Source organism: Streptomyces sp. TP-A0874, from assembly GCF_001748085.1.
Taxonomy (GTDB): Bacteria; Actinomycetota; Actinomycetes; order Streptomycetales; family Streptomycetaceae; genus Streptomyces.
In genome coordinates, this window is sequence record NZ_BBZK01000010.1 from 56750 (window position 1) to 114420 (window position 57671).

The 57671-nt window shown below is 71.5% G+C and carries 43 protein-coding genes, 1 tRNA gene and 4 pseudogenes (1 of these 48 cut by a window edge); 18 read left to right on the plus strand and 30 right to left on the minus strand.

Going from position 1 to position 57671, the window contains the following annotated elements:
• Nucleotides 1-126: 126 nt before the first annotated feature.
• On the minus strand, nucleotides 127-774 hold the full coding sequence (locus BGP73_RS17565) for a TetR family transcriptional regulator (RefSeq protein WP_069816019.1): 648 nt from the start codon (nucleotides 772-774) through the stop codon (nucleotides 127-129).
• 396 nt (nucleotides 775-1170) lie between these two features.
• On the opposite strand from BGP73_RS17565, the gene BGP73_RS17570 reads away from it, so the two are divergent.
• A complete protein-coding gene (locus tag BGP73_RS17570; protein ID WP_069816021.1) occupies nucleotides 1171-3795 on the plus strand; it encodes a serine/threonine-protein kinase in 2625 nt (874 codons plus the stop codon).
• Nucleotides 3796-3812: 17 nt separating this feature from the next.
• Here the strand turns inward: BGP73_RS17570 and BGP73_RS17575 are convergent, their stop codons facing one another.
• The 5 genes and pseudogenes from BGP73_RS17575 to BGP73_RS17595 all read right to left on the minus strand — a co-directional run bounded on the left by BGP73_RS17575 (nucleotide 3813) and on the right by BGP73_RS17595 (nucleotide 9445).
• Nucleotides 3813-4505, minus strand: a complete 693-nt coding sequence (locus tag BGP73_RS17575; protein ID WP_306303463.1) for a hypothetical protein — start codon at nucleotides 4503-4505, stop codon at nucleotides 3813-3815.
• Nucleotides 4506-4598: 93 nt separating this feature from the next.
• Entirely contained in the window at nucleotides 4599-4823 is a 225-nt protein-coding gene (locus BGP73_RS17580; RefSeq protein WP_069816023.1) for a hypothetical protein, read from the minus strand.
• A gap of 232 nt (nucleotides 4824-5055) precedes the next feature.
• Entirely contained in the window at nucleotides 5056-5337 is a 282-nt protein-coding gene (locus BGP73_RS17585; protein ID WP_069816025.1) for a hypothetical protein, read from the minus strand.
• A gap of 296 nt (nucleotides 5338-5633) precedes the next feature.
• Nucleotides 5634-8559 (minus strand): annotated as a pseudogene (locus tag BGP73_RS17590) (BTAD domain-containing putative transcriptional regulator).
• Between the two features lie 352 nt (nucleotides 8560-8911).
• Nucleotides 8912-9445 carry a DoxX family protein gene (locus BGP73_RS17595; protein WP_069816027.1) on the minus strand — a complete coding sequence of 178 codons (534 nt, stop codon included), beginning with the start codon at nucleotides 9443-9445 and terminating at the stop codon, nucleotides 8912-8914.
• Between the two features lie 128 nt (nucleotides 9446-9573).
• Here BGP73_RS17595 and BGP73_RS17600 point away from each other — a divergent pair, with 128 nt between their 5' ends.
• On the plus strand, nucleotides 9574-12222 hold the full coding sequence (locus tag BGP73_RS17600) for a bifunctional FO biosynthesis protein CofGH (protein ID WP_079127626.1): 2649 nt from the start codon (nucleotides 9574-9576) through the stop codon (nucleotides 12220-12222).
• Between the two features lie 135 nt (nucleotides 12223-12357).
• Entirely contained in the window at nucleotides 12358-13473 is a 1116-nt protein-coding gene (locus BGP73_RS17605) for an ADP-ribosylglycohydrolase family protein (RefSeq protein WP_069816030.1), read from the plus strand.
• Nucleotides 13474-13687: 214 nt separating this feature from the next.
• Here the strand turns inward: BGP73_RS17605 and BGP73_RS22250 are convergent, their stop codons facing one another.
• The 3 genes from BGP73_RS22250 to BGP73_RS17615 all read right to left on the minus strand — a co-directional run bounded on the left by BGP73_RS22250 (nucleotide 13688) and on the right by BGP73_RS17615 (nucleotide 16454).
• A complete protein-coding gene (locus BGP73_RS22250) occupies nucleotides 13688-13897 on the minus strand; it encodes a DUF397 domain-containing protein (RefSeq protein WP_079127627.1) in 210 nt (69 codons plus the stop codon).
• A 452-nt stretch (nucleotides 13898-14349) separates the two neighbouring features.
• Entirely contained in the window at nucleotides 14350-15276 is a 927-nt protein-coding gene (locus tag BGP73_RS17610) for a helix-turn-helix domain-containing protein (protein ID WP_244501248.1), read from the minus strand.
• Between the two features lie 443 nt (nucleotides 15277-15719).
• Nucleotides 15720-16454: a GOLPH3/VPS74 family protein gene (locus BGP73_RS17615; RefSeq protein ID WP_069816032.1), complete on the minus strand. Its 735-nt coding sequence runs from the start codon at nucleotides 16452-16454 to the stop codon at nucleotides 15720-15722.
• Nucleotides 16455-16718: 264 nt separating this feature from the next.
• Between BGP73_RS17615 and BGP73_RS17620 the strand changes: the two genes are divergently transcribed.
• Both BGP73_RS17620 and BGP73_RS17625 read left to right on the plus strand, forming a co-directional pair.
• Nucleotides 16719-19319, plus strand: coding sequence for a serine hydrolase (locus tag BGP73_RS17620; RefSeq protein WP_069816034.1), 2601 nt, complete (start codon nucleotides 16719-16721; stop codon nucleotides 19317-19319).
• Nucleotides 19320-19539: 220 nt separating this feature from the next.
• A complete protein-coding gene (locus BGP73_RS17625) occupies nucleotides 19540-21375 on the plus strand; it encodes a hypothetical protein (RefSeq protein WP_079127628.1) in 1836 nt (611 codons plus the stop codon).
• Nucleotides 21376-21614: 239 nt separating this feature from the next.
• Here BGP73_RS17625 and BGP73_RS17630 read toward each other — a convergent pair whose 3' ends face one another.
• The 5 genes and pseudogenes from BGP73_RS17630 to BGP73_RS17650 all read right to left on the minus strand — a co-directional run bounded on the left by BGP73_RS17630 (nucleotide 21615) and on the right by BGP73_RS17650 (nucleotide 26514).
• Nucleotides 21615-22235: a hypothetical protein gene (locus BGP73_RS17630; protein ID WP_069816038.1), complete on the minus strand. Its 621-nt coding sequence runs from the start codon at nucleotides 22233-22235 to the stop codon at nucleotides 21615-21617.
• 153 nt (nucleotides 22236-22388) lie between these two features.
• Nucleotides 22389-22748, minus strand: a complete 360-nt coding sequence (locus BGP73_RS17635; RefSeq protein ID WP_069816040.1) for a hypothetical protein — start codon at nucleotides 22746-22748, stop codon at nucleotides 22389-22391.
• Nucleotides 22738-24465: a hypothetical protein gene (locus BGP73_RS17640; RefSeq protein WP_069816042.1), complete on the minus strand. Its 1728-nt coding sequence runs from the start codon at nucleotides 24463-24465 to the stop codon at nucleotides 22738-22740. The genes BGP73_RS17635 and BGP73_RS17640 overlap by 11 nt, the downstream gene beginning before the upstream one ends.
• Before the next feature lie 713 nt (nucleotides 24466-25178).
• Nucleotides 25179-25739 (minus strand): annotated as a pseudogene (locus BGP73_RS17645) (O-methyltransferase); the annotation flags it as partial.
• Between the two features lie 13 nt (nucleotides 25740-25752).
• Nucleotides 25753-26514, minus strand: coding sequence for a hypothetical protein (locus BGP73_RS17650; RefSeq protein WP_139134580.1), 762 nt, complete (start codon nucleotides 26512-26514; stop codon nucleotides 25753-25755).
• 92 nt (nucleotides 26515-26606) lie between these two features.
• Between BGP73_RS17650 and BGP73_RS23990 the strand changes: the two are divergent.
• Nucleotides 26607-27554 (plus strand): annotated as a pseudogene (locus BGP73_RS23990) (site-specific integrase).
• 68 nt (nucleotides 27555-27622) lie between these two features.
• On the opposite strand, the gene BGP73_RS17655 reads toward BGP73_RS23990, so the two are convergent.
• From BGP73_RS17655 to BGP73_RS17685, 7 genes are all read right to left on the minus strand, one after another.
• Nucleotides 27623-27698, minus strand: a tRNA-Arg gene (locus BGP73_RS17655).
• A 488-nt stretch (nucleotides 27699-28186) separates the two neighbouring features.
• Entirely contained in the window at nucleotides 28187-28837 is a 651-nt protein-coding gene (locus tag BGP73_RS17660; RefSeq protein WP_069816047.1) for an HXXEE domain-containing protein, read from the minus strand.
• 139 nt (nucleotides 28838-28976) lie between these two features.
• Complete coding sequence (locus BGP73_RS22755; protein ID WP_069816049.1) at nucleotides 28977-29603, minus strand: hypothetical protein; 627 nt, start codon at nucleotides 29601-29603, stop codon at nucleotides 28977-28979.
• Between the two features lie 182 nt (nucleotides 29604-29785).
• Nucleotides 29786-30790 (minus strand): PDR/VanB family oxidoreductase, encoded by a 1005-nt coding sequence (locus tag BGP73_RS17670; RefSeq protein ID WP_244501249.1) that lies wholly within the window; start codon nucleotides 30788-30790, stop codon nucleotides 29786-29788.
• Nucleotides 30787-31002: a hypothetical protein gene (locus BGP73_RS17675; protein WP_069816051.1), complete on the minus strand. Its 216-nt coding sequence runs from the start codon at nucleotides 31000-31002 to the stop codon at nucleotides 30787-30789. The genes BGP73_RS17670 and BGP73_RS17675 overlap by 4 nt, the downstream gene beginning before the upstream one ends.
• Nucleotides 30999-32087: an aromatic ring-hydroxylating dioxygenase subunit alpha gene (locus BGP73_RS17680; protein WP_069816053.1), complete on the minus strand. Its 1089-nt coding sequence runs from the start codon at nucleotides 32085-32087 to the stop codon at nucleotides 30999-31001. The genes BGP73_RS17675 and BGP73_RS17680 overlap by 4 nt, the downstream gene beginning before the upstream one ends.
• Nucleotides 32088-32234: 147 nt before the next feature.
• Nucleotides 32235-33026, minus strand: a complete 792-nt coding sequence (locus BGP73_RS17685) for an IclR family transcriptional regulator (RefSeq protein ID WP_069816302.1) — start codon at nucleotides 33024-33026, stop codon at nucleotides 32235-32237.
• Nucleotides 33027-33298: 272 nt separating this feature from the next.
• Between BGP73_RS17685 and BGP73_RS17690 the strand changes: the two genes are divergently transcribed.
• A complete protein-coding gene (locus BGP73_RS17690; protein WP_069816055.1) occupies nucleotides 33299-35467 on the plus strand; it encodes an FUSC family protein in 2169 nt (722 codons plus the stop codon).
• On the opposite strand, the gene BGP73_RS17695 is transcribed toward BGP73_RS17690, so the two are convergent.
• On the minus strand, nucleotides 35454-36752 hold the full coding sequence (locus tag BGP73_RS17695) for a M6 family metalloprotease domain-containing protein (protein ID WP_069816304.1): 1299 nt from the start codon (nucleotides 36750-36752) through the stop codon (nucleotides 35454-35456). The two genes, BGP73_RS17690 and BGP73_RS17695, sit on opposite strands and share 14 nt — an antisense overlap.
• 523 nt (nucleotides 36753-37275) lie before the next feature.
• Here BGP73_RS17695 and BGP73_RS17700 point away from each other — a divergent pair.
• Nucleotides 37276-38274: a sigma-70 family RNA polymerase sigma factor gene (locus tag BGP73_RS17700; RefSeq protein ID WP_069816056.1), complete on the plus strand. Its 999-nt coding sequence runs from the start codon at nucleotides 37276-37278 to the stop codon at nucleotides 38272-38274.
• A 146-nt stretch (nucleotides 38275-38420) separates the two neighbouring features.
• Here BGP73_RS17700 and BGP73_RS17705 read toward each other — a convergent pair whose 3' ends face one another.
• The gene (locus tag BGP73_RS17705; RefSeq protein ID WP_069816058.1) at nucleotides 38421-39239 is read right to left on the minus strand and encodes a DUF6227 family protein; all 819 of its coding nucleotides are present in this window, start codon (nucleotides 39237-39239) and stop codon (nucleotides 38421-38423) included.
• A gap of 122 nt (nucleotides 39240-39361) precedes the next feature.
• Here BGP73_RS17705 and BGP73_RS17710 point away from each other — a divergent pair, with 122 nt between their 5' ends.
• Complete coding sequence (locus tag BGP73_RS17710) at nucleotides 39362-39544, plus strand: hypothetical protein (RefSeq protein ID WP_069816060.1); 183 nt, start codon at nucleotides 39362-39364, stop codon at nucleotides 39542-39544.
• A 19-nt stretch (nucleotides 39545-39563) separates the two neighbouring features.
• Here BGP73_RS17710 and mscL read toward each other — a convergent pair whose 3' ends face one another.
• The 3 genes from mscL to BGP73_RS17720 form a co-directional block, all read right to left on the minus strand.
• Nucleotides 39564-40049 (minus strand): large conductance mechanosensitive channel protein MscL, encoded by a 486-nt coding sequence (mscL, locus tag BGP73_RS17715; RefSeq protein ID WP_069816306.1) that lies wholly within the window; start codon nucleotides 40047-40049, stop codon nucleotides 39564-39566.
• Nucleotides 40050-40288: 239 nt separating this feature from the next.
• Nucleotides 40289-40537 (minus strand): hypothetical protein, encoded by a 249-nt coding sequence (locus tag BGP73_RS22925; protein ID WP_139134581.1) that lies wholly within the window; start codon nucleotides 40535-40537, stop codon nucleotides 40289-40291.
• A 686-nt stretch (nucleotides 40538-41223) separates the two neighbouring features.
• A complete protein-coding gene (locus BGP73_RS17720; RefSeq protein ID WP_069816308.1) occupies nucleotides 41224-41961 on the minus strand; it encodes a TetR/AcrR family transcriptional regulator in 738 nt (245 codons plus the stop codon).
• A 732-nt stretch (nucleotides 41962-42693) separates the two neighbouring features.
• Here BGP73_RS17720 and BGP73_RS17725 point away from each other — a divergent pair.
• Together BGP73_RS17725 and BGP73_RS17735 are read left to right on the plus strand one after the other, a co-directional pair.
• Entirely contained in the window at nucleotides 42694-43137 is a 444-nt protein-coding gene (locus tag BGP73_RS17725; RefSeq protein WP_069816062.1) for a hypothetical protein, read from the plus strand.
• Nucleotides 43138-43855: 718 nt separating this feature from the next.
• Nucleotides 43856-44968 (plus strand): hypothetical protein, encoded by a 1113-nt coding sequence (locus BGP73_RS17735; protein WP_069816066.1) that lies wholly within the window; start codon nucleotides 43856-43858, stop codon nucleotides 44966-44968.
• A gap of 224 nt (nucleotides 44969-45192) precedes the next feature.
• On the opposite strand, the gene BGP73_RS22265 is transcribed toward BGP73_RS17735, so the two are convergent.
• The 3 genes and pseudogenes from BGP73_RS22265 to BGP73_RS17750 form a co-directional block, all read right to left on the minus strand.
• Nucleotides 45193-45546: an FmdB family zinc ribbon protein gene (locus BGP73_RS22265; protein WP_079127630.1), complete on the minus strand. Its 354-nt coding sequence runs from the start codon at nucleotides 45544-45546 to the stop codon at nucleotides 45193-45195.
• A 281-nt stretch (nucleotides 45547-45827) separates the two neighbouring features.
• Nucleotides 45828-47123: pseudogene (locus tag BGP73_RS17745) on the minus strand (MFS transporter); the annotation flags it as partial.
• A gap of 241 nt (nucleotides 47124-47364) precedes the next feature.
• Nucleotides 47365-48903 (minus strand): potassium/proton antiporter, encoded by a 1539-nt coding sequence (locus BGP73_RS17750; protein WP_079127632.1) that lies wholly within the window; start codon nucleotides 48901-48903, stop codon nucleotides 47365-47367.
• Nucleotides 48904-49085: 182 nt separating this feature from the next.
• On the opposite strand from BGP73_RS17750, the gene BGP73_RS17755 reads away from it, so the two are divergent.
• Nucleotides 49086-51818, plus strand: coding sequence for a penicillin acylase family protein (locus BGP73_RS17755; protein WP_069816072.1), 2733 nt, complete (start codon nucleotides 49086-49088; stop codon nucleotides 51816-51818).
• Here BGP73_RS17755 and BGP73_RS17760 read toward each other — a convergent pair.
• Nucleotides 51808-52446: a 5-formyltetrahydrofolate cyclo-ligase gene (locus BGP73_RS17760; protein ID WP_069816074.1), complete on the minus strand. Its 639-nt coding sequence runs from the start codon at nucleotides 52444-52446 to the stop codon at nucleotides 51808-51810. The two genes, BGP73_RS17755 and BGP73_RS17760, sit on opposite strands and share 11 nt — an antisense overlap.
• 80 nt (nucleotides 52447-52526) lie before the next feature.
• Between BGP73_RS17760 and galU the strand changes: the two genes are divergently transcribed.
• The 6 genes from galU to BGP73_RS17790 all read left to right on the plus strand — a co-directional run.
• Nucleotides 52527-53429: a UTP--glucose-1-phosphate uridylyltransferase GalU gene (gene galU / locus BGP73_RS17765; RefSeq protein WP_069816310.1), complete on the plus strand. Its 903-nt coding sequence runs from the start codon at nucleotides 52527-52529 to the stop codon at nucleotides 53427-53429.
• A 96-nt stretch (nucleotides 53430-53525) separates the two neighbouring features.
• Entirely contained in the window at nucleotides 53526-54848 is a 1323-nt protein-coding gene (gene glp / locus BGP73_RS17770) for a molybdotransferase-like divisome protein Glp (protein ID WP_069816312.1), read from the plus strand.
• Nucleotides 54849-55011: 163 nt separating this feature from the next.
• On the plus strand, nucleotides 55012-55572 hold the full coding sequence (gene moaC, locus BGP73_RS17775) for a cyclic pyranopterin monophosphate synthase MoaC (protein WP_069816076.1): 561 nt from the start codon (nucleotides 55012-55014) through the stop codon (nucleotides 55570-55572).
• Nucleotides 55569-56117, plus strand: a complete 549-nt coding sequence (locus BGP73_RS17780; protein WP_069816078.1) for a MogA/MoaB family molybdenum cofactor biosynthesis protein — start codon at nucleotides 55569-55571, stop codon at nucleotides 56115-56117. The genes moaC and BGP73_RS17780 overlap by 4 nt, the downstream gene beginning before the upstream one ends.
• A complete protein-coding gene (locus tag BGP73_RS17785; RefSeq protein WP_374701160.1) occupies nucleotides 56114-56740 on the plus strand; it encodes a GNAT family N-acetyltransferase in 627 nt (208 codons plus the stop codon). Before BGP73_RS17780 ends, BGP73_RS17785 begins: the two co-directional genes overlap by 4 nt.
• Nucleotides 56741-56891: 151 nt before the next feature.
• Nucleotides 56892-57671, plus strand: partial view of a gephyrin-like molybdotransferase receptor GlpR gene (locus BGP73_RS17790; protein ID WP_069816080.1) — the 5' portion only. 513 nt of this gene lie beyond the right edge of the window; only the first 780 of its 1293 coding nucleotides appear in the window; the start codon lies at nucleotides 56892-56894; its stop codon lies off the right edge, out of view.

Consider the following 57671-nt stretch of genomic DNA (forward strand, 5'->3'; position numbering starts at 1 on the left):
GACAGGAGTTCGCGGGAGGTGGGCCGGTGCGGCCGCCGTGTGGGCCAGGAGGCCGAGGTGGGTGGTCTGTCGCGGTGGACACGGGCCGGCCGGGGGCCGGGACCGGTGCCGCGGGCTCGGGTCGCGTTACTTCGGCGGACGCTTGCCGGTCACGCCCAGGTGGACCAGGAGCGCGAGGTTGGGCCGCAGGTCGGCCTGCTTGACCCCCAGGCTCTGAAAGCCCTTCTGGTGCGCGGCGACCGCGGCCAGCATGGTGACCAGGGAGCCGGCCACCGCCGCCGGTCCGACCTGCGCGTCCACCCGGCCCCGGGACTGGAGGTCCTTGATGGAGTCGGCGAGCGGGCTCGCGACGGCGTTGAGGAGCTTCATCCGGATCTTGCTGAACCGTTTGTCGCCCTCGGCCGCCCCGAGGTCGATCACCCGCAGGATCGCGTCGTTCCGGCGCCAGAAGGAGAGGAAGCCGTCGACCAGGTCCTCCGCAGCCTGCCGACCCGCCTTGCCGCTCCAGGAGCGGTCGGCGACGAGTTCGGACAGGCCGGCGGTGTCCTTGGCGACCGTCTCGGCGATCTCCAGGACGGCGCCCTCGACGTCCGGGAAGTACTGGTAGAAGGTGGCGGGTGAGGTCCCCGCCTTACGGGCGACATCGATGACCTTGACGTCGCGGTAGGGGGAGCTGCTGAGCATCTCACTGAGGCAGTCGAGGAGCTTCTGGCGCGTCGCCTGTCCACGGCGACCGGCCACCCGCCCGTCGACGGTGCGAACTTGTCCTGTCATGCAGTCAGCTTACCGGCGGGGGGTTGACGCGCGATTTGGCAGCGGGCAAACGGGGATCGATCCCGAAAAGCCGGGTGGAGACTCCTGCCGGTTCTTGGTTGATCATTTTATCAACGGCCTGGGGGCAGCCGGGCCGCGGAGGGCCCCAGCGCTCTCCCGGTCCGGCCGCGGCGCCCCCGGCCGACCGGTGCCGAGCGGGCGTCCGCCGTGCTCCGGCGAGCCCGCCGGAGGCTGGGTTACGGTACGCCCGGATCGAGATGTGACACCCCGAATTGGCCCCGGGTTCGCAACCTCCGCCTCCGCCAGGAACAATCATGTTGCGTCCCGGGGTGGTTCGCGGTGGGACGCTGCACGGGGCTCATACCTTCGAGTCCCGCACGGGGAGGTGGCAGGCAAGTGGTGGAGCAGCTGACGCAGCACGACCCGAGACGGATCGGGCCCTTCGAGGTCCTCGGCCGACTCGGGGCCGGCGGCATGGGGCTGGTCTATCTGGCCCGCTCGGCGTCCGGCCGGCGGGTTGCGATCAAGACGGTGCGCACGGAGCTCGCCGAGGACGAGCTGTTCCGGGTCCGCTTCACCCGGGAGGTGGAGGCCGCCCGAGCCGTCAGCGGCTTCTACACCGCCGCCGTGGTCGACGCCGACCCCCGGGCCGCGGTGCCCTGGCTGGCCACCGCATACGTACCGGCGCCCTCCCTGGAGGAGATCGTCAACGAGTGCGGCCCGATGCCCACCCAGGCCGTCCGCTGGTTGGCCGCCGGGGTCGCCGAAGCCCTCCAGTCCATCCACGGAGCGGGGCTGGTCCACCGTGACCTGAAGCCGTCCAACGTCCTGGTGGTCGAGGACGGACCGCGAGTGATCGACTTCGGGATCGCCTCCGGCGTCTCCAACACCCGGCTGACCATGACCAACGTCGCCGTGGGAACCCCCGCGTACATGTCTCCTGAGCAGGCCCGGGACTCCAGCAGCGTCACCGGCGCCAGCGACATCTTCTCGCTCGGCTCGATGCTGGTGTTCGCCGCGACCGGCCACCCCCCGTTCCACGGCGCCAACCCCGTCGAGACGGTGTTCATGCTGCTCCGGGAGGAGCCCGACCTCGACGGGCTCCCGGACGACCTGCGGCCGCTCATCGACTCCTGTATGCAGATGGCCACCGAGCAGCGGCCCACCCCCGCCGACCTCCAGTCGCAGCTCGCGCCGCACCTCTTCTCCTCCGGCGGCGACGACAGCGGCACCGCCTCGGCGTGGTTGCCGGCCGGCGCCGTGGCCCTGATCGAGCGGCGGCGCGGCGGGCGGAACCGGATCGCGCCGCGCCCCGTCGGCGGGGCGGTGCCCGCCCAGCCGTCCGGCGGCGAGCGGTCGGCGCCCCCGCCCGCCGCGGCGGGCGGCCCGCCGCACCCCGGGTTCGCCCCGGGCGGCGGTGCGGACTACCGCCCCCGCGAGCCCGAGGTGGTGCACGGTGGGGCGGGCCCTGAGGCCGGCGGAGGCTTCGGTGTGGACGCGGCGATCGGGCCCGGCCCGGCCGCGATGGGCCGTGGAGCGGGGGTGCACAGCGGGGACCCGCGCGCGGAGGCCGCCAGCATGGCCTGGGACGGCGCCCCGCGGGGCGGACGCCATGCGGCGCCGGCCCCGCAGCACCAGACCCCCGAGGGGTCGGAGAACTCCGTGCGGCTGCCCGGTTCACAGGTGCCGATAGGCCCGGGGCCGCGTCCCGCCGACCCCCAGGGCCGGCCGCACTCCGCCGTGGCGACCGGTTGGGTGCGCCCGCCCGGCGGCGCCCCCGCGGGGCCGCTCGGCGGCGTCGGCCCACCCGGCCCACCCGGCCCTCCCGGGGCGTCCGCCTCGGGCGACGGCCAGACACCCGGTGGGGACCAGCCCGGTGCGGAGACCGGTCCGGCCCGCTGGCGCCCCTGGCGTTTCCGGATGTCCAACGACGTCTGGGGCACCCCCGCGATCGCCGGCGACCTGGTCTACGTCACCTCCTTCGAGGTGCACGGCCTGGAGGTGGCGACCGGCCGACGGCGCTTCAAGACCAGGGACGTCGCCTGGGCGATGGCCGTGGCCGACGGGCGGATACACGGCTCCGACGGGCCGACGCTCTACGCGCTGGACGCGCTGGACAGCCAGGAGCTGTGGCGGCTCAACCTGGACGGCTGGGTGTACTCCCTCAAGGTCGACCGGGGCACGGTCGTCACCGGCACCCGGGGCGGCGGCGTCCAGGCGTGGGAAGCGGCCACCGGCGAGCAGCTGTGGGAACTGTCCGGCGCACAGAGCGACTTCGAGACCGCCGACTGCGGCCCCCAGATCCACGACGGCACCGTCTACGTCTGGTCCGACGCCCGGCTCCGCGCGCTGGAGGCCCGGACGGGCACCGAGCGCTGGTCCTACCCCGTCGGCGACACAGCCTCCTGCGGCGGTGTCCCGCTCCGGCTGCTGACCGCACCGGACGGGGTCGTCTACGTGGCGGCCGGCACCAGGGTGCTGGCCATCGACATCGCACGCGGGGACGTGCACTGGCGATTCGAGGCGCCGGCCGCCTTCCTCAGCCCGCCGGCTTTCCAGCCCGGACCGGCGGTGACCGGCGGTGGCGTCTACCTCACCGACTACCTGGGCACCGTCTACGCGCTGGACGCGGCGAACGGTCGGGACCGGTGGCGGATCGCCACCGAGCCGCGCCAGTCGGTCGAACCCGTGCTCGTCGCCGACGGAGCCGTCCATCTCGGCAGCGGCAAGGCCCTGTACACCCTGGACGCCGTCACCGGTACGCCCAAGTGGCGCTTCGCCGCCGGGGGCGAGGTGGTCGGTGCGCCGGTGGTCGCGGACGGCCGGGTGCACTTCGGATCCGCGGACCACTGCCTCTACACCCTGGACGCCGACGGCGGCCAACTGCGCTGGAAACTGGCGACCGGTGGGGAGATCACCGGTACCCCGGTGGTCTCCAACGGCGTGGTGTACGCCTGCAGCAAGGACCGGTGCGTCTACGCGCTCGACGCGCTGAAGGGCACCGGACTGGCACGGCGGTAGGCCCCGGCCGACCGTGTTCAGGGCTCCCGCCCACCGCCGCCCTCGCCGGGGTCGCGCCAGGGCGGACCGCCCGAGGTCGGTGGCCGACCGGGCCCCCCGATGCCGTCCCCGCCGGGCTCCTCGGGGCTGGGCCTCCTGGGCGGTTCGCCGTACACCTCCGGGATGTCGTCGCCGTAGCGTTCGGTGGACGCGCCGTGCGCCGGGCCCGAGTAGTGAGTGTCGCCGTACGGCTCCGGGGGGTAGGGGGCGCCCTCGTGGCCGCGTCTGCCGCCTCGGCGGTGGCGCGAGCGCCGGAGCGAGCGTCCGCTCATGGAGAGCGCGGCCAGCAGGAGCAGCAGACCGCCGCCAGTGGCCAGGGCCGCGCCGCTGCCGAGCCCCGGACCGCCGGCGGTCAGATCACCGGAGGCCTGGGCCTGGCGGACCATCCAGAGGATGGTGAACACGAGCACCAGCACCCCCGCGAGCGCCACCAGCAGCCGGGAGCGGAGGAGCACCCCGACCACCGTGAGCAAGGCCGCGACGCACATCGGAAGGAGCAGCGAGGTCAGCTCGGAGGCCCCGTGCGTGGTGATGCCCTGGAAGACGTCCTGCAGCCGGATGTCGGTCCCGGTCCGGCCGTTGTACCAGGGGCGGAAGGCACTCCATACGGACGCCAGCGCTCCGATCAGGGCGAGTACTGAGCCGAACATGTTTCGGAGCACGCCGGTCACCACCTCGTCGTATCCGGATCGTCCCCCAACCGAGGCTACGCGCGGCTCAGCCGGCCCGCCACGCGAGGCGAGCCGGCTGAGAGGCCGCGCCGGCTACCGCAGATCGGCCGGAGCGGTCCCCGCCGGGGGTGTCGCCGTCCTCCCGTCGACCGGCACGTGGTTGTCCAGCGGTATGTAGCCCCCGCTGCTCGCCCGGCTCTCCACAAGAGCGTGACCCGATCTGCCCGCCTGCTCCGCGGCCCCGGCCGGGAGCGCGGCGGCCCCCGAAATCCCGATCGCGAGGGCCGTGGTGACGAGAGCGGTCCTACAGCGCGCCATGCTGTCTCCTCCGTGCGTTGTCCTTGCCCGATTTCCGTGCTTCAAGGCCGTAGTTCAGCCTTGCGGCGTTCCTACGCTCTTACGGCAAACAGGCCAAGCGAAGGAACGCTTGGCCTGAAGACACCGAAGTGTGGCGCGTTACCGGCGGGCGGACGACGTGCGGTCGCGGTGGCTCCCCCTCCGAGCCACCGCGACCGCCCCCCACCCCCCAGGCTGAGTCGGCCGCTCAGAGCTACCTGGAGCCCTCGCTCGGCGCGTGGTTGTCGAGCGTGGTGTAGCCCTCGTCCCCGTCGGCGGTGGCGGCGCCCTTGCCGGGGCTGGGGGCGTGGTTGTCCATCGGGCTGATGGGCGCGTGGTTGTCGAGCGTGGTGTAGCCCTCGTCCCCGTCGGCGGTGGCGGCGCCCTTGCCCGGGCTCGGGGCGTGGTTGTCCCGCGTGCCGATCGGCGCGTGGTTGTCGTCCAGGACCTCGACGTCTTCCTGGGCGACGCCGCTCGAGGTCTCAGCAGTGCTCATTGCTTCAACTCCTTGGGGAAAGCAGGGTGTCCGTTCTCGGCGGCCCCGCCCGGCGACTCCCCCGAGTGCCGCCGGGCGAGAGCCCTCAGAGCCGCTCACCCTGATTGGACATCCGCCGCACCGATCCGCCAAATCCCCCCCTCGGGCGGCGGATCACTGCCCATGAGACTGCCGGGGCGCGATAAACGTTCGATGAACGTCAGCCGGTGCTGACGGCGGAGGGGGCGCCCGACCGGGAGACGAAGGCGCCGGCCGGCCATCCCCGAACGGCGCTGCGACGGGCGGAGACGCGTCCGTCAGGCGGCGATGGCGGGCGACAGCAGGAGAGTCCTTACCTCCTCAGCCTCACTCGAACCCAGCCGCTCGAAGATCGCCAGGGCCTCCTGCCAGCAGGCGCGAGCCCGGTCGGCCTGGCCCATCCGCTTCAGCGCCCGGCCCAGCACGGTCAGTACCGTGCCGCGCCGCCACTCGCCACCGATACCGCGGAGCGCGAGTACCTCCTCGGCGTGCGCGGCGGCCTCCGCAGGGTGGTGCGCGGCGAGGTGCACCTCGGCCAGCCGCAGGTGGGTCATGCCCTCCCAGAGCCGTTGCCGCCCCTCCCGGAAGAGGGCGAGGGCCTCCCCGAGCCGGGTCAGCGCGTCATCGGGCCGGCCGGCGCTGTTGAGCGCGAGTCCGTGCGCGTAGAGCCCGTTGGCGAGCCGCAGCGGGTTGTCCATCTCCTGGTAGATGGCGAGCGCCTGCTCGGTGAGGCCGACCGCCTGGCTGGAGCGGCCGAGGTTGATGTGCACCCGCGCGAGGTTGCAGAGCACGCTCGCCTCGCCGTTGCGGTTGCCCAGGGCGCGCCAGGCGGTCAGAGCGTGGCCGTAGTGCGCCTCGGCGTCCTCGTTGCGGTTCTCTATGAAGGCGATGATGCCCCGGTCGTTCGGGGGCCAGGAGGAGGCGACCGGGTCCTCCGTGGCCAACCCCAGCAGCATCGCCGAGCGCGCCTCCTGGTCGGCCTGCTCGTAACGGCCGGCCATCATGTGGCTGAGGGTCAGGGCGACCCGGGCCCGACCCTCCGCGTGCGCGTCCTCGGCCGCCTGTGCCACCTCCTGCAGGGCGGAGGCGGCCAGCTCGTACTGGCGGGAGTTGGCGCCGGACTCCGCCAGGTCCTTGGCCGCCATCAGCAGGTCGACCGAGCGCCGCAGCTCGCCCCGGCCGGCGCACTGCCGGGCACAGGCCAGCAGGCACTCGGACTCGGCGTAGAGCCACTCCAGCGCGGCCGGCTGGTCGGGGAAGGACAGCCCCGGGTGGCGGGTCGGCTCCAGGTGGTCCACCAGCCGGTCGCCCGGCCGCTCCAGCGCGTACACCTCGGTGGCCGTCGCCAGGTAGAAGTCGAGCATCCGGGAGAGGGCGGCGTCCCGCTCGGCCAGCGACTGCTCGTCCCGCTCGGCACAGGCGCGGGCGTAGAGCCGGACGAGGTCGTGGAAGCGGTACCGCCCGGGGGGCCGCGGACTCCAGCAGGGAGATGTCGACGAGCGACTCCAGGACCTCCTCCGTCTCGTGCGGGTCGAGGTCCAGCAGGGCGGCCGCCGTGGCGAGCGAGATGTCGGGGCCGTCCGCCAGCCCCAGCAGCCGGAAGGCGCGCGCCTGGTGCGGCTCCAACTGCCCGTACCCCAACTCGAAGGTGGCCTCGACGGCGAGGTCGCCGACCTGGAGCTCGTCGAGCCGGCGCCGTTCGTCCGCGAGCTTCTCGGCCAGCACCGAGACCGTCCAGGTACGGCGGGAGGCCAGCCGGGAGGCGGCGATCCGGATCGCCAGCGGCAGGAACCCGCAGGCCGCCACGACGTCCAGGGAGGCGTCCCGTTCGGCGGCCACCCGCTCGGCGCCGACTATCTTCGTGAAGAGCTGGAGCGCCTCCCCGGGGCTCATCACGTCCAGGTCGACCAGGTGCGCCCCGGCCAGGCCGACCATCCGGGTACGGCTGGTGATCAGCGCCGCGCAACCCTCGGTGCCGGGCAGCAGCGGGCGCACCTGGGCCGCGTCCCGGGCGTTGTCCAGCAGCACCAGCACCCGCCGGCCGTCCAGCATCGAACGGTAGAGGGCGGCCCGTTCCTCGATGCTCTCCGGGATGGCGGAGTCCGGTGTGCCGAGCGCCCGCAGGAACGCGCCGAGCACGGCCTCCGGCTCGGCCGCCTGCGGGCTGGTGCCCTGGAGGTCGACGTACATCTGGCCGTCGGGGAAGCGCTCCCGTGCCGCGTGCGCCACATGCACCGCCACCGTCGTCTTGCCCACCCCGCCGATGCCCGCGACCGCGGACACCGCCATCACCCGGCCCTCCGCCGTGGCCAGTTGGTGGCCCAGTTCGTCGACGCAGACCGAGCGTCCGGTGAAGTCGGCTACCTTCGCGGGGAGTTGTGCGGGGCGGACCATCGTCGCCGCGGGGCCGCCCCCCTCGTCGTGGGCCGGTGCCGCCAGGGCGGTGTCCGCTCGCAGGATGGCCTGGTGCAGCTCGGCCAGTTCCGGTCCCGGATCGACGCCCAGCTCCTCCCCGAGCAGCCGGCGGGTGTCCGCGTAGACCGCGAGCGCCTCGGCCTGCCGCCCGCTGCGGTAGAGCGCGAGCATCAGCTGGCCGCGCAGCCGCTCCCGCAGCGGGTGCGCGGCCGTCAGCGCGGTCAGCTCCGAGACCGCCTCCGCGTGGCAGCCGGCCTCCAGGTCCATCTCCAGCCGGGACTCCAGCAGCCGCAGCCGCCACTCCTCCAGACGGTGCCGCTGGGTCTGGGCGTGGGGGCCGGGCACCCCCGCCAGCGGTTCGCCCTCCCAGAGGCGCAGGGCGGAGTCCAGCAGCGCCCGGGCCCCGTCGCGGTCGCCGCTGTTCCGGGCCTGGTCGGCCCGGCGCGCGTAGTCCTCCGCGAGCGTGAGGTCGAGCATGCCGTCAGCGACCCGGACCGCGTAGCCGCCGGACTCGCTGAGCAGCGTCGTCCCGGCCTGGGCGCCGAAGGTCTTCCGCAGCCGGGAGGCGTAGGTGCGCAGCGCCGCGAGGGCGGCGTCGGGCGGCTCCTGGCCCCACAGCGCGTCCACCAGCTCGGAGGCGGTGGCGGTGCGCCCCCCGCGCAGCAACAGGGCGGCGAGCAGGGCGCGTTGTTGCGGTGAGCCGGTCGGGAGCGCCTCGGTGCCCCGCCAGGCCCGTACCGGACCGAGCACCGCGAAGCGAAGTGCGCCCGATCCGCTGCCGCCGTCCATAGCCGCCCCCAGCTATTCGAAGTCCACCCGCGCACCCGTCAGTTTGCCTTGTCCCCGACCGCCCCGTCATCAGCGGCAGCGCCATCTCCAAGGCGGCTTGGTACAAGCAGCTTCACTCACCTTACGGGTGATGGCTTACCAGCTCGGGTGACAGTGGACGAGTCCCGCCGCGCGGTGGAGGACCGGTCGCGGGCCGTGGGGGCGTACGGGGGCCCGGATTGTACCGTTCGCTTCCCTCCGCGGTGTCGCCGCGCTAGCCGGGGGCGCGCTCGTGCTCGGCGGGTGGGGCGCCGCGGTGGCGTGGCACCGCCCGGCAGGTGAGCGGGCACGCCCGCCGCGGACGCCCGGGGCCTCAGCGCCGGGGCAGCGACAGGCCCTTGCCGACCACCTTCGCGCAGGGGGCGCTGAACTTGGCGGTGCGGCGCACCAGCGCGGCCTCCCGGCGTGCGGTGCCGGCGGTGTACCGGGCCCGCCAGCACAGCGAGGGGCGTCCACCGGTGTCCGCCGCCGCGACGAGCAGGCCGCCGAGCATCGAGAGGTTCTTGAGGAAGTGGCTCTGCTGCCTGGCCCGTTCTTCGGGGTCCTCGCACTTCCAGAACCGGTGCCCGGCCAGAGTCGTGGGCACCAGACTGCAGGCCAGCGCGAACGCGGACAGCCGCGGCAGCCGGCCGGCCGCCAGCAGGCTGCCGGCGACCAGCTGGACCGCGCTGTTGACCCGGACGGCCTGCTCGGTGTTGGCGAGTGCGGGGGAGACCTTCTCGGAGATCTTGCCGATCACCGCCTCGGCCGCCGGGGCCACGGCGGCCGGGTTCCGCAGGGTGTGGAACCCGCTGTAGACGTAGACGGAGGCCAGCATCGGTCGGGCGATCCATCGCAGTGCAGTCATGCGGTACGCGGTGCCCGTATCGGGGCGAAACATTCCGGGCGATCACCCGAGCGGCCCCAGAACCGGCGTATGACCAGCGCCCGGCCATTCTGCGAGGAGCTCTGACAAAGCCCTCGTATGCTCGACGGATGACTACGCGCGCGCGGGGAAGCGACCAGGAGCGACCGACGGCCAACGCCATGCGGCGGGCTCTTCGCCGGGCCCGGGACGCGGTGGCGCTGGACGTCACCGAGGCAGCCGTGCTGCTGGCCGCCCGCGGATCCGATCTCACGGAGCTGTGCGCCTCGGCGGCCCGGCTGCGGGACGCCGGCCTGACGGCCGCCGGCCGCCCCGGCACCATCACCTACTCGCGGAAGGTCTTCATCCCGCTCACCCGGCTCTGCCGGGACCGGTGCCACTACTGCACCTTCGTGACCGTGCCCGGCAAGCTGCGCCGTGCCGGGCACGGTATGTACCTGTCGCCGGACGAGGTGCTGGAGACCGCCCGGCAGGGCGCGGCGGCTGGGTGCAAGGAAGCCCTGTTCACCCTCGGCGACCGGCCCGAGGACCGGTGGCCGGAGGCCCGTGAGTGGCTTGACACGCACGGCTACGACAGCACACTCGGCTATCTGCGGGCGATGGCCGTCCGCGTCCTGGAGGAGACCGGTCTGCTGCCGCACCTCAACCCGGGGGTGCTGTCCTGGACCGATCTCCAGCGCCTCAAACCCGTCGCCCCCTCCATGGGCATGATGCTGGAGACCACCGCGACCCGGCTGTGGAGCGAGCCCGGCGGCCCGCACCACGGCTCGCCCGACAAGGAGCCCGCGGTGCGGCTGCGGGTGCTGGAGGACGCCGGGCGCTCCAGCGTCCCCTTCACCACCGGCGTCCTCATCGGTATCGGGGAGAACCTCCGGGAACGGGCCGAGGCGCTCTTCGCGATCCGCCGGACGGCCCGCGCCTACCAGGGCATCCAGGAAGTCATCGTGCAGAACTTCCGCGCCAAACCCGACACCGCGATGCGCGCCATGCCCGACGCCGAGCTGGAGGAGCTGGCCGCCGCGATCGCCGTCGCCCGGCACGTCCTGGGCCCGACCACCCGCATCCAGGCGCCGCCGAACCTCGCGGACGGCGAGTACCGGCTGCTGATCGAAGCCGGTATCGACGACTGGGGAGGGGTCTCCCCACTCACCCCGGACCACGTCAACCCCGAGCGGCCCTGGCCGCAGATCGAGCGGCTCGCCGCCCGGACCGCCGAGTGCGGATACACCCTCCGCGAGCGGCTCACCGTCTACCCGGAGTTCGTCCTGCGCGGCGAGCCATGGCTGGACCCGCGGCTGCTGCCGCACGTCCAGGCGCTCGCCGACCCGGAGACCGGGCTCGCCGTCGAGGGGGCCGTGCCCGGCGGTCGGCCCTGGCAGGAACCCGAGACGCCGTCCGCGCTGAGCGCCACCGGACGCACCGACCTCCACCGCACCATCGACACCGAGGGCCGCAGCGGAGACCGGCGGACCGACTTCGACGAGGTCTACGGCGACTGGGAGGCGCTCCGGGAGGCCGCCGCCCCCGGCATGGCGCCCTCCCGCATCGACACCGACGTGCGGGGCGCGCTCGCCACCGCGGCCGACGACCCGACCGAGCTCACCGACGACCAGGCTCTCGCCCTGCTGCACGCCGACGGCCCGGCCCTGGACGCCCTCTGCGGCATCGCCGACGACGTACGCCGCTCGGCCGTCGGGGAGGACGTCACCTACATCGTCACCCGCAACATCAACTTCACCAACGTCTGCTACACCGGCTGCCGCTTCTGCGCCTTCGCCCAGCGCCGCACCGACGCCGACGCCTACAGCCTCTCGCTGGAACAGGTCGCCGACCGGGCCCAGCAGGCCTGGGAGGTCGGTGCCGTGGAGGTGTGCATGCAGGGCGGCATCCACCCCGACCTGCCCGGCACCACCTACTTCGACATCGCCCGCACGGTGAAGCAGCGGGTGCCCGGCATGCACGTGCACGCCTTCTCGCCGATGGAGGTCGTCAACGGCGCCTCCCGCACTGGCCTGTCCATCCGGGACTGGCTGTCGGCGGCACGGGAGGCGGGGCTCGACAGCATGCCCGGCACCGCCGCGGAGATCCTCGACGACGAGGTGCGGTGGATCCTCACCAAGGGCAAACTGCCCACCGCCACCTGGGTCGAGGTCATCACCACCGCACACCGGCTGGGCATCCGCTCCTCCTCGACGATGATGTACGGCCACGTGGACCAGCCCCGCCACTGGCTGGGCCACCTCCGCCTGCTGGCCCGGATCCAGCGGTCCGCGCTGGCCGAGTCGGTCACCGGATTCACCGAGTTCGTGACCCTCCCCTTCATCCACACCAACGCGCCCGTCTACCTCGCCGGTATCGCCCGCCCGGGGCCGAGCATGCGGGACAACCGCGCCGTCACCGCCATGGCGAGGCTGCTTCTGCACCCGTACGTCCCCAACATCCAGACCAGCTGGGTCAAGCTCGGCGCCGAGGGAGCGGCCGAGATGCTCCGCTCCGGCGCCAACGACCTGGGAGGCACGCTGATGGAGGAGACGATCTCCCGGATGGCGGGCTCCGGCCACGGCTCGTACCGCTCGATCGCGGAGTTGACCGCCATCGCCGAGGCCGCGGGACGTCCGGCCCGTCCCCGGACCACCACCTACGGCCAGGTGCCGGCGGAGCGCCAGGCGGTGGCGCTCGCCTCGGACGGCCGACTCCCCCGCCCGCTGCCGCTGCTGGCGGACTCCGCCGCACCCGGGACGGAGACGGTCGGCCGCTGAGCGGTCGGCACGGGGAGCGCTGCCCGGCGGGCTCGGGAGAGCTCCGGACGTCAGGACGGGGGGAATGTTGCCCGAGGTGCTACTAGAGTCCGGGAGGCTGGGGGACTGTCCGCTGACGAGGCTGGGAGGGAACGCGTGACCACCACAGGAACCGCCGTCTGGGGCCGCGCCGAACAGCAGGACTTCCGCAGCCGGGTACGCGGCTGCCTCCTCGGTGGGGCCATCGGCGACGCGCTCGGCGCCTCCGTCGAGTTCCACTCCCTCGACGAGATCCGGAGGGAACACGGCCCGGAGGGCCTGACGGACCTGGTGCCGGCCTACGGCAGACGCGGCGCGATCACCGACGACACCCAGATGTCGCTGTTCACCGTGGACGGGCTGATACGCGCCCAGGTGCGGCGGGACACCGGGGCCTGGCACCCGCCGACCGACGTCCACCGGGCCTACCTGCGCTGGGCCGCCACCCAGCGGGAGTGGGGACCGGACGAACGCCGCGAGGAGGACGGCTGGCTGGCGCGGCAGGAGTGGCTCTACGCGCGCCGCGCCCCCGGCCAGGCCTGCCTCACCGGGCTCGGGGACGACACCATGGGCACCCTCGCGCAGCCCAAGAACCCCGACTCCAAGGGGTGCGGGGCGGTGATGCGCTCGGCGCCGTTCGGGCTTCTCGTCGGGTGGGAGCCGCAGCTGGTGTTCCAACTCGCCACGGAGTGCGCGGCGCAGACCCACGGCCACCCGACCGGCTATCTCGCCGCCGGGGCGTTCGCCGTCCTGATACACAGCCTGGCCCAGGGGGAGCCGCTGGACAACGCCATCCAACGAGCCCTGGCGCAACTCTCCGCACGGCCCGGCCACGAGGAGACCTCGACCGCTCTCAAACTCGCCCTCGGGGCGGTGCGCCAGGGCCTGCCGACCGCGGCTCGGGTCGAGTCGCTGGGGGAGGGTTGGACGGCCGAGGAGGCACTGGCGATCGGTGTCTACTGCGCCCTGGTCGCGGAGGACGTACGGCACGGACTGCTGCTGGCGGTGAACCACGGCGGCGACTCCGACTCCACCGGGTCGATCTGCGGGAACCTGCTGGGCGCGCTGCACGGCGAGACCGCTCTCCCGCCTGGCTGGCTGGCCGAGTTGGAGGGGCGCGCCACGATCCTGGAACTCGCCGACGACTTCGCCATGGAGATGACCCAGGGGCCCGCCCTGCACGGCCCGGCAGGCTCCGCTCCGGGCTGGCTGGCGCGATACCCCAGGAGCTGAGCGCTCTCCGGGAGCGCCGGGGAGGAAACGGCTTCGTCGGCGCCGGACGCGCTCGGCGGGGGCTGAGGATCGGTCGGCCGCGTCCGCGGCGGCTTGGAGCGATAGCCCTCTCGGCCAGGGAGGGGGACGGTCGAGAGGGCTCACGGGGAGCGCCTGCCGGATCGGTGGTGCCGGGATTCGGCGATACCGCGGAGCCGCGGATGGCGCTACCGAATCAGCAGGGGCCGTACGTACCGCGCCCCACCTCGGCCACGAAACAGCTCCACGCTGCCGGCCGGAATTCCAGTGAGGGACCCTCTACGTCCTTTGAGTCGCGTACCGCGACGGTACGTTCGACCGGTGACCTCACCTCGACGCAGGCCCCGTTTCCTCCCGAGTAAGAGGATTTCGTCCAGACGTCTGTAGCGCCTTGCTGGATCGCCATATCCGCTCCGGTTCTGTGCGCGATGGATTACGCCTACACTCCTGAAGGCGCAACCGGACGCTACCGTCCCAACTCACTTCATGCGCACACCAGTTCACTCTTCCGAGGCAAAGTGCGGCGTCTTTCTCCGAGACCCCCGCCCGCACCGGTACCTTGTCGCCCTTCCCGAGGTTGTCGGGATAATCCCCGTGGATCGGCGGGCGGTTAGTCGCAGAGATCACGAACCGGTGGAAGAGGGAATCCGCCTCGGGCATCCGGGGCCGGACCGTATGCCGGGAGGCCCGTGTCCGGTGGATGACCACGCCCCGGCGACCCTCCGGCCGTCGGCCCCTGCGTCTGTCGTTCATTCGCCCGCCAACCGGCGCCCCCGGCGATTACCGGACATTCCGCTGCGGGGTCGCAGGTGAGCGCCGGGACCCGAAACGGCCACCGGCCGGACGCGGCGTGTGTGATCAGGGGTTCGGGCTCAGGGGATTCAGCGACCGGGTGTATTCCTTGGCGATTCGCTCGATGAAGTCCCGGGTCAGATCGGCACTCAATGCCTGCGCCCGCAGATGTTCGTACATCATGCTGTAACTCTGTACGTCGTTCATCTTCTCCAGGTACAGATCGCTGGTGATGCCTTCGAGATACACCACACTGGAGTCCGCCGCGTCCGGGAACTCCAGAATGGCGTACTGCCCGTTCACCCCGGGATGGGCGCCCATGTCGAACGGCATGACCTGGACCGTCACATGGGGCAGCCGGGAAACCTCCAGGAGGTACTCCAACTGCTCCCGCATGATCTGGCGGTTCCCCACGACCCGGCGGAGCGTCGCCTCGTCGAGGACGGCCCACAGCCGCAGCGGGTGCTCCTCGTCGTGGATCCGCTCCTGGCGGCGGAGCCGCACCCGCACCCGCTTCTCGATGTCACCGCTGCTGGCCTCCGGCAGAGAGCCACTCACCACCGCCTCGGCGTAGGCGGGCGTCTGGAGCAGGCCGGGAAGCACCTGCGGCTCGTATACCCGGAGCGAGGCCGCGTCCGTCTCCAGTCCGATGTAGACGCTGTAGGGGATGTCGCCGAACGCGTGCCACCAGCCCTGCTGGCGGGAGTCCTTGGCCATCTGCATCAGCGATTCCACGATCCGGTGGTCCTCGACCTCGTAGACCCCGCACAGGTCCCGGACATCGCGCTGGCTGATACTGCGTCGGCCGTTCTCCAGCCGGCTGATCTTCGACTGCGAGACCAGCAGCCGGTCCGCCACCTCCTCGGCCGTCATGCCCTTGAGTTCGCGCAGTCGGCGCAGCTCCTGGCCCAGCCGACGGCGCCTGACGGTGGGGTTGACGTTCACCACGGGCCGCACACCTCCGACGTGTACCGCGGGTTCATCCTCGCTCACCGGGCAGCCTGCCACTCCCGGGCCGTGCCGCGCTCGGAAACGGGGACACCCGGGCGGACCGCCCCGCGGCGTCCGGTCGGTGCAGTGCGCCGGCTCCGGCGCCCAGGGGAACGAGGGTGCGCCCGCACGTACGGACGTGCGGGCGCAGGCCGTCTCCGCCTTCGCCGGCCGGGGGCGCGTACGGGCACCCGGCCGGCGGGAGCGGTGCGCCGTCCGCCACCGAAGGTGACTCGGGTCCACCGCGCCCGCACCAGGCTTGGCGAGCGGCTCCGAGGCGTTCGGACGGAGGCCGTCCGAACGCCTCGGGCCGTTCTTCGCTGCCCGCCCTGCGCCCTTCCGGGGCGCTGAGGGGCTCTGTGCCGTCGTGTGGGGCGGGTGGGTCCGGGAGCGGGCTGCCGGCCGTGTGGTCCGGTGCTGCTCCTCGGTTCTGCCGTCCGCCCCCGTCAGCGGGCCGCGACGCGGGCCATGCCTCCGCGCCTCGGCTGCGGGGGAACCCCCGCAGGGTTGCCCGGGCCCCGCCGCGCGGCTCCCGGAGCGGCGCGCCGAGGTTGGCTGGCCGCGCCGCTCTGCACGTCCATCACGGCGTGTGCGACCAGGCCGCCCATCGGGTCGTGCCGAATGAGGTCCCGGAGCCGGGAGCGGGAGGACCGCCCCTCGTTGCCGGGGTAGAGATGCTTGCCAAGGCCCACCGCATGGGCCAGCGCGGCGAGCGCCGCGGTCCGTGGGTCCGGCGGTACGCCGGTGCGGATCGCGTTGTCCAACCGGTTGCGGATCTCCCGACTGATCGCCGTGTCCGTCGCCTGGTAACGGGTCGTCGGCAGCACCCCGCACATCTGGCCGGCCACGGCATGCACCATGCCGCACCGCTCCAGATGGGTGAGGTACGTCTGGCGCAGCCCCAGCCGGGGCCCGCCGATCCAGTGCACGGCCCGCACCGGAGCGCCACGGCGGCGCAGCAGTTCCAGTGCGGAGTCCAAAGTCGGATCTCCTGTCGGCCGTGGCAGCACCACGGCGATACGATCCCCGTCAGGGGCTATCCGTCCTGCCAGAGCCAGCTCCACTAGCTGTGCGCCGGCAAGACCGAGGTCAAGCGACTGCGGCTGCGCCGTGGTCCCTGTGGCCGGGTCCAAGGCGAGCAGCAGAAGCTCCTCCGGAATTGTTCTGCGGCTCCTGCCCATCCATGCCTCCCCGCGTGGATGAATGACAGGGTGACCCCTCTCACAATGGTCTGTCGAGAGCGCCTGGGTGCTATGGGTGGGAACCGATAGGTATGTCGTTATCGTCCATCCGGTAAACGGTGTCCGAAAAGGAGAACCGGCGGTGTCGGCCAGGGTGTGGGGGCCGAGTGGAGCGGGCCGGGCGAGAAACTGGCAGTGCGGACGGCAGTGGGATGCACACCGCGGTGTGTGGCTCCCTCCGTACGAAACCACGAGGAGGCATTGGTGGCGGGCGAGTCCCCCGGCAATTCGGAGCAGCGGAAGTCGTCGGGGGTGACGACGGGCGAGGGGCGGAGCGACCCCCGCCTCGGGGTCTTCCACGCGGCCCCGTCCCAGCAGGACGGCGAGGCCGCGGAGCGGAACACCGAAGCGGTCGAGGAGATCGCTGCTGCGGCGGAGCTGCCGCAGCAGGCCGACGGCGGCGAGTCGGCCGAACGCTCCCCGGAGAGTGCGGCAGCAGAGAGCAGTACGGCGGAGCCCGGTACGGCCGAGCCCGGTGCGGCAGAGGACGGCGCGGCGGACACGGAGACGTCCACCGCGACCGGCGGTGGCTCCGGTGCCGGCTCCGGTGGCGCTGACGAGGGCGAGGACAGTGGAAAACCGGCCAGTGACGGGGGCTCGGCCGCGGAAGGGCCGGCGGCCGGGGAACCGGATGCCGGGCGGACCGCCGCGGAGGAGGCGGTCGGAGAAGGAGCGGCCGATGTAGGTTCCGACGAAGCTCCGGTGACCGAGGAGGCGGAGACCGAGGAGGCGGAGACCGAGGAGGCGGAGACCGCAGCTCCGGATACCGGTGCGGCGGCAGAGCCGGTCGGCGCGTCGGAGCCGGCGGAGTCGCAGAAGCACGAGCCGGCGGGGAGCGAGTCGCGGGCGGAGGAGCCGGCGCGCGACGGGACTCCCGAGCCCGTCTCCCCGGCCCGGACGACCGACCAGCCCACAGCTGTGTTCCGGGCACCGAAGCCCGCGGGCACGGATGGCTCCGCGGTGGACGCCGGAGAGGAGTCCCCCGCGGAGCCGGCCTCGGACACACCGCCGACTCCTTCCGAGCCCCCGGCGGCCCCCTCCGAGTCCCCCGAGGCCCCTGCGGCCAAGGAGCCTGTGACCACGGAGCCCGCAGCGGAGGAGCACGGCCCCGAGGACGGCGAGAACCCGCCCGCGGCCTCGGCCGCGAAGGGCGCGGGGGCCGTCGACCAGCCGACCACGGCTCTCCGGGCCGCCGACGCTCGAACACCGTCTCGCGCTGACCAGGGCGATGCCGCGGAGGAGGAGCCCGAGCCCGTACGGAGCAGCCGGTTCGTCCCCCTGAGGTCGGTCGACCCGGAGCCGGTGGAAGCCGTTCGCCCGGACGCTCCGGAACAGCCGGGAGTGCCCGCCCAGAAGAGCGCGGCGGACGGTGGGAGCGGGGCGGCGTCGCATGGCCCCGGCTCGCCCGCCGCGGAGGAACCGGCCGTTCCCTCCGCGTCACCCGCCGCACCCGGTACGTCACCTTCCGGGCCCGGCGCGCCACCGGCCGCCGCCCCGATCCCCGAGGCCGAGCGGACCAGACAGCAGCCGCTGCCGCCGCTCGCCCTGCTGGCGCAGTTGACGAACACACCGCCACCGCCCGAGACCCCGCTGCGCACCGTGATCCGGCGGGTGAAGATCTGGACCCCGCTGGTGGTGCTGCTGCTGATCGTCCTCAGCGTCGCGCAGGTGTTGCGACCGCTGCCCGACCCGACGCTGAACCTCACCGTGGCCGACAGCTACGCGTTCGACGGGGCCGCGCCCTCGGTGCCGTGGCCCAGCGAGGGGCAGGCGGTGCTGCAAGTGGACGGGCTCGGCAGTTTCGGCACCTTCGGCGAGGAGAAGCCGGTGCCGATCGCCAGTGTGGCGAAGGTGATGACGGCCTACGTCATACTCCGCGACCACCCCGTCAAGAAGGGCTCGGACGGTGAGTTGATCACCATCGACCGACAGGCTGCCGACGACGCCAAGAAGGGCGCGGACGGAGAGTCCGTCGTCGAGATCTCCGAAGGGGACAAGATCACCCAGCGGGAGGCGATCGAAGCCATCATGATCGCTTCTGCCAACAACATCGCACGGCAGCTCGCCCGCTGGGACGCCGGTTCCGAGGAGGCGTTCGTCAAGAAGATGAACGACACGGCCGAGGAACTCGGCATGAAGAACACCACCTACACCGACCCCAGCGGCCTGCGGCAGGAGACCGTCAGCACCGCCGCCGACCAGGTGAAGCTAGGCAGGAAGGCGATGGACGACTGGCTCTTCCGGCAGATCGTCCGGCAGCCGAGCTACACCGACTCGAGCGGAGCCAGCCACCGTAACTGGAACGGTCTGGTGCCGCTGGACGGTGTGGTCGGAATCAAGACCGGCACCACCACCCGGGCCGGCGGCAACCTGCTGTTCGCCGCCGAGCAGGAGATCGCCGGCACCAACCAGCTGATCATCGGCGCCGTACTGGGGCAGAACGCGCCCCCGATCATCGACACCGTGCTGGCCGCGAGCAAGAAGCTGATCGACACCGCCCAGGACGCCCTGCAGGCCCGGAAGGTCGTCAAGAAGGGCGAGGTGGTCGGCGAGGTCGACGACGGACTCGGAGGCACCACACCGGTGGTCGTCACCAAGGACGTGACCGCGGTCGGCTGGTCCGGGCTCAGCGTGGACCTCGCGCTGAACGCCGACCGCGACGGCATCCCGCACGAGGCGAAGGCGGGCACCAGGGTCGGCACCCTGACCGTCGGTAGCGGCCCCGGTCAGGTGAAGGTGCCGGTCATGCTCCAGGAGGACCTCGCCAAACCGGGCGTCGGCAGCAAGCTCACCCGGGTCTTCTGAGGCCCCGGGAGACGGGGACGCCGACCGGCCTGGGCGAGTACCAGGGCCGGCCGGCGTCGCCCGACCGCCCGCTCGGGCGCTCCCCGAGCCCTCCCGCCGGCCGAATCCACACCGGGAGGGATCGGATCGAGCGTGTTAGCGTCACGAAGCACCGAACCGCAGCGGCCCGCTCCGGCTGACAGCCGACCAGCCGGCCGGGGAGGACGGGGAGAGCGCTCAAGTGACCACGGTGGGGCCCGCACGGGCTGGCAGCGAAGACGGCGGCGCCAAAAATCGTTCGCGCGTGCGAATACCCGTTGCGCCGTCGCCGACCACGACAGACGACGGGGCGGCGCCCCAGAGCGCGCCGACCCACGGACGGCTGCGGCGCTTCGCCACCCACCCGGTCTTCGTCACCCTCATCGTCGCCTCGGTCCTGCACATCCTGTGGGTGCAGCTCTTCGCGAGCAGCGGAGGAGACCTCGCCGCCCAGGACGCCTGGGCGGAGTTCGTCGGCCGGCACCCGGACTCGGCCTACAACCTCGCCTGGTACGGCGGGATGCACCCCGTCTCCTACAGCGTCGTCTCGCCGTACCTGATGTCGGTGATCGGCGTCCGCACCACGATGATGATCGCCGGCACAATCTCCTGCGGGCTGCTGGCGTTCATCCTGGTCCGCAGTTCCGGGGTCAGGAACCCGATGTGGGCCTCGCTCGCCGGGGCGTTCGCGCTGACCTGCAACGCCGTCTCCGGCCGGGTCACCTTCGGGCTCGGCATGATGTTCGCGCTCGGCGCCGTCGCCATGGTCTTCTGCTGGCCGCGCGCCTGGCGGGCCCGGCCCTGGCAGTTCGCCCGAGCCGGCGCCGCTGCCCTGCTCTCGGCGCTGGCCACGGCCGGAAGCCCGGTCGCCGGGCTCTTCCTCGGCGTGGTCGCCGCGGCCCTGTTCCTGGACCGGAGACGGCCCGCGGCCTACTCGCTGGGCATCACGCCCTGCCTCGTCGTCGGGGTCTCGGCGTGGCTGTTCCCGTTCTCCGGCACCCAGCCCATGAGCTTCGGCAGCGCCCTGCTGCCCCTCATCTGCGGGGTGCTGACGGTGCTCACCGTGCCCCGGCAGTGGCGCACCGTGCGGATCGTCTCCGCCGTGTACGTACTCGGCACGCTGCTCACCTGGCTCATCGACTCCCAGATCGGCAGCAACATCACCCGTTTGGCGATCGTCTTCTCCGGGGTCGTCTTCATGGCCGCGCTGCCCTGGACGGTCCGGCGCTCCCGGAAGTGGTACACGCTGGTGGTGGCGCTGCTGGTGGTCACCGGCTGGCAGGGGTTCAAGACCGTCGACGACGTCGTCAAGACCACCCCCGCCACCGCCTGGGCGCGCGAGCTCGCCCCGCTCCTCGACCAACTGGAGCGGGTCGGGGCCGAGCGGGGGCGGGTGGAGGTCGTACCGGCGCGCAGCCACCGCGAAGCCTCCGCTCTCGCCCCGTACGTGAACCTGGCGCGCGGCTGGAACCGGCAGGCGGACCTCAAACTCAACCCGCTGTTCTACGAGGAGACCCTCTCCTCGGCCGACTACCGGAAGTGGCTGTCGCGCTGGGCGGTGCACTACGTGGTGCTGCCGAAGGGCGAGATCGACAACGCGGGGACCAACGAGGCGGAGCTGGTCGAGTCGGAGCCGCCCTACCTGGACCTGGTCTGGTCCGACGCCTACTGGAAGCTCTACGCCGTCAAGGACCCCACCCCGCTGGCCGACCCCCCGGCCACCGTGCAGCGTGCGGGGGCGGGGGAGTGGACGGTCACCGTCCCGACCGCGGGGACGGTGCTGATCCGGATCCCCTACTCGCCCTGGCTCGGCCTGGTCGACAGCGAGGGCCGGGGCGTCGAGCCACCCGAGCAGTCCGTCCCCGGCGGTCCGTTCAAGAACCTCCACGGCTGCCTGACCAAGGAGCCGGCCGAGGAGGCCGCCGAGGGTGCCCCACAGGACGAGTGGACCCGGCTGCACGCCCCGAAGCCGGGAACCTACCGGATAGCAGCTCCGTACAAACTCCCGCGCGGGACTCCCTGCCCCGAGGAGGCCTGACGGGGGAGTACGACGGGGCGGGGCTCTGGATGGTGATCCCTACGGCGGCTTCGGCCCAGGAGTGGCGAGTGGCGCGTGGTTCAGGCCGGGGCGGGCCCCGCGGGCGGCGTACGCCCTGACCCTATACGCGCGGCTCACTCGGACGCGGTGGTCAAGGCATCTTCCCGCGTTCGGTGACCTGACCCACCTCGGCGGATGGGTCGTGACCGGATTTCTTCGTCAGCGGGCTGGATACCCGACTACTCACGAGGGCTCGTCACCTCACCGCATGTCGCACCCGGAGGGCAGAAGTACCGCAGCGGCATACTGAAGAGTTTTTCGTCAGCCGGTCCTTCTTCACCGGCGCGGTAGACGGCCACGCCGTAAAGGTTGCCGTCGCCGGCCGTGAAGCGGCTGTCGACGACGTACCAGACCTTCCCTGGAGAACCGATCCGGTACTCCAGCCTCAACCCGGAGTTGTTCGCCGTCTTGAAGGGCTCGAGCTCGGCGACTTCTTCGAAGTCCTCCCTGTTGCGGACTTTCTCAAAGGGGCGCCCGGGGGTGGGCTCGGACACCTTGAAAACGCGGAGGAAAAGCGTCCTGTCGGGACTGCGGTAGACGACGTCGAAGGTCCCGGGCGGCGAGTTGGTCTCTGGCCGGTCCCACGCCTCGGGGACGGCGGTGCTGAAGCCCTCTTCATCGTCGACCAGGAGGTAGCCGCCCGGGAGAGCGTCCCCGGACGGGTCGGGAGCGGCAGAGCCGCCGGAGTTGGACGGCGACGGGGTGGCCGATGAGGTGGCGTGGTCGGACGTCCCGCCGCCGAGGGACCGTAGGAACACCAGGGCGGTGACGACGGCGAGTGCGGCGGCGCTGGCAACCACCGCCCACAGGACGCGGCGGCCGGTTCCACCGGGCCTCGCCGGCACGGGCGGGGAAGGCGGAGTGACCGTAGGCGTCCTCCCGCGGTCGGCACTGTCCGCCCAGCTCTGGGTGTCCTCGCTCCAGTAGCGCCGTCGCTCGGTCATCGCACCCCGTCACAGTCCCAGCAGACCGGCGACGGTTCCTGCCGAGGTCAGTACGGTGGTCAGCGAGGCGGCGTCCGTGAGGAGTTCACGCAGGCGCCTCAGACGGCTCTCGCCCGCGCTCCCGGTGCGGGCGATCTCGTCCTCCGCGTCGGCCAGGGCACTGTCGAGCTCCTCGCACTGTCCGGTCGTCCGCGCTCCGGAAAGGTCGGCTCTCAGTTCGCGGAGGGCGGCAAGCAGCCGCTCGGCGTCGTCGTTGTACGACGGAGTGGTCCCGTGGTAGCTCCGGACGTCCGCGCGGCTGCCGACAGCGAACGTGCTGCCCGACACGTCGCCGATGCTGACCTGGGGCTGACGCTCTTCACTGGCCATCTCGGGTAGGTCCCTTCTGCGGCGGTGTCCGCCCACCGCTTGTCGTGCCGGCTTGCTGGGTCGCGGTGGCCCGGGCGTGGTCGCCGATGGCGAACGTGCTGCTCACCACCGACTCGATGTTGACGCCACCGTTGCTGACATGGACGACCTTTTGGGCGAACTCGTCCGTCTGGTACCCGGCTTCCGCGAGCGACATCTTCACGCCGTACGCGATGCGGTCCTGCACGCTCCTCAGATAACGGTCGACGTCCATGGACTGGAAGAGCGATCCGCCCGGCTCCGCGGCGAGTTCACGTACCGACGCTGCCGGGCCTTCGGGAAGCCCGCCTTCGAACTCGCCGGTGAGCCGGTGCCACCCACGGATGGCGTGGCGGCCGAGGACGGCCAGGGCCTGTCCGGGCGCGCTGGTCGTGCGGGTGAGGATGTGGACGGCCTTACCGAGGAGTCTCTTGTCGGCGAAACCATAGGCCTCGTGGTCGGCGTCCTTGAAGTCCCCACGCACGGGGAACAGCACGTGCGGGGCCACTTCCAGCATCAGCATCCGGCCTTGTGTGTGGACGCGTACGAAGACCGTGACGACCAGTTCCTCCTCCCAGCCGCCCACCCGGATCCGCAGGAAGTGGCGGCGCTTCTCGCCGCCCTCCTCGACGGCACCTGCTCGGTGCAGCTCGAACGACGCCTGGTCGTACGGTGCTTCCTCCCGGTGCAGCAGTCCTTCCACCGGGAGGAAGACACACTCGTCGATCCGCAGGTGGCGAAGCCGGTCGCGTACGACCCGACCCTCCCGCTCGGACCGTTCGGCCACCTCGCGCAACTGTTCAAGTAACGGACGTACCGTGGCGAGGACCGTGGCGTTGCCGATCGGCTGCCTCTCCCTCGCCGGATCCGGCCGCATTTCGACCGCGAGGACCCAGGTGTCGTGCGCGGTGCCGGCTCCGCAGAACGGACGCGCCTCGTGGTACATGACCAGCGGGGAGTGCTGTTCGACCCGGATACGGTGCTTGAGCATCTGGAACCGGCGTCCGCCGACCCCTTCGGCCGGGTCATTGGCCGCGTCCGGGAAGTGCCGCGGGGACAACTCACCCCGCAGCACCCGGGTGAAGTGCACCTGCTTACCGGCGGCACACCCCGCCATGGCGAGCAGAGTGGCCAGGGCGAGCCACGCCTCCAGTCCGCTGACGTTGTCACTCCGCAGCGGAGCCGGAAGGAACGGCGACACCTTTTCGTACGTGCCAGCTCCGCTCGATGTGCCGAAGCCGATGGCCAGAGTCGTGATCACCAGGAAGGTGAGGAGTAATCGGGCGGACCAGCGGAGCCAGGCGGAGGGCAGGCGACGACGTCCCGGTGGGTCCTCGGCAGTGCCCCGTATCCAGCGCCCCAGGGCCAGCAGCAGTCCGGGAAGCACCAGGGTCAGCAACCACCCACCGGACGCCGCGACTCCGACCGTCAGCAGCCCCAGCACGCCGCAGGCCCAGACCAGCTCCACCCGGCGGGCGCGCAAGGCGTGGGCCAGGACCCTGGCGGCGTCGAAGCCGAGGGAAGGCGCCGCGACCCGATGCTCCATGAGATAGAGCTCGCCGATGACCCGGTCCCGGTACTCCGCGTCCAGATACGTCCCCGCACAGAGAAGGCGGGTGGCCTCACTCGCGTACGGGGCGTCCACCTGTGGAGCTGCGGTGTCGGGCGGTCTCGGCGGCGGTAGGTGGACGGTGTTCATGGCGCTCCTCCGTGGTCAGGCTGCCTCGGTACGGGGAGTCGGCGTGACGAGTCTCATGGACGGGGCATCAGCATGGCAAGGACGGACAGTACACGTCCCGTCACGCCCAGATGGCTGACTTCCCTGCATACATGGCGGTTGGGCGACTGACCCGGATCCTTGACCGTCCGTGATCTCTCGTGGATCGCATACCCTGTCCGTTCGCTTTCACCCGGCGAAGATGGGGTTTTGCAGGCGAGTGGCGCCGGACCCTGGGTGTTGACGCCGGTCACCGTTCAAGAAGTCCGGCGGGCGTTCTCATTGACAGTGGCGGTGGCGCCTGGCGGTGTGCAGGGGCGAGTGCGCGCGGATCGCCGACTTTCATACCTTCGGGTAGCGATCCGGCCGTAGACCGGTGACCGGGGAGGACCGGCAGGTCGGAGGTGGCACGATCAGGAGCACGAAGCCCCTGTACCGAGCGAGAGTTGAAACGACCGCAGCGGACGGAGGGCTTCGTTCTCCCCTTTTGGCCGTCTGTGCAGCGGGCATTCCATCCGCTGACGACCTTGCCCTGCGCCGCCTCAGCCTCAGCGTCCACCGACTCCGGTCGCGGCAACGGTCCCCGATGTGCCTCGTCGGGACGGGTCGATGGCCCCTCGCTCAACCGGCTGACCCGCTGACCGTCCAGTGGCAGTGCCGCTTGGCCAAGGGCGGCCGGTCCGCGATCCGCGGTGGCGGCGTGCCGCGACGATCACTGAACTGGTCGGTGTGGTGAGCACTTCGGTGGCGTCGAGGGCCGGATGCGTGAGGTAGAGGAGGCGCAGCTCATCGACTTCCCCCTCGAAACGCGGCGGCCAATGTCGCGAGGGGGTGAAGTCGTCGAGGATCAGCACACCACCCGGGGCGAGTAGGTCGACGACGCCTTGGGGGTCGTCACGCTTACCCCCGCCGTCACAGAAGAAGAGGTCGAAGGGCGCGTGAACCTCAAGCAGCCGCCAGTCGCCGGTGAGAACGCTGACGCGCTCGTCGTCGGCGAAGACGCCGGCTGCTCGACGGGCCAACTCCTCGTCGCGCTCGACGGTGAACAGGCGTGCATCGGGTCCGAGACCACTGTGCAGCCAGGCGGTGCCAACCCCTGCGCCCGTGCCGCTCTCCGCGATGACCCCGTCGGGCTTGGCGGCGGCGACGGTCCTGAGCAACCTCCCCACTTCCGGGATGCAGCTCTTTCCGAAGCCCCTCTCGGCAGCGACACGCTCCGCAGCCGCCACCCGAGCCGGGACTGCCCGCTCCACCATGCTCGCGCCCCCTTCACCGAGCACAAGACGCTGTCCCGACGGCGGAGGCGTCCACAGACGTTTCGCCTACCGGTGGGCAGTCGTCCGTGCGGGCCTCAACCCCAACGCTCTTGTCTGGACGTCCGTGTCGGTCGGACGGGCGTTCCGTTCCACGGAACGATCGGTGGCTGTCACCGTGGCGGATGGTGGCCCGGGGATCGGCCGACCGGATGCAGTCACTGAGGGCGGCGAAGGAGACTGGTGGACCGGCCGCCGTGCGAACCGCGCCCAGGCTGACGCTGTCCGAGTCCAGGTCGGCGACTACTGGGCGGGGGAGTACGTAGAACTCCCACTGAGCCGAGTCGAGGGGGTTGTAAACGGCGTGTGCACGGGCGGTCTGGACGGCGAAGACGTAGACGTCGGCGTTGTACGACTTCGCCTCTGAGTAGCCGCCATCAGGTGACCACGTGCGAGCGCGGACCCCATTGAAGCGGATCTGGGACGGTGTCCGCTGCTCCCAGGCTTGCAGGTAGGCGCCGGCCTTGACTTCGATGCGCAGTCCGTCGTCAGTTTCGACGTCGTGGCTGGCCCATTCCACACGGGGCTCACGGGAACCAATCGCCTGCTGGACCAGGAATTCAGCGAACAGGCCGCGTGTGTTGTTCATACGAAGGTCCGGCATGGCGAACCGCCAGAAGTCGACCACGGTTGCGTCCAGGACGCCGACGATTGGCTCGTCGCCGCGGAGTGGTGACATGGGCTGCGGGGTTAGAGCCAGGTTGGCAGGCTGCTTCATGGGCCACAGTCTGCCAACGAGGCATGCGCGTACGCAGGCCTGCTGCCAACGGCCGTTGCTGCGATGCCGGGTGCTGATCCCGGAGGTGGGGCCTGCTCCACAACCCCACCGGCACCGTCACCAAGCGCTAGGACGGCCGTTTCCAGTGCGCGGTCGACGTCCTCCAGCCGGACGGCACCCGTGCCCGCAAGTTCGGCTGCGGCAAGACCTGGGCCGAGTGCGACGCCAAGCGCCGGCAACCGGGGGAGACCACGGCGGCGACGGCCAAGGAGGCACAACGCCCTGCTGCGTTCGGCGCTGTTCTCCGGATGCCGCGAGGAACTGACCACGCGCAACGTCGCCAAGCTCGTCGAGCCTTCCCGCACCGGCAAGTGCGAGCTGAAGCCATGGAGCCCGGACGAGACGCTCGACTTCCTGGGGGCCCTCAGTAAAGACCGGCTCTACGCGGCTTTCGTGCTCGCGATCGCCATGGGCCTCCCGCCGAGAAGAGCTCATCGGGCCGCGCTGGTCGGACGTCGACCCCGTGCGTCCTCTACGTCCGCCAGCAGACGCAGCTGTGCCGGACGCCGTGGACGACGACGATTTCACGAGCCGCCGCCGTCCGGCTGTCCCGCTGCCCGCGCTCTGCATCGCGTCCGCTGCGCTGGCATCGGACGCGGCAGGCGTCGGCCCGGGTCTGAGCAGCGGAGACCTGGCGGGAGTCGGACCACGTCTTCACCAACCGAACCGAGCGCCCGGTCGAGCCATGGAGTCTCTGCTGGCCCTGGGTCCTTAACCCGGTTTGCCCGGTCCGCCGGCCTACGGGTGATCCAAATGCACAATGCCCGGCACCACGGCGACGCTCCTCACAGCGGCCGGGGGCGCGCGCGGCGTGGTGATGGAGATCCTGGGCACTGCAACATCCTTCCAGGCTGCCTCTCAGCAAGCCAGGTCAGGTGTCACCCAACTCTGCAGCAGTCCCCGTCGTGCAGGACACGCAGCCCGAGGCCATGAGCAACATAGACCGGCTACTCAGGAAGAGGCATCCCGGTCGTCAGTGACCGATGCCGTTGATGGCAGAAGTGGATGTCAAAGGCCCCGGATCATGATCGGTCCGGGGCCTTTTGGCTGGTGCCCCCGGCAGGATTCGAACCTGCGACACCCGCTTTAGGAGAGCGGTGCTCTATCCCCTGAGCTACGGAGGCGCGGGGCTTGGAGAAGTCCTCGGAGAGGATCCAGCGAGTGGATCTTCGGCAAGGAGGCCAAGCCCGCTGGTCAGACGCGGTGTGGATCCTGCTGCGCAGCAGAGCTGCCCGACGAGAGCCATGCCATCGGCCGACCAAGGAACAGGGTAGCGGATCGGCGTCCGGCGGAGGTCCTGGATAGCGCGTGCTGGGCGGGGCGAGCGGGCCTGCCTCGCTGATCTGTGGATTCTCCTGGCTCTTCCGCGAAGAGTACGTGCCGGACGGTTGCGCTACGGACGGTCGTACCGGCCCTTCCGGCCCGGGAGTGTGCTGATCGGTGGCAGTCCCCGGCCCAGGGGAGCTTGTTGGCCATATGGGACGAGCCGCGCTCGTTGACGAGGCGGAACTTGTGTATGTGCTTGGCGAGGAGAAGGGCGAGCTGAAGAAGGGGGCCTCCTCTGGCCGATGGACCTCCTCAGAGAGAGGGGGAAGCCGCGCAGCGGACCCAATCACGCCCACCCTCCGGGGCCGTTAGCGCTAAGCGGACTACGCTCCCATCCTCTTCCGCCCCCCCGGCCCGCCCGACGGGATCCGGCCGGACGACCGGGGACTCTCGGCCCGGCCAGCCGCCTGAGCCCGATGGCGGCCGCGTGGACGCCGAGGATGCCCAACGGGAACAGCATGGCGCTGCTCGCGACGTTCCGGGTGTCGACTTGCTGGAGCACTCCGCCGCGCCGCAGCTCGTGCCAAGCCCAGAGTGAGAACGGGGCGACCACCAGCGGCGCGGTGACCACACCCGGCGTGTAGCGCCGCAGGGCGGCGCTCTGGGCGACGTGGGAGACCGCGTGCAGCCCGAAACCGGCCAGCACGGTCTGGAAGAACGGCGACCGTCCACCGGTCCTTGCCCCGTCTGCCGACGCGGCGCCGACCACCAGTCCCATCAGACCGATCGCGGTGGCCGCGTGCCCGGGTGTCACGCGCATGGCGGACCACACCCGTTCGGGAACCTTCGGACAACTCTCCCGCAACCGGTCCACCTGGGCCGCAACCCAGGTGGGCATGGTGGCCAGCTCCTCCAGGTCGTGCACCGCGAAGGCGGCCAGCAGCCCCCAGGTGACAGCCGGAGAGATACCTACGGATTCCGCTCCGTGCTCAGACATCCCGCCCCCGAAGTCTCCTCGACCGGTAGGTCGGGGCTCGACAGAGCCCCGGCTCCCACTATGGCCCACCCGCTGGCGGCACTTGAGGGCCGGGGTTTTCTCCCTGCCGTCGGACTTGCTGGAGGTTGACCGCAGTGGCTCAGTGGCCGCTCGGCGGTTCGATGCAACCGTGCTCCGTGAAGGGACCGTTGGTCTTGACCTCGAAGTTGGACTTCTGGATCCAGCCGGTGACGCACGCGTCGTCCCGGACCCACAGCCCGATGAGCGCCCCGTCCATGGTCACGTACTCCGTGCCGACGTAGGACGGCCGCAGTGAGCGCACGGTGAGCGCGTCGGCCCGGTAGCCGAGCTTGAGGAGTTCCCTGCGGACCGGGGACGGGCCGATGTCGCCGCCGTCCCAGAGCCTCTTGAGCACCGGCCTGATCCGCTCGGCCTCCGCCTCGGCGGCCTTCTCGCTCCCCGGTGACATCGCCTTGGGCTGTCGGTAGGCGTTGTTCTCGCCGTAGTGCGGTGCTCCGTCCCCGCTGCCCGGCTCCCGGTAGGGCGGGGATCCGGCGGCGCTGGAGGAGGCGCTGGGGTGCGGGGACGCGGGGTCGTTGCTCCCGGCCGTTGGCGGGGCTTCGCCGGCGGACGTGGCCGGCGGCGATCCCGCTGGCTGAGCGGCCCTGTCGTCCTCGCCCCGCTGACCACCGCAGCCGACGAGCAGGGCTCCCAGCAGGGCGCCGGCGATCAGCAGTTTCCGCCCGGTTGGAGGAGGCATGGACATGAAGAGGACTCTGGCACGGCGCTCGCCTCGGGGAATCCACCACCCGGCAAAGAGATGGCCAAGCCCGAGAAGTGCCCCGGAGAGACGTCACTGCCCCGGCCGGTGGATGGTAGGGGGTCCACCGGCCGGGGCAGTGGGCCGCGCACCAGCCGGGCCGTTGGCTGGCGGGGCCTCGGAGCCGGTCAGAGGTCCAGGACCAGCTCCGCGCCGCGGCACCGGGAGACGCAGATCATCATCGTCTCGCCGGATGCACGTTCCTCGTCGGTGAGCACCGAGTCGTGGTGTTCCAACTCCCCTTCCAGGACGTCCGTCTCACAGGTGCCGCAGGTGCCCTCCTCGCAGGAGTAGAGCACCGAGACCCCCGCCGCCTCCAAGGTGCGCAGGATGCTGCGGTCCGGTGGGACGGTCAGCTTCCTCCCGGAGCGGGCCAGCACCAGCTCGAAGCCGGTGGCGGTGTCCGGGTCGGGCGCCTGGTCCGCCGAGGCGCGGAAGCGCTCGGTGCGCAGCGCTCCCGCCGGCCAGGAAGCGCACTGCTCCTCGACCGCCGCCAGCAGCGGCTCCGGCCCGCAGCAGTAGACCAGGGTGTCCTCGCGCGGGGCTTGGAGGAAGCCGGCCAGGTCCAGCAGGCCTTCCTCGTCCTGTGGCACAGTGCGGACCCGGGCGGTGCGGACCGGGGCGGCGGCCTCCGTCCCCTCCTGGACAGCGGCCAGCTGGTCGCGGAAGGCCATGGAGGCCCGGGTGCGGCCCCCGTACAGCAGGTGCCAGTCCGCGCCCGCGGCCTCCGCTGCGGCGACCATCGGCAGGATCGGGGTGATGCCGATGCCGCCGGCGACGAAGAGGTAGCGGGCGGCCGGTCGGAGGGCGAAGTTGTTCCGCGGCCCCCGCGCCAGCACCCGCCGGCCCGGTGTCAGGTGTTCGTGGACGTACGCCGAGCCGCCCCGCCCGTCCGGTTCCCGCAGCACGGCCACCTGCCAGCGGAGGCGGTCCTGCGGGTCTCCGCAGAGGGAGTACTGCCGGATGAGGCCCTCGTCGAGGAGCAGGTCGATATGGGCGCCCGGCTCCCAGGCGGGCAGTTGCCCGCCCCCCTGGGAGCGGAGGGTGAGCGCGACGACGCCTTCGGCGGCGTCCACCCGCTCCTCCACCACCAGTTCGATCGGCTCGTTCGACTCGGCCCGGTTGTCGTTCACGGCGTGCTGACGTCCTTTCCGTCCGTGCCGGCCGCCTGCCCGGCGTCCGCAGACGCCACCGAGTGCCCGGTGGGGTGGCTGAGCATCCACTCCCACATCGCGGTCGGGTCCTGGTCGGTGTGCTCGGCGCCGCAGTGGCAGGTGCCGTGCAGGATGTCGGTGCCCGGCAGCCAGTCGATCCGGTAGACCTCGGCGGTGGCCTTGGAGGTCATCGCGTCGCGGGGGAGACGGCGGTGGGGTCGGCGGCCGGTGCCTTCGCGGGCTCCTCGCCCTCGGCGACGAGCCGGGCCAGGATGCGCCGGGCCGCGAGGCCACCGGTGTCGATGTTGATGCTGAGCTCCTGGTAGCCCTCGGGCTCCTTCTCCAGCGCCTTCTGCAGCAGGTTGAGGGCGTCGACGTCCTGCATCACGACCGTGCGGTTGAAGTCGTGCAGGAAGGTGGACATCTCCTCGTCGTCCTGAGCGAAGTCCCGGGAGACCGACCAGAAGTCGTAGACGGTGTCGTCGGTGGACGGAGTGATCGCGTAGGTGATCTCCACGTGGAAGGCGTCGCTGTCGTCCCCGTCCGGGCCCGGCAGCACGCCCACCGGCGCGATCCTGCTGTGCAGCAGGTAGAGGCAGGGGGCGTGGTACTCGATGTCCTGCCAGCGGGTGATGCGCCCCTCGATGCCGGTGGAGCGGGCGTAGAACGGCGGGCACTCGGCGTCGTCCATGTGGCGGCTGACGCGCACGATGCCGGCGCCCTCGTCCACCTCGGTGGTGATCGGGGTCTCGGCCACCTCGGGGGTGCCGATGTAGCCGCCGTGCAGGTAGGTCTCGTGCGACAGGTCCATCAGGTTGTCCACGAGCAGCCCGTAGTCCGCGTCGATCGGCTCCATGCCGCCGACGGTCTTCCACCGGGGGTCGGCGAGCCAGGGCGCCCGGGGGATGGTGTCCGGGTCGGCGAGCGCGGGGTCGCCGATCCAGATCCAGACGAACGAGTCCTGCTCGACGACGGGGTAGGAGCTGACCCGAGCGGTGCGCGGCACCCGCTTCTGCCCCGGCACGTAGACGCAGCTGCCCTTGGTGTCGTAGGCGAAGCCGTGGTAACCGCAGACCAACCGGTCGCCCTCGAGGTAGCCGGCGGTGAGCGGGTAGCGCCGGTGCACGCAACGGTCGGAGAGTGCGACGACCTCCTTGGTCTCCTCCGTCCGGTAGAAGACGATCGGCTCGTTCAGGATGGTCCGGCCCAGCAGTTCCCGGCCGACCTCCCGGCCGTAGGCCGCGACGTACCACTGGTTTCTGGCATGAGCGGTCATGGCACTCCTGTTCCGGTTCTGGGCTGTTCGGGATCGGGGCGCGGCTCGGCCTCCTGCCTGCGGCCGCCGTCGCGGTGGCAACACCTTCACGAGCAGCGCCGTCCGCCCACAACAGACCTTTCGCCCGGTGGAAGCGGAGCCGCCGGATCAGCCGCCGGCGGCCCCGGGGGAGGGCCGCCAGCCGAGCGCCCGGGAGATGCCGAGCGCCGCGACCCGGACGACCGGCACCAGCAGCGGATGCCTGTCCGGTTCCTGGGCGGGGACGACCACCGACACCGCGGCTACCACCTCACCGCGCCGACCGCGCACCGGGGCAGCCACCGAGATCGCGTCGTCGGTGATCTGCCGGTCGCTGACGGCCGCGCCGGTTCGGCGCACCTCGGCCAGGACCCGGCGCAGGGCGGTGGGGTCGGTGACGGTGTAGGGGGTGAAGCCGGTCAGCTCCTCCGCGCAGACGCGTTCCTGCAGTTCGGGGTCGCTGTGGGCCAGCAGGGCGAGGCCGACGCCGGTCGCGTGCAGCGGCCAGCGGGCACCCACCCTGGTGTGCACGTCCACGGCGGCCCGCCCGGAGATGCGCTCGATGTAGACGACCTCCCGGCCGTCCCGCACCGCCAGCTGGACGTTCTCGTGGGTCGCCTCGTAGAGGTCCTCCAGGAACGGCAGCGCCACCTGCCGCAGCCCGAACCCGCGCGGTGCGAGGGCCGCGACCTCCCAGAGCCGCAGGCCGATGGTGTAGGCGCCCGACTCCTCGCGTTCCAGCGCGCCCCAGTCGGTGAGGGTGGCCACCAGCCGGTGGGCGGTGGCCAGCGGCAGCCGGGCCCGAGTGCTGATCTCGGTCAGGGTCAGCGCGGGGTGCCGCTGGTCGAAGGCGCCCAGCACGGCGAGGAGCCGGTGCGCGGAGCGGGCGGGGGGCGGCGCCGCCGGTCGGGAGCGGGACATGCCGGGGCTGGGCGCGGTGTCGAATATGCCGATGGGGATGTCTGCGGACACGATGGCATGCTCCAGGTCGCGGGCCGTGCGGTCAGGCTGCCTCTTCTGTCGGGCCAGCATGCGGCGGAAGGCGCGCGGGGACAATCGGCGGAACGTCCCGACCTCGGTGTGAGCGACGAAGGAGACGGAGGTCGGGTTCGTTGTGGAAGGTGGGAGTGCGGTGTGAGAGTGGGGAAGCGTGGCACCGTGCCGCGGATCGGTTCGGGGAGCGGAGAAGCCGGGTGAACGGGCGCGCAGAGCGGGAACGACGGCGGGGCAGGCGGCTGCCGTGGCCCGCCTCGGACCCCGGCCTGCTGCGGTTGACCGTCGGGCTGCGCACGGTCGGGGCGATGGTGCTCACGCTGGCTCTGCTGGCGCCCTTCCGGCCGTCGGCGCCGCTGCTCGTCGCCGGCGGGCTGACGGCGGTGTTCTCCACCGCGGTGGTACGGGAACCACTGCCCCGCGACCAGGCCGTCACCCTCGCTCTCGGCTTGCCCACCGCCTGCCTGTCGGTCACCGCCGGGACGCTGCTGGCGCCTTACAAGGTGATCGCGGACGCCGTCTTCGTGCTGGTCATCTTCTCCGCGGTGTACGTACGCCGGTTCGGCCAGCGGGGCACGGCGCTGGGGCTGATCGCCTTCCAGCTGTTCTTCGTCTCGCAGTTCATCCAGGCCCGGGCGGAGATACTGCCCGCGCTGTACGGGGTCCTGGTCGCCGCCTTCTCGGCCTGCGCGGTCGTGCGATTCGTGTTGGTCCGTTCCTCTCCGCGGCGGACCCTCACCCGGCTGCTCGGGGCCTTCCAGACTCGGCTGCGGCAGACGGTGGACGCCATGGTGGAGCTGACCGAGCACCCGGAGCAGGCGGCCGGGAACAACCCGCGGGCCCGGGCCGAGCGTCGGCTGCGGCGCCGGGTGGTGCGGCTGCACGAGTGCGCGCTGATGATCCAGGGACGGTTGGATGAAGGCACTCCGGACGCCCCCACGGCCGTCTCCGTGCAGCGCAGGGTGGCCGGGATGGAGATCGCCGCGGAGCGGCTGGTGGCGATCCTGCTCTCCCCCGAACGGCCCCGGCCCACCCCGGTGCTCACCGCGGAGCTGCGCACGCTGCGCGAGGTCGCCGCGGGTGGGGACTGGTTGCAGGGGCTCGACGCCGAGGGGCTGCGGGCCCTTCGGCAGCGGCTGCTGCACTACCGGGAGCACGAGCGGCTGGCCGAGATGCCCGCCCCCGATCGGGAGCCGCTGCGGGCCGCGGGGGAACTGGTCTTCAGCGGGCTGGGGCTGCGGGTGTCGCTGGGCACCGCCGGCAGCGGCCCGGAGGACGACGTACGCACCGCGCAGTACCGGGAGGAGCTGGAGACCGAGGAACTCGGCATGGACACCGGACCGAGGGGGCTGGAGCGGACCACCACCCGGACGGCCTTCCAGGTCACGGTGGGCAGCGCGTTCGCCATCGCCGGCGGCGAACTGCTTTCCACGCAGCGCTGGTACTGGGCCGTGCTCTCCTGCTGGGTGGTCTTCATCAACACCTCGTCCACCGGCGAGATCCTCATCAAGGGCTACCGCCGGCTGGCCGGGACGATCATCGGTGTGGTCGCGGGCGTCGGGCTGACCGGGCTGGTCGCCGGGAACACCTGGCTCACTCTGGCCGCGGTGGTGGTGTGCGTCTTCGCGATGTTCTACACGGCCTCCCTCTCGCACCTCCTGATGTCCTTCTTCACCACGGCGATGCTCGGGCTGCTCTACACGCTGCTGCACACCTACAGCACCGAGGTGTTCATCCTGCGCATCGTGGAGACCGCGCTGGGAGCGGCCTGCGGCCTGTTCGCCGCGCTTTTCGTGCTGCCGGTGCGGACCAGCGAGCAGACCGACGAGCAACTGCGGGAGGTGCTGGAGAAGATGCGCGAGGCGATCGAGGAGGCGGTACGGCGGCTCAGCGGCGAGCAGCCCCGCGAGGAACCCGCTCTCGACCTGCTGGACTGCGTCCACGAGATGAGTCAGGCACTGGACTCCCTGCGCTCCTCCACCGACCCGCTCAGGCACCCGATCAGCCCGCTGCGCACCCGGGGGCAGACCGCGCGCTACCTCGTCCGCCTGCTGGACAGCGCCGGCTACCACGTGCGGGGGTTGGCGGCGACCGCCGAGCAGCTGACCGGCGGCAGCAGGGTGACCCCCGACCCCCGGGTGGCGGAGGCGGCGGCCCGGCTGTCGCGGAACCTCGCGGTCCTGACGGCCCGGCTGGACGGGGAGCGGGAACCGGGAACGGTGGAGGCCGGGGCGGGCCCGATCCCACTCCCCTCCCGGGCGGACGATCCGTCGAACGCGGCCGTCGGTTCCCGCGTGGCACGCCATGTACAGCGGCTGGACGAGATCATCATCGGACTGGCCGAGCCGCTTGAGGTCAGGGTCGGCTGATCCGCACCCGGTAGCCGCCGGAGGCCCGGTCGTGGCCGGTGACCGCGACCGATATGCCCGTCCGCTCGTCGGTCATGCCCTCACCGACGGCGAAGGGGGCGTCGCTCAGCTCGGCGTTCATGTTCGGCTGGTGGCTGCAGCCCCCGCTGTGCGGACTGCTGTCCCGCACGGTGACCGGTCCGTCGCCGCTCTCGGCCCCCGTGTCGATCCAGTAGACGAGGACGCCCGGCTTGCACACCGCCTCGTCGTTGCCCTCCTGGGTGCGGACCTCCAGGGCGTAGCCGGTGGTATCGGTGGCCGGGACGTACACCAGCCTGGTCGCGCGGTGGCGCCCGGAGCGGTCCTCGCCGGCTCCGGACAGCGGGGCTATGGTCCGGGTCTCGTCCCCGCTGCCGTTGACGCAGCTGACCTGCTCGCCGTCGAGCCACCCCAGCCGGCGCTTGTGCCAGCCCAGGACGTCGTTGCCCGGCCCCCAGGTCTCGGACATCAGATCCCAGTGGCCGACCCGGGAGCTGCCGGAGTCCGCGGTGTAGAGGTCCGGCAGCCCGAGGACGTGCGCGTTCTCGTGCGGCAGCACCCGGTAGGCGTTCGCCTTCGCCGTGGCCGAGCCGTCCTCCTGCCGTCCGTAGACGAAGGAGACGTCGCTGAGCGGCACCCCGTCCGCCTTGGGCGCCTCCGTCATCCCGGTGAAGGTGACGGAGAGCACGGTGTGCAGCGCCGAGGGCCCCGCGTTGGGCGTCACCAGCACGTTGAGCAGGTCGTACTTGCCGAAGTCCACCCGGCCCTCGGCGGCCTTGGCGATGTCCCGCACCAGCTTGCGGTAACCGGGGTCGTAGCCGACGCCCCGTTTGATCCCGTACGAGGCGAAGGTGTGCGGCATCCGGATCCAGCTCTTGACCGGCGCCGACGCGCGGTAGTCCAGGGCGCCGTAGGAGCTGGTCCGGTACCACTGGGCGGTCTGGGGGAAGAACTCGGCGAAACGGCCCCGGGCGCTGCCCGCCCCGCGGGCGTCCGGGAAGTCGATCATCAGGGTGAGGGCGCGGAGGGTGCCGGTGCTCCGGCGGTGGCCGGCCTGCCCGCGGATGGCCTCGGACATCCGCACCCCCGGCGCGGGGGAGGGCGAGCAGGTGGCGCGGGCGACGGCGGGCGCCGCGGGCCGGGCCGGCACGGTCGCCGTCGGCCGGGAGGTGGTTGCGACCGACGGCACGACGAGCGCCAGGGCAGTGATCGCGAGCACCGCGGCGGAGCGGCGTGGTCCGCGTATTCGGCGGCATAGCTGCTGCATACGGCTCGCCTTCGGGATCGCCGGCAGCCGTACGGGGTTCGGCTGCACACCGTGCGATCACCCTGGGGCGACACGCCGTGAGGACGCTCGCTGGGTGCATCCGAACGTGCGGAAGGCGTGGTCTGTTGGAGGGCTCCCCGGCCCTCCCGGGTGTGCTGGCCGTCGGGGACTCGGCAACCGACGGACCGGTGCGCGCGGACCACGGCTCGGCCTGGCTCCCCGGGCGGCCTCGGCGGGGCAACCGAAAGGTCGGGCGGCACGTCTTATCGAGAGCGGGCGGGGGCGTGAACAGGGGGCGACAGGGGGTGCCGGAGCCCCGCTCCACCGATCTGATCAGCGGTTCTCCGTGGTTCTCGGACCGCTCACCCCGGTATGCGGCGACGCAGGATACTGCATGATCAGAAAAAGTGGCGGGGCTGATGGGAATTCTGTCCGGATTCCACTCGTTGTCCTCATTGGATCGGGCACCCGGTCGGGTGAACGTCCGCCATAGATTCGCGACCTACTCAGCAAGGGAGCACGCATGGCAACCCGTGCCGTCGCCCGTCAGCCCGCCACCAGCGGAACTGACCGGGCCCGCAGTGTTCGCGCCACTGGCGGGGAGATCGCCGATCGCGACCTGGTCGGCATGTACCTCGACGAAATCGCTCGTACCCCGCTGCTCGACGCCGCCAAGGAGGTCGAGCTGTCCAAGACCATCGAGGCCGGCGTCTACGCCCAGCAGATCCTCGACAAGGAGGTCACGGACACCGACGCGCAGGGGGCGAGCCGCGAGGAACTCCAGGCTATAGCCGCCGCCGGTGAGCGTGCCAAGGATGTCTTCATCCGGTCCAACCTGCGCCTGGTGGTCGCCGTCGCCCGGCGCTACCCGCGCAGTGGTCTGCCGCTGCTCGACCTGATCCAGGAGGGCAACGCCGGCCTGGTCCGGGCAGTGGAGAAGTTCGACTACGCCAAGGGATTCAAGTTCTCCACCTACGCGACGTGGTGGATCCGCCAGGCCATCACCCGTTCCATCGCCGACCAGTCCCGTACGATCCGGCTGCCGGTCCACCTCGTCGAGGAACTCGGCCGGATCCGCCGGGTGCAGCGCGAGTTCAACCGGGAGAACGGCCGTGACCCCGAGCACAGCGAGATCGCGGCCGAGCTGGGGAGCACACCGGGGCGCGTCGGGGACGTGCTGGACTGGGCGCGTGACCCGGTGAGCCTCAACATGTCGGTCGACGACGAGGGCGAGACCCAGTTCGGAGACCTGATCGAGGACACCTCGGAGGCCTCGCCCGAGCAGTCGGTGATGGTGATGCTCCGCCGCGAGGGCCTGGAGGGGCTGCTCGACCGGCTCGACAACCGCACGGCGTCCATCATCAAGATGCGCTACGGCATGGAGGACGGCCGGGAGCGCACCCTCACCGAGGTGGGCAGGGAACACGGTCTGACCCGTGAGCGGATCAGGCAGATCGAGAAGCACGCCTTGGTGGAGCTGAAGAAGATTGCCCACGACACCGGATTCGACGCGGCCGCGTAACCCCGGATGCCGGCTCCCGCGCGGTCGCGCGCGTATCGTGGCGACCGCGGGACAGAAGCCGAGCCCCGACGTCCTTCCCCCCCCCGGACGTCGGGGCTCACCGCTACCTGCGGCCGGGCCTCCGGTGTCCTCGCTCCTCCCGGAGCTCACATGCGGCGTTCCATCGCCTTGAGCGCGGCGTCCTCACTGAGGTAGACCTCGCAGACCGGGCGCCCTCCCGAGGAGAGGCTGTGCTCTACCTCCCAGAGGCTCATCTCGCCCCCGTCGAGGAGCAGGAAGGCGTGCTCGTAGACGGAGAAGCCGGCCACCCGGTCCGGTAGCCGGCAGCGGCGCCGGGTCACCTGGGTGATCTCGTGGGCGAGGGCCGACCGCAGGATCTCGCGGGTCCGCTCGCCCGGCCGGTCGGCGTTCTCCGCCCGCCGCAGCACCCGGCGTGCGTGGTCGGCCGAGTTGTCGGGCACGTAGGCGCGGGGAAGCCGGTGCGGAGCGGTCGCACCGAGCGAGGCGGTGAGGTCGGCTGGCTCGCCGAGCATCTCCTCGCCGGGGAACTGCTCCCCCGGGAACTGCTCAGGGTGTGGCGACGGGGTCGGGAAAGCGTGGAGTCCGTCCGGGGCCCGCAGGCGTGCTGCGGCCGCGTCGGCGGCCTCCCGGCCGAGGTAGACCTCGTGATGGACCTCTCCGCCCGTGCCTATGGTGTGCACCAACTCCCAGAGGGCGGTGTCACTGCCGTCCGGCAGCAGATAGGTGTGGCGGTAGGTGCTGCGGCGGGCCGGGCAGGGCGCCTCGGAGCTGTGGTGACAGGAGTGCAGGTCGGTGTGGCGGGCCAGCGCCGTTCGCAGCCGTCCCACCACGACGGTGGATAGTTCGAAGGGGTTCTGGACACGGGCCAGCAGCCGGTCCGGATGGCCGTCCGGGGTTCCCTCGGGAGGCCAGCCGCCGACATCGCTCTCGCTCCAGTGCTCCATGGGTCCTCGTCGTGTGCGGTCGGGGCGGTGTGCACTCACGGTAGTGTGATCAGCGCTGACCGTATTGGCTGTTTGTGGAATCTGGCCGAAGAGGTGCCGACCGGCGACCGTATCCTGGCCATATGAGTAACGCTCCTGGAACCGGACCGCGCGACCCGGCCGCCGCCCTGGTCTTCGACGACCCGCTTGGCAGGCCCTCGCTCGACGACACCGACGGCGGTTGGGGGGAGCAGCCGACCGGCGGGGCCGACGGCGCCGCCGACCTCGCCCGGTTCCTGGAGGAGAAGCCGCCGCACCATCTGTGAGGGCGGCCCCTCCCTGCCGTTACCGCTGGCGGGGTACGGAGTCGCCACCCTCCGCCCGCTGCGCGAGCAGGGTGTCCCGGATCTCCCGCAGCAGCACGATCTCGGCAGCCTCGGCCTCGGCCTGCTCCTCCTGCTCCTGCCGGAGTCGCGCCGCCCGTCGGGCCAGGTACTTCGACATGGGCAGCACCATCAGGAAGTACACCACCGCGCCGGTGATCAGGAAGCTCAGTGCGGAGCTGAGGATCGACCCCCACATGATCGGGATGCCGCTCACTACCTCGCCCGCCTCGTTGACCTTGCAGGGGGCCCTGAGGCAGGAGCTGTAGTTCTCCAGGTCCTCGGTGCCCAAGGCGCCCACCAGCGGGTTGATCAGGCCCGACACCACGGAGTTGACCACGTTGGTAAAGGCCGCGCCGATGACGACCGCGACCGCCAGGTCGATGACGTTGCCCCGCGTCAGGAAGGCCTTGAAGCCTTCCAGGACGCTCTGTTTCTCCTCGCTCACCGCGATGCCTTCCAAGTCTCCGAGCGGAACCGTTCGTTCCGCAACCTATGGCAGGGTGAGGGGAGAAGGGCCCGATACGCAAAACTACCGGCAACCGCGAACGACTGTCGAACCGTGAACGGCTCCCGAAGCGCCTCCCCGACCGCTTCGACCCAGGCGCCGCCTCGACTCGTGCGCCAACCCGCTGAAGGCCGGCCGTGAGGGACGAATCCCGCCCATCCCGCACCACTCCCAGACCTCTACCCACCGTGCAGCCGCGTCCGATCGCACACCGGACCACCATCTTCCGCATCGCTGAACACACCCCCCAGCAGCAGCCCGCCGGCCAGCAGCAGCGTCACCGCGCCGGCTGCCCGCGGCCCCCAGCCCGCCAGGAACCGCCGCGACCAGCCGTCACCGGCGACCAGCACCGGCTCGAACTCCGGCAACCGCCGGTTGGGGGGAGCCGACCGGACGGGGAGTGGTGGGGAGGAATGGGGGTCGGACACGCCATCACCGCCTGGAGAAGAACAGATTTGCCTGGGCGACACCCAGGTTGCCGTCCATCAGTGCACCTCGCCGAAGGCTGTGGACAAGCGCCCGACTGTGGGTAAGTCCGTCACTCGTTAGGGGGCGCGAGCGAGGAGTAGGCCCATAACGCGGCGTCAAAGTCCATAAGGCCGGCGCAGCGGACGCTGGGGTAGCTCATGGGCGTGAGCCAAGCAGAGCGCTGGTCTGTCGGCGAACGGTTTCCCGCCGAGGTACAGAGAGCGGGGTGGGCTTGGTCCCGGGTTTCCGCACACCGCGAGCCCGTGGGCCCAATACTCGTTCCTCTCGGGTTATACGTGCTGATGGACAGGCCGTCCAGAACGGCGGCCTGCCGATTCGGATGCGTGTTGGGTGACCCTGCCGTCGTAGTCATACCTGCATGTCGCGGGTCGTTGACTCGTATGGCTCAGCCCCGCCTCGCAGGCGGTCAGGCGAACCGCCCCGCTGAGTAGCCAGCCTTCGGGGCAGGGACGGTACGGGCGTCGGCGGTAGACGTTGCGCAGTCCTGTCCATCGGAAAGCCGTGCGTCGCACCCGCACCAGGTCGCACAAGGAGGCGGTCGAAAAGGAGGGTGGGGCGTCTCAGTCGAGACTGCCAGACAGAGCCTCATGGGGCCGACGTAAGCGTCCTGCCTTCGGCGACCGTTTCATCCGGTCCGCGGTACCCCGCACAGGGCGAGCAGGTCGTCCATCATGTTCTCAAACAGAGGCAGGTAGGTATCGAAGGATGAGGAGAGGTGCCCGTAGACGGCCATGCACAGCAGGCCGTAGATCTGACGCCAGCAGGCGAGCATGACCATGGCAACCCCCGCTGGATACTCGTGCTGCATGAGCCGCCCGTAGTGGGTTACCTGCTTCCGAAGCTGCGGCTCTATGTCTTCGTCCGAGGGATAGGACAAGATTCCCCTGCGCCAAAGCTCGGCAAAGGTTTGACCGAACAGGCCACCCAGGTCCCGGATCAGCACATGGTCGACTTGGTGCCCCGAGGAGGCCAGGCGCGCGTAACCGGCACCCATGAGGAGGTCGAACTCGCCGGGGTTGGTGATCGACCAGTCCAGCACTGCACGGGTCGCCGCGTAGAGCTGGCCGCCGAAGTCCTCCGGGGCGGAAGCAGCCGCCGCCTTCGCCACGGCAGCGACCAGATCCTGGGTGACGGCCTCGTAGACGGCCAGGGTCAGATCCGCCTTCCCTCCCTTGAAATGCCGGTAGAGCGCGGGGGGTGTCACCCCCACGGATCGTGCGACCGCGGACAGGCTGAGAGCGTCGGCGCCCTGCGACGCGATGAGTCGGCGTGCCGCACCGATCGCGTCACGCCGCAGCTCCGCCTTCAACCGCTCGCGGCGGGACTGGTGCTGATCACGCTCCCCCTGGGGGGACGGGCGCATGGTCACCTCTCTGATGCTCCGACTTCATCCCTTTACCTTCAGGACCGGTACCGACCGTCGTGGAACCGCCCGCGTCTGGGTGTAGCAGGCCCAGCACATCACATGGCGAGGGGGCAGGCTGCGGGTGGTTTCCACCGCGCGCCGACCGCCTCCCAGCATCGCTGACAGTGACCGCAGCCCTGCCCGATTGCCCCAGACTGCTCATCGGGTCCGGGTACCCGGCCTGCTGCGGTGCTCTCGCATCGTCGAAGTGCCGTAGAGCGCCCCTGGTTGTGGCTCCGACCCTGCGAACCACGTCCGCAACGGTTCCGCTGCTCCGGTTCTTCGCGACGGTGACCTCGCGGGTCCCGCCGGAACCGTTCGGAGTTGCTCCTTGAGCAACTCGTGCCGCGCCATCGCCGGATGGAGGCCGCCGGCGGCGAGTCGGTTGGACGTCTCGTCCACCTCCTCGTTTCATACGACCGGTCACCACACGGCCCGCTTCCGATGTGCCCTCCCCTGTTCCCCATGTCGAACTGCGCTGCCCACCCGGGGGGCGTGCAGTAGCGCTTGGCGGCGCGCACGACACCGCCTTCGCCAGGGGGCTTGCTTTGATCACGCGACTACTGGGTTAATGGTCTTCACTGTGGAAAGTGGCTTCGCTTTTAGGTGGCCGCTCGAGCATCTCGCGGTCGTGCCCGTCGATCGGCGGACAGCGGGTTCCGTCAACCATCACACCTGATCGGAATGGTGATGAATCCTGAAACCCTGACGCTCTTACAGAACGGAGCGACGACCCTGGTGGGCCTCATGGTGACCGATGCCTGGAAGCAAGTCCGGCAGCGGGCGGCCCGGATGCTCGGTGGCCGGGAGGGGGACGCCGGCTTCGAGTCCGCGCTCAGTCGGCTCGACGAGTCTCGTACCGAGGTGCTCGTGGCTCGAGCGGAGGGCGATACGCAAGGTCTCGCCGATATCGAGGGCGAGTGGCGTAGACGGTTGCGCCGGTTGCTGGCCTCCAATCCGGCTGTCGCCGAGGAACTCAGATCGATCGTCGAGGAGTACGCCCCGGCCCTGCCGCCTGCCCAGGGCGGTGACTCCGTCAGGATCAGCGGGAGTTTTTACCACTCCCCCGTGATCGGCCAGGGCACTCAATACATCAACACCGTCCCGCTCCCGCCGCGCCAGGAGGGACCGTGAATGCGGAGCACGTGTCGGTTGACGGCGTCTTCTCCGGGTCTAGCGTGCTGGGGCAGGGCGTACAGCACGTTCACCACACCTACCACCTTCATGCCCCACTTCCGGCAGTCCGCCCACAGGGCCCCGCGGCCCTCGCGTCTCGTGACTACGCGGCCGCCGCGGAGGCATTCCGCGCCCTGCTGCTGAAGCAGCCCGTCGATGCGTCGGCCCACTTCGGGCTGGCGCTCGCCCTCTTGGGCGGCCGGCATCCGTGTCGATGCAGTGTTCGGGTCCTGGAGCGTGTCACCGCGTCTCTGAGGAGCGCTGTCACCGCCGCCCCAGGCCACCGTGCCGCGCGTCTGGCCCTGCTGCTGATCCGGGATGCGGAGCTGAGCCGCTGGGGTCGTCAGCGCCGAAGGCTGACCCGGGAGGACCGGAGGCTCCTCACCAGGATCGCCCCGGCATCCGCCCGGGAACTGGCCACTCACATCCCGGCCGTGGAGAGCATTCTTTGGCAGGAACTGCAGAAGCGCGCGGCAGACGACACGGCGAGTAGCTCCGGACGCTCACGCCGTCACCGCTCCCTGACCGAACCGAAGTCCGGCGCGCCCTCCGGTGAGCCCGCCCGGTCGCCGGACGCCCGCCGTACGGCGACTGCTGGCGGTGCCGAGCCGTCCGCCACATCCAGGCCGCTGGCGCGCCGTCGTTCGGCGTCCCCCCGTGGTCGCAGGAGGACGTCATGACGCCCGCGAGACTCGCGGCAGCCGAAGTGCGCAAGTACTTCGTGGACGCGCCCGATCCTGCCGTCCTCCACCAGGCGGAGGCCGGGCTTCGCGCCGCCGAGGAACTGCTCAGCCGCTCAAGCGATCTGTCTGCGATCCACAAGAGGCGGCAGACTGAGCGGGGGCTGTTCCTCGGAGGTGCCGGCCTGTGCCTCGTTCTCCTGATTCCCGCGTCAGGTGGATCGTTCATTCCGTTGGCGCTGTTGTCGCCCTTCCTGACCATGGGCTTCATCGCCCTGGTCGTCTGCGCTTTCGTGGTTCCCCAGAACAGAGCGCGACGGGCAGAGGAAGCGGCGCGGCAGTCGGTCTTGGCAGCCGAGTACGCGCGAGGGCAGTGGTCCGCCGTCCGGGACGACTACTACCGGCAACTGAGCCTGGCCGAGCCCAAGCCCAGTGATAGCCAAATGGACTTGACTCTCATTCATGACATCGCCGGGCTGCGCTCCCGCGCCATGCGGAGCCTGGCCCTGGTACCCCAGGACCTGGTGCGTCCGTCCCGCCCCGGCTCGCCGGACGATCTGGACTGGTCGCCGTTCAATTCAAACAATCCGCAGGACCCGTTCATCGTGTACGGCCCCGCTTACGGAGAGGGCTTTCCCGTGTCCTCGGCGATGGGAGCGGACGGCCGCCGACGCTACGGGCGCTACTCGATCATGGTCATCTGCACCACTCGGTATCACCTGGCCGTGTACCGCTGCGTCCTGGACTTCTTCACTGGGCAGCTCAACAGCGAAAGCACGGTGGAGATGCATTACCAGGACGTGGTCTCGGTGCGGACCCATTCCGACCCCGACTCGGGACGACGGATCATCGTGGAACCGCGCCCGTCACAGCGACACCTGTTCCCACCGGGCACCGAGCGCTACTTCGAGCTGGTGGTCTCCAGCGGGACCACGCTGCGTATGGTCACCGGCCTGAACAACCGGGAGGCCGCGGCTTTCCGCCGCAGCGGCGCGGAGGGGCTCGTGCACCAGGGCGGTGAGCCGGACTTTCAGGCTGTCGCTGACGCCGTACGCATGATGCTCCGAGAGAAGAAGGGCGGGGTGGACGGGCCCGAACTGGTCCCCTGAGCTGGGCTCGCGGTGGGGAGCGGAACCGTGCCGTGGGGTATGCGATCCCGCACGGCACTTCGTGGGACACGACGGAAGGCCAGCTGGCGGCGGGAGGGCCCGCGCCCGCACCATCCGCCCGGCAACAGCAAACCGCCCACCCGGCAACAGCGAACCGCCCGCCAGGCGGCACACACCCCGGCGCGCCCCGCCCCTCGCCGGAGCAGGCCGCGCGGCGGCGGCGGTCAGGCCGCCGAAGTGCCGCCCGAGGAGGACGTGGAACCGGCCGAGGACGTCTTGGTCGGGGTGGAGGAGGAAGATCCCGAGGAGGAGCCGGAGTCGCTGCCCGAGGAGGAGCTGCCGGTGTCCGATCCACCGTTCGGCGTGGTGGTCTTCTTCGAGCCGTCACCGCTCGAGGACGAGCTGCGGCTGTCCGTCCGGTAGAAGCCGGAGCCCTTGAAGACGACACCGACCGCCGAGAACACCTTGCGCAGGCGCCCCGCACAGCCGGGGCACTCGGTGAGCGCCTCGTCGGTGAACTTCTGCACCGCCTCAAGTGCTTCTCCGCACTCGGTGCACTGGTACTGATAGGTCGGCACTTGCTTCCTCCTGGCACTCTCATTGGGGGAGTGCTAACTCGGGTCCATCTTGCAGTATCCGGCGGGATCAGTCCACTGCGGCGGCCCGATGGTGATCCAGGCCATCCGCCGCCAAGGCCGCCGCCACCGCCGCGGAGCCGCCCCTACCGGCGTCCGGCCTGCTCCCGGGTGCCCTGCTGGTCGGTGGCCCCCCGGCGCTCGTCGGCCCGGTGCTCGCCGGCCCGGTGCTCGCCGGCCCCATGGACGTCGGACCCGTGGTTGGAGTCAGCCCGCCCCGGACGGCCCGGCCCGGTCGCCACCGTGGTGCTCGTCGATCCGGTCGCCAGTCGGCCCCGTAGCGTCACCACCGTCACCAGCGCCAGCACCGTGCCGACCATCGGCACCAGGAAGCCGGCGCTCGCCCCGAAGCCGTCCACCAGCCTGCCGGCCACCGTGACCGCCGCAGCCTGCCCCAGCGCGACGGAGCCGGTCAGCCAGGTGAAGGCCTCCGTCCGGGCGCCTTCCGGAACCAGCGAGTCCACCAGCGAGAAGCCGGAGATCAGCGCCGGCGCGATGGCGAGCCCCACCAGCAGCCCGAGCAGTCCGAGCACCGGGATGGTGCCCGCCGCCCAGAGCGTGGAGGCGAGCAGCGCCAGCGCGGTGTACGCCACGATCAGCCGCCGCTGCGCCGAGACCCGCCAGGCGATGACGCCGCAGCCGATGCCAGCCAGCATGTTCCCGGCGGCGAAGACCCCGTAGAGCACGCCGGTCATCCCCGGCTCCCCGGCCTCCTGGGCGAAGGCGGTCAGTGAGACCTGCATCCCGCCGAAGACCGAGCCGATCCCGAGGAAGACCACTGCCAGCACCGGAACCCCGCGGGTGCCGAGGGCCGACGGGGGACGGCCCCCGCCCGCTCCACCGGATCCGGTGGTCTTCCGGCCGCGCCCGCGGCCCGCGGCGACCTGGGGCTGGGAGCGCCGCTGCGCCGCGAAGAGCAGACCGCCGAGGACGGTGAGCAGCCCCTCGGCGCCGAGCCCGGCCGCCGGATGGACGCCGGTGCACAGCGCGGTGGCCAGTACCGGCCCCACGACGAAGGTGAACTCGTCGGTCACCGACTCGAAAGCCGCCGCCGTCGACAGCAGCGGGGAGGGGGCTCCGGTCCGCCCGCCGTCCGGACCCGCCAGTCTCGCCGCCCACCGGGCGCGGACCATCGGGCTGATCTGCGGTACCGAGGCGCCGGCCGGGACAGCGGCGGCGAACAGCGCCCACAGCGGGGCGTCGGCCAGCGCGAGCGCAGCCAGCAGCCCGACGGCCGCCGCGTGCACGGGCGCCCCCGGCAGCAGGACCGCGGCCTGTCCGAACCGGTCCACCAGCCGGCCGGCGAGCGGGGCGAAGAGCGCCGTGGAGACGCCGGTCACGGCGGCGACGGCGCCGGCCGAGCCGTAGGAGCCGGTGGTGTGGTCGACCAGCAGCACGATGCTGATGGTGAGCATGGCGAAGGGCTGCCGGGCGGCGAAGCCGGGCAGCACGAAGGACCACACACCGGGGGTGCGAAGCAGTTGCCCGTAGCCGGGCCGTTCAGTGACCGTGGACGCCACGGCCGTGCCTTTCCGCCGCCTGGTAGCGCTCCGGCGGTCGTTTCCGCGGGGCGCCGAGAACTGTCCTCTCGCGCCGAACCGGGGTAGATACCGGGCCCGCGCATCCGGGGCCGCGGCCGCCGTACGGTCGCGCCAGCTCTGCTTCAGGCAGAGAGGTGGAGATGTCTTGCCGAAGACACTCTACCGGGAACCGGACCGAATGCCTCCGGCGGAACCCGGCCGTTCCGAAACCCCCTGCCGATCAGCCGCTGGTGCCCAGCCAGCCGGCCAGCTTCCCGCTCTGGGCGATCGCCCGCAGCCGCTTCTCGACCGCCTCGCGCACCGGGTCGGTGGCCACCACCAGCAGTTCGTCGCCGTACCGCAGGACCGTGGTCGGCCCGGGGACGAAGCTCTGGCCGTCCCGTACCACCAGGGTCACCGCCGAGCCGGTGGGCAGCCGGAGTTCGCCGATCTCCACGCCGTTGATCCGGGAGCCGGGGGGAACGGAGACCGACAGCAGGTGCCCGTGGAGCCGCTCCAGCGGGGCGGACTCGATGCCGAGGTCGGCCGGTTTCTCCTCCTCGCCGAGGCGCAGCCGGCGCGCGAGCCAGGGCAGGGTGGGGCCCTGCACGAGCGTGTAGACGATCACCAGTACGAAGACGATGTTGAAGATCCGCCCGCTCCCCGGGACGTCGCCGACCATCGGGATCGTCGCCAGCACGATGGGGACCGCGCCGCGCAGCCCCGCCCAGGACATCAGGGCCTGCTCCCGCCAGTTCATCCGGAACGGCAGCAGGCTCACGACGACCTCCAACGGCCGGGCGACCAGCGTCAGCACCAGTCCCACGATCACCGCGGGGCCGATGTCGTCGATGAGGTCGTGCGGGGTGACCAGCAGTCCGAGGAGGACGAACATGCCGATCTGGGCGATCCAGCCGAGTCCGTCGGCGAAGCCCCGGGTGGCCGGCCAGTGCGGGAGTTTGGCGTTGCCCAGGATGAGCGCCGCTAGGTAGACGGCGAGGAAGCCGCTGCCGTGGACTAGGGCCCCGGCCGCGTAGGCGGTCACCGCGATGGCCATCACCGCGATCGGGTAGAGCCCGGAGGCCGGCAGCGCGACCCGCCGCAGACCGTAGGCGCCGAGACAGCCCACGGCCAGCCCGATGGCCGCGCCGATCGCCAACTCCAGGGCGATCTCACCGATCAGCACGTACCAGTGGCTCACCGGTCCGGCCGCGGAGAAGGCGACCACCAGGATGACGACCGGGGCGTCGTTGAACCCCGACTCGGCCTCCAGCACCCCGGTGAGGCGCCGGGGCAGCGGCACCCGCCGGAGCACGGAGAAGACCGCGGCGGCGTCGGTCGAGGACACCACCGCGCCGATGATCAGCGACTGCCGCCAGTCCAGCCCGACGAGGTAGTGCCCGCCCGCCGCGGTGACCCCCACGCTCACCGCGACACCGAGGGTGGACAGCACCGCGGCGGCCGGCAGCGCCGGCTTGATCTCCTCCCACTTGGTGCTCAGGCCGCCCTCCGCCAGGATCACCACCAGAGCGGCGTAGCCGATCACTTGGGTGAGCTCGACGTCGGTGAAGGCGACGCCGATGCCGTCCGAGCCGATGGCGACCCCGATCCCGAGGTAGATGAGCAGGCTCGGGAGGCCGCTCCGGGAGGAGAGCCGCACCGCACCGACCGCGGTGAGCAGCACGACGGAGCAGACCAGGAGCAGTTCGTTGAGATGCTGGACAGTCAGGGGCCGGGCCTTTCTCGCGAATCGACCGGAACATTCCGCCTGGCCGACCAGAACTTCATTGCCTTACCTAATATTTTACGGGTTCTTGACGGCCTCCGGTTGCCGATCGGGTCAGCAGGTGCGGACGGACCGCCGTTCGGACTGTTGATGACGCGGTGTGAACCTCCCCCCGGCGCTCCGCCTATGGTTGCTCCAGCACTCCGGACCACCCTTCTGCCCCTCGAAGGACAGCGATGCCCGCCAACAACACCGGCGCTTCAGGCAAGAAAAAGGGCCGCCGCGCCCGGATCCTCGTGATCACACTCGTGCTACTGCTGGTGGCGGGCGTCGGTTACGGCACCTTCTGGAGCGTGAGCAGCGTCCGCGCCTCGTTCCCCGAGACCACCGGATCGCTCAAGCTCAAGGGCCTGTCCAAGCCGGTCCAGGTGAAGCGCGACGAGTACGGCGTTCCGCAGATCTACGCCGACACCGACGAGGACCTCTTCATCGCCCAGGGGTATGTGCACGCTCAGGACCGCTTCTGGGAGATGGACGTCCGACGCCACATCACGGCGGGCCGGCTCTCCGAGATGTTCGGCGAGAGCCAGGTTGAGACCGATGCCTTCCTGCGCACCATGGGCTGGCGCGAGGTCGCCAAGGAGGAGTACCGGACCAAACTGTCCGAGCGGACGAAGGAGTACCTCCGGGCCTACACCGCCGGGGTCAACGCCTACCTCGCCGAGCACGAGGGCGCCTCGCTCTCCGTCGAGTACGCGGTGCTCGGGCTCACCGGCGACTACCGGCCGCACAAGTGGTCCCCGGTGGACTCGATCGCCTGGCTCAAGGCCATGGCCTGGGACCTGCGCGGCAACGTGCAGCAGGAGATCGACCGCTCGCTCATGGCCAGCCGGCTCAGCCCGGAGGAGATCGAGCAGCTCTACCCGAAGTACCCGTTCGACCGGAACAAGCCGATCCTCGACCGCGGTTCGGTGGATCCGGTGAGCGACGAGTTCTCTCCGAACGCCTCCGCCGGCACCGGGGAGGGGAGCGGACTGCCGCCCGAGGGGACCGGCCAGCAGGTCCAGGGCCAACTGGCCTCACTCGCCGAGACCCTCGACCAGCTGCCGACGCTCCTCGGCCCCAGCGGCAACGGCATCGGATCGAACTCCTGGGTGATCGCCGGCGAGCACTCGGCCACCGGCAAGCCGCTGCTCGCCAACGATCCGCACCTGGCACCCCAGATGCCGTCCCTCTGGTACCAGATGGGCCTGCACTGCCGCACCGTCGGCGACGCCTGCGGCTTCGACGTGGCGGGCTACACCTTCTCCGGCATGCCGGGTGTCGTCATCGGCCACAACCAGCAGGTCGCCTGGGGGATGACCAACCTCGGCGCGGACGTCTCCGACCTCTACCTGGAGAAGGTCACCAGCGACAGCTACCTCCTGGACGGCAAGCAGGTGCCGTTCAAGACCCGCAAGGAGACCATCAAGGTCGCCGGCGGCGAGCCCCGGGAGATCACCGTCCGCTCCACCGCGAACGGCCCACTGGTCTCGGACCGCAGTTCCGAGCTGGCCCAGGTCGGCAAGAAGGCCCCGGTGAACAACGCCGCCCCGGACCGCGGCAGCGGCTACGCCGTCTCGCTCCGCTGGACGGCGCTGACCCCCGGCCGGTCGATGGACGCGGTCTTCGCGCTCAACTCCGCCCGGGACTTCGACCAGTTCCGCAAGGCGGCCCGGCTCTTCGAGGTCCCCTCGCAGAACCTCATCTACGCCGACACCAAGGGCAACATCGGCTACCAGGCCCCCGGGCGGATACCCGTGCGCGGCAAGGGCGACGGCCGCTACCCGGCGCCCGGGTGGGACTCCGACTACCAGTGGACCGGCTACGTCCCCCAGTCCGCGCTGCCGTACGAGTACAACCCCGAGCGCGGCTACATCGTCACCGCCAACCAGGCCGTGATCTCCCCGGAGGACTACCCCTACGCGCTCACCGACGACTGGGGCTACGGGGCGCGCAGCCAGCGGATCAACGACCTCATCGAGTCGAAGATCAAGGACGGCGGCAAGATATCCACCGACGACATGCAGAGCATGCAGTTGGACAGCAGCAGCGAGATCGGCGAGCTGCTCACCCCGTACCTGAAGACCATCGAGGTCAAGGACCCGTACGTCCGGGAGGCGCAGCAGCTCCTTGAGGGCTGGGACTACACGCAGGACCCGGACTCGGCGGCCGCCGCCTACTTCAACGCGGTCTGGCGCAACGTGCTCAAGCTCGCCTTCGGCGACAAGCTGCCGAAGGAGCTGCGGGTCAAGGGCGAGTGCCTGCGGGTGCGCCCGCCCGCCGACGACTCCGGACCTCTGGAGGACCTGGACGGCAACGCCCGGCTGGTCCGGGAGTGCGGGATGCGCGCCGCCGACCAGGCCCAGCCGGACGGCGGTGACCGCTGGTACGAGGTGGTCCGTTCGATCCTGGAGGACGAGGACAACCGCTGGTGGAAGACGTCCGGCACACCCTCGGCGCCCGGCGCCCGCAACCGCGACGAACTGCTGGCCCGCGCGATGAAGGACGCCCGCTGGGAGCTGACCGCCAAGCTCGGCAAGGACGTCGACACCTGGAGCTGGGGCCGGCTGCACCAGCTGACGCTGAAGAACCAGACGCTCGGCACCGCGGGCCCCGGGGTGGTGCAGTGGCTGTTCAACCGCGGCCCCTGGAACCTCGGCGGCGGTGAGGCGGCGGTGAACGCCACCGGGTGGCGGGCGGCCGGCGGCTACGAGGTCATCTGGGTGCCCTCGATGCGCATGGTCGTCAACCTCGACGACTTCGACAAGTCCCGGTGGATCAACCTCACCGGCGCCTCGGGGCACGCCTACCACCCGAACTACAGCGACCAGACCGACAAGTGGGCCAAGGGTGAAATGCTGCCCTGGGCGTACAGCGACAAGGCCGTCAACCGGCGGACCGAGGACACCCTGGCGCTCACTCCCTGAGCCGCGGGCGGCCGGTGCGGAAGCGGTGGACCCCCGAGGGGGTGACCGCCACCCGCACCGGCTGGTCGTGCTCCTCGGCGGGGACCTCGGGCAGCACCTCCCCTTCGTGGAGGAGCACCAGCAGGGCCGGCTCGGTGCCGGCCTCCGCCAACCGCGCCAGCACCCTGTCGTACGAGCCGCCGCCGCGTCCCAGGCGCAGTCCGCGCTCGTCGACGGCCAGCCCCGGCAGCAGCAGCGCGTCGGCCTCCCGGACGGCCTCCCGGCCCAGCCGCGGCCCGCCCGGCTCGCGTAGCCCGGACCTGCCGAACCGGGCCGCCGGCAGCAGCCGGGCGTCCCCCGAGTACTCCGCCCAGTCGAGGTCGTTGTCGGGCAGCAGCACCGGCAGCAGCACCCGGGTGCCGCGCCGCAGCAGGGCTTCCAGCAGCGTCCTGGTGCCGGGTTCCTCGCCCATCGAGACGTACCCGGCGACGGTGCGGGCCGTCGCCAGCTCGGGCAGGTCCAGCGCCCGCTCGGTGATGGCCAGCTCCCGCCGGGCCAGCTCGCCCGGTGTCAGCCGGGACCTGCTCAGGAGCAGGTCGCGCCGGAGGGCGGCCTTCGGTACGTGTGCTTTCGCGCTGTAGGTGGTCACCTGGGCGACAAACCCCCCTTTAAGGATTTCTGTGGAAAACAGGGATCTTCCGTATATACGCACCGGTTATGGTTCTCGGCATGAGTGACTCGCGCCCTCGCATCAGCAAGGCGGTCATCCCCGCAGCCGGACTCGGTACGCGCTTCCTCCCGGCCACCAAGGCCACCCCCAAGGAGATGCTGCCGGTCGTCGACAAGCCCGCGATCCAGTATGTCGTCGAAGAAGCCGTCACGGCCGGCCTCTCGGATGTGCTCATGGTCACCGGCCGCAACAAACGGCCGCTTGAGGACCACTTCGACCGCAACCACGAACTCGAGGAGGTGCTGCTCCGCAAGGGCGACGGCTCCCGGCTCGCACGGGTGCAGGAGTCCAGCGACCTCGCGACCATCCACTACGTCCGCCAGGGCGATCCGCGCGGCCTGGGGCACGCCGTGCTCTGCGCCGCACCGCACGTCGGCGACCAGTCCTTCGCGGTGCTGCTCGGCGACGACCTGATCGATCCGCGCGACCCCCTGCTGGAACGGATGATCGAGACCCGCGAGCGGTACGGCGGCAGCGTCGTCGCGCTGCTAGAGGTGGACCCCGCCCAGGTCCACCTCTACGGCTGCGCCGCCGTGCGGCCCACCGCCGAGGACGACGTCGTCGAGGTCTCCGGGCTGGTGGAGAAGCCCGAGCCGGCCGAGGCGCCGAGCAACTACGCCGTCATCGGCCGCTACGTCCTCGACCCCGCCGTCTTCGAGGTGCTGCGCAGGACCGAGCCCGGCCGAGGCGGCGAGATCCAGCTCACCGACGCCCTCCAGGAGCTGGCCCGGAACCCCGCACTCGGCGGGCCGGTGCACGGTGTGGTCTTCCAGGGGCGCCGCTACGACACCGGTGACCGCGGGGACTATCTGCGTGCCATCGTGCGGCTGGCGTGCGAGCGTGAGGACCTGGGCCCGGACTTCCGGGACTGGCTCCGCAGTTACGTCACCGAGGAGTTGTAGGACGTGAGCAGCACCGCTGACCGGGCCGCCGGACCGGGGCACCACACCGGAGGCCCGCCGCGGGCGGCCGGACGGGAACCCGAGGACACCCCGCCGGTGCCGCGCCCACCCGGTGGCGACGGCGCGTCGCCTGCCGCCCCCGACCGGATCTGGAGCGTCGACGAGCACCTGGCCGACATCCTGGAGACGGTCCGCCCGCTCCAGCCCCGGGTACTGCCGCTGCTGGACGCCCAGGGCTGCGAGCTGCTGGAGGACGTCACGGCGCCCCTGGCGCTGCCCCCGTTCGACAACAGCTCCATGGACGGTTACGCGGTCCGCACCGCCGACGTCTCGGAAGCCAGCGAGGAGCGCCCCGCGGTGCTCACCGTCGTCGGCGACATCGCGGCGGGCAGCGGCGAGCCGCCCACCGTCGGCCCGGGGCAGGCGGCCCGCATCATGACCGGCGCCCCACTGCCGCCAGGTGCGCAGACGGTGGTCCCCGTCGAGTGGACCGACGGCGGCACGGGTGGTGGGACCGCCTCCGCCATGGCGGCCCACAGCGCGGCCCCCGAGCGCGCGGCCGGCCGGGTGCTGATCTACCGCCCGGCCGGACCCGGCCGGCACATCCGGACCGCGGGCGACGACATCCGCGCCGGCGACCTCGCCCTGCGGGCCGGCACCGTGCTCGGACCACCGCAGATCGGCTTGCTCGCCGCCATCGGCCGGGACACCGTCCGGGTCCGGCCCCGGCCCCGGGTAGCCGTGATGTCGACCGGCAGCGAGCTGATGCCGCCGGGCCGGGAACTCCCCCCGGGGACCATCCACGACTCCAACAGCTTCGCGCTGACCGCCGCTGCCCGGGACGCCGGGGCCGTCGCCCACCGGGTCGGCGCGGTGGCCGACGAGCCGGTGGCGTTCCGCGCGGCCGTAGAGGAGCAGCTGAGCCGGGCCGACCTGGTCGTCACCACCGGCGGGGTCAGCGTGGGCGCCTACGACGTCGTCAAGGAGGCCCTCGGCGGACGCGAAGGTTCCGGCGGCCGGGTCGAGTTCCGCAAGCTGGCGATGCAGCCCGGCAAGCCCCAGGGGTTCGGGTGCCTCGGCCCCGACCGCACCCCGCTCCTCGCACTGCCCGGCAACCCGGTCAGCTCCTACGTCTCCTTCGAACTCTTCGTGCGGCCCGCGATCCGCACCCTGATGGGGGTGGGGCCGATCGAGCGGGAGACCGTCCGGGCGGTGTGCCCCGAGGGCGTCGCCTCCTCGCCGGCCGGCCGCCGGCAGTTCCTCCGGGCGCGGTACGCCGACGGGCTCGTCCACCCGGTCGGCGGGGCGGGATCCCACCTGGTCAAGGCGCTGGCGGAGGCCAACGCCCTGATCGTGGTGCCCGAGGAGGGCACCGCGGTCGAACCGGGCGCGGAGGTGGCGGTGGTGCTGCTCACCTGAGGGCCGCCCGATGGGGCCGGCGCTCCCGGCACGTCGACACCGGCCGGGCCCGAGCGGCCTGGGCCCGGCCCCACCCCGGTACGGTGGCTGCCCTAGAGCGAAGGGCCGCCGTCGTACGCCCGCCAGGCGATCACGGGACAAGCCCTCAGGCAACGGGAGAACGATGAGCAGCGCCCAGCAGCACCTCACGCACCTCGACGCCGCCGGGGCGGCGCGCATGGTCGACGTCTCAGGGAAGGACGTCACCGCGCGCACGGCCCGGGCCAGTGGCCGGGTACTCGTCTCGCCCGCCGTCGTCGCACTGCTGCGCGGCGAGGGGGTCCCCAAGGGAGACGCCCTGGCCACCGCAAGGATCGCCGGGATCATGGGGGCCAAGAAGACCCCGGAGCTGATCCCGCTCTGCCACCCGCTGTCGGTCTCCGGCGTCAAGGTCGAGCTCTCGGTGGCGGACGACGCGGTGGAGATCGCGGCGCGGGTGAAGACCACCGACCGCACCGGAGTGGAGATGGAGGCGCTGACCGCGGTCGGCGTCGCGGCGCTCACCGTCGTCGACATGGTGAAGGCCGTCGACAAGGGGGCGGTCATCACGGACGTGCGGGTGGAGGAGAAGTCCGGCGGCGAGTCCGGGGACTGGCGGCGGGCCGGCGGCGCCGCGGCGGACGAGCCGGCCGAGGTGGACGATCCGGCGGAGCCGGGGCGGCCCGGAGCCGGGAGGGCCCGGTGAGCCGTCCGCAGGCCGCCGAGCCGGGTGCGCCGTACCGCGCGCTGGCGGTCACCGTGTCCAACCGGGCCGCCGCCGGGGTCTACGCCGACCGCGGCGGCCCGCTGCTGGTCGGCGGCCTGACCGCGTTGGGGCTCACCGTCGACGGCCCGGAGGTGGTCCCGGACGGCGAACCCGTCGCGACCGTGCTGCGGAAGGCCGTCGCCGCCGGCTACGACGTCGTCCTCACCACCGGGGGCACCGGTGTCTCACCCACCGACCGCACCCCGGAGATGACCCGCGGAGTGCTCGACTACGAGATCCCCGGCATCTCCGAGGCGATCCGCGGCGAAGGGATGCGGAAGGTTCCGACGGCCGCGCTCTCCAGAGGACTCGCCGGGGTGGCCGGACGGACCCTGATCGTCAATCTGCCGGGCTCCAGCGGCGGGGTCCGCGACGGGCTCGCGGTCCTGGAACGGCTGCTGCTGCACGCCGTCGACCAGCTCCGGGGCGGTGACCATCCCCAACCCGAGGGCGGCGTCCAGGAACGTTCCGGAACCCCTCGGTGACCTCGGCGGTCTGGCCAACCCGACTGGTGGACGGCGACGTCCTCCTCAGGCCGATGAAACTGCGCGACCAGCGGACCTGGCGTGAGGTGAACCTCCGGAACCGGGACTGGCTGCGCCCCTGGGAAGCGACCGTGCCGCCCCCCGGCCCCGCCGGGCCGGTCGCCCGCCGCCCCACCTACCGGCAGATGGTGCGCCATCTGCGGGCCGAGGCGGGTGCCGGCCGGATGTTCCCCTTCGTCATCGAATACCGGGGCCGACTGGCGGGACAACTGACGGTCGCCGGAATCACCTGGGGCTCGATGTGTTCGGCGCACATCGGTTACTGGGTCGACGCGGCGGTCGCCGGCCGGGGCGTCATGCCGACCGCTGTCGCACTCGCCGTGGACCACTGTTTCCGCACCGCCGGACTGCACCGGGTGGAAGTCTGCATCCGGCCGGAGAACGGCCCGAGCCGCCGGGTCGTGGAAAAGCTCGGATTTCGGCAGGAGGGGCTCCGTCCGCGATATCTCCACATCGACGGCGACTGGCGTGACCACCTGGTCTTCGCGCTGACGGTGGAGGACGTGCCCGAGGGGCTGCTGACCCGGTGGCACCGGAGCCGATCAGGTCTGGAATATAAATAAGATAAATGTTCGAAAAAGACTTGGAGTCGCCTTCCAGCTTGGGCCCTCGAACGCGATAATGCCGAGAAAGCGTCGAGGTGTCCGTCAGATCGTGCGACACACCGGTCCAATTGGCGTATGGCCGCGAGTAAACCCCTCTACCGTGTGAGGCGTGAGCAGCAGCGGCCTCATCTACGCAGCCATCGTCGGGGCCTGGGCTGCCTATCTGGTGCCGATGTGGCTCCGTAGGCAGGACGAGCTGAACGAGGCCCGTCCGACGGAACGGTTCTCCACCGCCATCCGGCTGCTCTCCGGGCGGGCCGGGATGGAGCGCCGATACGCCAAGGACCTCCAGCAGCGGGACAGTGGAACCGCCGACGAGCCCCAGGGCTCGGACGAGGCGGCCGGCCCCTCCGGGGCGGGGGACCAGGTGGACCTGCGGTCCTACGCCGTCTCGGCCGCAATGCCGGCGCCCGCGGAAGCGGAGCCCGAGAACCCGGCCGCGCAGGCCGGCGGCGACGCGGAACGGGCCGGGCGGCGGTCCCGGAACCGGCAGGACGACGGAGAGCGGGTCGCGGCCCTGCCGCGCACCAAGCGGATGGCCGGCACGGGATCGGGCGAGCCGGCGCGGCCCGAACAGGCCCGGGAACGGCAGGGGGCGGCCCCCGGCCGGTCCACGTCCGCCGCCGCGCTGGAACGAGCCAGGCGCTCCAGAGTCCTGGCGCGCCGCAGGCGGACCACGATGGTGCTCTTCCTCGCGTTCACGGGGGGCGCCGTCCTGGCGGCCGTCCGCGGCCTGGCCTTCCTCTGGGCGCCAGCCGTCCCGGCGGCTCTGCTGAGCACCTACATCATCTATCTGCGGGCGCAGGAACGCCGCCGGTTCGCGGTCAACATGGACCGGCGGCGGGCCGAGGAGGCCGCCCGGCAGCTACGGGCCCGGCGGCCCCGGGAA

Excerpts from the sequence above, each read along its gene's own strand:
- BGP73_RS17565 (WP_069816019.1), bottom strand. The coding sequence starts at position 774 with ATGACAGGACAAGTTCGCACCGTCGACGGGCGGGTGGCCGGTCGCCGT.
- BGP73_RS17580 (WP_069816023.1), bottom strand. The coding sequence starts at position 4,823 with ATGGCGCGCTGTAGGACCGCTCTCGTCACCACGGCCCTCGCGATCGGG.
- BGP73_RS17585 (WP_069816025.1), bottom strand. The coding sequence starts at position 5,337 with ATGAGCACTGCTGAGACCTCGAGCGGCGTCGCCCAGGAAGACGTCGAG.
- BGP73_RS17595 (WP_069816027.1), bottom strand. The coding sequence starts at position 9,445 with ATGACTGCACTGCGATGGATCGCCCGACCGATGCTGGCCTCCGTCTAC.
- BGP73_RS17600 (WP_079127626.1), top strand. The coding sequence starts at position 9,574 with ATGACTACGCGCGCGCGGGGAAGCGACCAGGAGCGACCGACGGCCAAC.
- BGP73_RS22250 (WP_079127627.1), bottom strand. The coding sequence starts at position 13,897 with ATGGCGATCCAGCAAGGCGCTACAGACGTCTGGACGAAATCCTCTTAC.
- BGP73_RS17615 (WP_069816032.1), bottom strand. The coding sequence starts at position 16,454 with ATGGGCAGGAGCCGCAGAACAATTCCGGAGGAGCTTCTGCTGCTCGCC.
- BGP73_RS17635 (WP_069816040.1), bottom strand. The coding sequence starts at position 22,748 with ATGGCCAGTGAAGAGCGTCAGCCCCAGGTCAGCATCGGCGACGTGTCG.
- BGP73_RS17640 (WP_069816042.1), bottom strand. The coding sequence starts at position 24,465 with ATGAACACCGTCCACCTACCGCCGCCGAGACCGCCCGACACCGCAGCT.
- BGP73_RS17650 (WP_139134580.1), bottom strand. The coding sequence starts at position 26,514 with ATGAAGCAGCCTGCCAACCTGGCTCTAACCCCGCAGCCCATGTCACCA.
- BGP73_RS17660 (WP_069816047.1), bottom strand. The coding sequence starts at position 28,837 with ATGTCTGAGCACGGAGCGGAATCCGTAGGTATCTCTCCGGCTGTCACC.
- BGP73_RS22755 (WP_069816049.1), bottom strand. The coding sequence starts at position 29,603 with ATGTCCATGCCTCCTCCAACCGGGCGGAAACTGCTGATCGCCGGCGCC.
- BGP73_RS17675 (WP_069816051.1), bottom strand. The coding sequence starts at position 31,002 with ATGACCTCCAAGGCCACCGCCGAGGTCTACCGGATCGACTGGCTGCCG.
- BGP73_RS17680 (WP_069816053.1), bottom strand. The coding sequence starts at position 32,087 with ATGACCGCTCATGCCAGAAACCAGTGGTACGTCGCGGCCTACGGCCGG.
- BGP73_RS17685 (WP_069816302.1), bottom strand. The coding sequence starts at position 33,026 with ATGTCCCGCTCCCGACCGGCGGCGCCGCCCCCCGCCCGCTCCGCGCAC.
- BGP73_RS17695 (WP_069816304.1), bottom strand. The coding sequence starts at position 36,752 with ATGCAGCAGCTATGCCGCCGAATACGCGGACCACGCCGCTCCGCCGCG.
- BGP73_RS17700 (WP_069816056.1), top strand. The coding sequence starts at position 37,276 with ATGGCAACCCGTGCCGTCGCCCGTCAGCCCGCCACCAGCGGAACTGAC.
- BGP73_RS17705 (WP_069816058.1), bottom strand. The coding sequence starts at position 39,239 with ATGGAGCACTGGAGCGAGAGCGATGTCGGCGGCTGGCCTCCCGAGGGA.
- BGP73_RS17710 (WP_069816060.1), top strand. The coding sequence starts at position 39,362 with ATGAGTAACGCTCCTGGAACCGGACCGCGCGACCCGGCCGCCGCCCTG.
- BGP73_RS17720 (WP_069816308.1), bottom strand. The coding sequence starts at position 41,961 with ATGCGCCCGTCCCCCCAGGGGGAGCGTGATCAGCACCAGTCCCGCCGC.
- BGP73_RS17725 (WP_069816062.1), top strand. The coding sequence starts at position 42,694 with ATGAATCCTGAAACCCTGACGCTCTTACAGAACGGAGCGACGACCCTG.
- BGP73_RS17735 (WP_069816066.1), top strand. The coding sequence starts at position 43,856 with ATGACGCCCGCGAGACTCGCGGCAGCCGAAGTGCGCAAGTACTTCGTG.
- BGP73_RS17755 (WP_069816072.1), top strand. The coding sequence starts at position 49,086 with ATGCCCGCCAACAACACCGGCGCTTCAGGCAAGAAAAAGGGCCGCCGC.
- galU (WP_069816310.1), top strand. The coding sequence starts at position 52,527 with ATGAGTGACTCGCGCCCTCGCATCAGCAAGGCGGTCATCCCCGCAGCC.
- moaC (WP_069816076.1), top strand. The coding sequence starts at position 55,012 with ATGAGCAGCGCCCAGCAGCACCTCACGCACCTCGACGCCGCCGGGGCG.